General features: G+C 69.6%; 56 protein-coding genes and 1 pseudogene (1 of these 57 only partly in view). 29 read left to right on the forward strand and 28 right to left on the reverse strand.

The annotated features are described in order from the left end of the window. Positions 1-256, forward strand: a pseudogene (locus HPO96_RS36620) (sugar ABC transporter substrate-binding protein); the annotation flags it as partial. Between the two features lie 58 nt (positions 257-314). Further along, a complete protein-coding gene (locus HPO96_RS39835; RefSeq protein WP_171679082.1) occupies positions 315-1,289 on the forward strand; it encodes an ArsR family transcriptional regulator in 975 nt (324 codons plus the stop codon). On the opposite strand, the gene HPO96_RS36630 is transcribed toward HPO96_RS39835, so the two are convergent. The 3 genes from HPO96_RS36630 to HPO96_RS36640 are packed head-to-tail and all read right to left on the reverse strand — an operon-like array spanning position 1,286 to position 2,870. Next, complete coding sequence (locus tag HPO96_RS36630; protein ID WP_171679083.1) at positions 1,286-1,759, reverse strand: TspO/MBR family protein; 474 nt, start codon at positions 1,757-1,759, stop codon at positions 1,286-1,288. The genes HPO96_RS39835 and HPO96_RS36630 overlap by 4 nt on opposite strands. Beyond that, entirely contained in the window at positions 1,756-2,625 is an 870-nt protein-coding gene (locus tag HPO96_RS36635) for an alpha/beta fold hydrolase (RefSeq protein ID WP_171679084.1), read from the reverse strand. The genes HPO96_RS36630 and HPO96_RS36635 overlap by 4 nt, the downstream gene beginning before the upstream one ends. 50 nt (positions 2,626-2,675) lie before the next feature. Then, positions 2,676-2,870: a hypothetical protein gene (locus HPO96_RS36640; protein WP_171679085.1), complete on the reverse strand. Its 195-nt coding sequence runs from the start codon at positions 2,868-2,870 to the stop codon at positions 2,676-2,678. Between the two features lie 84 nt (positions 2,871-2,954). On the opposite strand from HPO96_RS36640, the gene HPO96_RS36645 reads away from it, so the two are divergent. The 3 genes from HPO96_RS36645 (at position 2,955) to HPO96_RS36655 (ending at position 4,318) form a co-directional block, all read left to right on the forward strand. Next, positions 2,955-3,563: a flavodoxin family protein gene (locus tag HPO96_RS36645; RefSeq protein ID WP_171679086.1), complete on the forward strand. Its 609-nt coding sequence runs from the start codon at positions 2,955-2,957 to the stop codon at positions 3,561-3,563. A gap of 10 nt (positions 3,564-3,573) precedes the next feature. Further along, positions 3,574-4,095 (forward strand): type 1 glutamine amidotransferase domain-containing protein, encoded by a 522-nt coding sequence (locus tag HPO96_RS36650; protein WP_171679087.1) that lies wholly within the window; start codon positions 3,574-3,576, stop codon positions 4,093-4,095. Positions 4,096-4,174: 79 nt separating this feature from the next. Beyond that, positions 4,175-4,318 carry a GPGG-motif small membrane protein gene (locus tag HPO96_RS36655; RefSeq protein WP_171679088.1) on the forward strand — a complete coding sequence of 48 codons (144 nt, stop codon included), beginning with the start codon at positions 4,175-4,177 and terminating at the stop codon, positions 4,316-4,318. A gap of 58 nt (positions 4,319-4,376) precedes the next feature. Here HPO96_RS36655 and HPO96_RS36660 read toward each other — a convergent pair whose 3' ends face one another. Then, entirely contained in the window at positions 4,377-5,063 is a 687-nt protein-coding gene (locus HPO96_RS36660) for a GAF and ANTAR domain-containing protein (protein ID WP_171679089.1), read from the reverse strand. Positions 5,064-5,264: 201 nt separating this feature from the next. On the opposite strand from HPO96_RS36660, the gene HPO96_RS38840 reads away from it, so the two are divergent. The 3 genes from HPO96_RS38840 (at position 5,265) to HPO96_RS36680 (ending at position 8,975) form a co-directional block, all read left to right on the forward strand. Then, a complete protein-coding gene (locus HPO96_RS38840) occupies positions 5,265-7,187 on the forward strand; it encodes a glycosyl hydrolase family 8 (RefSeq protein ID WP_238355924.1) in 1,923 nt (640 codons plus the stop codon). A 111-nt stretch (positions 7,188-7,298) separates the two neighbouring features. Beyond that, a complete protein-coding gene (locus HPO96_RS36675; RefSeq protein ID WP_171679090.1) occupies positions 7,299-8,303 on the forward strand; it encodes a 1-aminocyclopropane-1-carboxylate deaminase in 1,005 nt (334 codons plus the stop codon). Between the two features lie 15 nt (positions 8,304-8,318). Next, positions 8,319-8,975, forward strand: a complete 657-nt coding sequence (locus HPO96_RS36680) for a GntR family transcriptional regulator (protein ID WP_171679091.1) — start codon at positions 8,319-8,321, stop codon at positions 8,973-8,975. Here the strand turns inward: HPO96_RS36680 and HPO96_RS36685 are convergent, their stop codons facing one another. The 4 genes from HPO96_RS36685 to HPO96_RS36700 are packed head-to-tail and all read right to left on the reverse strand — an operon-like array spanning position 8,976 to position 12,500. Next, on the reverse strand, positions 8,976-9,815 hold the full coding sequence (locus HPO96_RS36685) for a carbohydrate ABC transporter permease (protein ID WP_171679092.1): 840 nt from the start codon (positions 9,813-9,815) through the stop codon (positions 8,976-8,978). Further along, positions 9,805-10,683: a carbohydrate ABC transporter permease gene (locus HPO96_RS36690; RefSeq protein WP_171679093.1), complete on the reverse strand. Its 879-nt coding sequence runs from the start codon at positions 10,681-10,683 to the stop codon at positions 9,805-9,807. The genes HPO96_RS36685 and HPO96_RS36690 overlap by 11 nt, the downstream gene beginning before the upstream one ends. Before the next feature lies 1 nt (position 10,684). After that, entirely contained in the window at positions 10,685-12,025 is a 1,341-nt protein-coding gene (locus HPO96_RS36695; RefSeq protein ID WP_171679094.1) for an ABC transporter substrate-binding protein, read from the reverse strand. 58 nt (positions 12,026-12,083) lie between these two features. Next, positions 12,084-12,500: a RidA family protein gene (locus HPO96_RS36700; protein WP_171679095.1), complete on the reverse strand. Its 417-nt coding sequence runs from the start codon at positions 12,498-12,500 to the stop codon at positions 12,084-12,086. A gap of 78 nt (positions 12,501-12,578) precedes the next feature. Between HPO96_RS36700 and hisD the strand changes: the two genes are divergently transcribed. After that, positions 12,579-13,859 carry a histidinol dehydrogenase gene (hisD, locus tag HPO96_RS36705; protein WP_171679096.1) on the forward strand — a complete coding sequence of 427 codons (1,281 nt, stop codon included), beginning with the start codon at positions 12,579-12,581 and terminating at the stop codon, positions 13,857-13,859. Here hisD and HPO96_RS36710 read toward each other — a convergent pair. Next, the gene (locus HPO96_RS36710) at positions 13,830-14,609 is read right to left on the reverse strand and encodes an IclR family transcriptional regulator (protein WP_171679097.1); all 780 of its coding nucleotides are present in this window, start codon (positions 14,607-14,609) and stop codon (positions 13,830-13,832) included. The genes hisD and HPO96_RS36710 overlap by 30 nt on opposite strands. A gap of 150 nt (positions 14,610-14,759) precedes the next feature. On the opposite strand from HPO96_RS36710, the gene HPO96_RS36715 reads away from it, so the two are divergent. The 5 genes from HPO96_RS36715 to HPO96_RS36735 are packed head-to-tail and all read left to right on the forward strand — an operon-like array spanning position 14,760 to position 22,986. Beyond that, positions 14,760-16,532, forward strand: a complete 1,773-nt coding sequence (locus tag HPO96_RS36715) for a family 43 glycosylhydrolase (RefSeq protein ID WP_171679098.1) — start codon at positions 14,760-14,762, stop codon at positions 16,530-16,532. A gap of 25 nt (positions 16,533-16,557) precedes the next feature. Beyond that, positions 16,558-19,011, forward strand: coding sequence for a hypothetical protein (locus HPO96_RS36720; RefSeq protein ID WP_171679099.1), 2,454 nt, complete (start codon positions 16,558-16,560; stop codon positions 19,009-19,011). 15 nt (positions 19,012-19,026) lie between these two features. Beyond that, positions 19,027-21,093, forward strand: coding sequence for an FG-GAP-like repeat-containing protein (locus HPO96_RS36725; protein ID WP_171679100.1), 2,067 nt, complete (start codon positions 19,027-19,029; stop codon positions 21,091-21,093). After that, positions 21,090-21,464 carry a hypothetical protein gene (locus tag HPO96_RS36730; RefSeq protein ID WP_171679101.1) on the forward strand — a complete coding sequence of 125 codons (375 nt, stop codon included), beginning with the start codon at positions 21,090-21,092 and terminating at the stop codon, positions 21,462-21,464. Before HPO96_RS36725 ends, HPO96_RS36730 begins: the two co-directional genes overlap by 4 nt. Positions 21,465-21,522: 58 nt before the next feature. Next, a complete protein-coding gene (locus tag HPO96_RS36735; protein ID WP_171679102.1) occupies positions 21,523-22,986 on the forward strand; it encodes a carboxylesterase/lipase family protein in 1,464 nt (487 codons plus the stop codon). On the opposite strand, the gene HPO96_RS36740 is transcribed toward HPO96_RS36735, so the two are convergent. Beyond that, positions 22,983-23,558: a TetR/AcrR family transcriptional regulator gene (locus HPO96_RS36740; protein WP_171679103.1), complete on the reverse strand. Its 576-nt coding sequence runs from the start codon at positions 23,556-23,558 to the stop codon at positions 22,983-22,985. The genes HPO96_RS36735 and HPO96_RS36740 overlap by 4 nt on opposite strands. A gap of 108 nt (positions 23,559-23,666) precedes the next feature. Here HPO96_RS36740 and HPO96_RS36745 point away from each other — a divergent pair, with 108 nt between their 5' ends. Further along, positions 23,667-24,491, forward strand: a complete 825-nt coding sequence (locus HPO96_RS36745) for an alpha/beta hydrolase (RefSeq protein WP_171679104.1) — start codon at positions 23,667-23,669, stop codon at positions 24,489-24,491. Between the two features lie 83 nt (positions 24,492-24,574). Beyond that, positions 24,575-25,726, forward strand: coding sequence for an LLM class flavin-dependent oxidoreductase (locus tag HPO96_RS36750; protein WP_171679105.1), 1,152 nt, complete (start codon positions 24,575-24,577; stop codon positions 25,724-25,726). Between the two features lie 28 nt (positions 25,727-25,754). Here the strand turns inward: HPO96_RS36750 and HPO96_RS36755 are convergent, their stop codons facing one another. The 3 genes from HPO96_RS36755 to HPO96_RS36765 all read right to left on the reverse strand — a co-directional run bounded on the left by HPO96_RS36755 (position 25,755) and on the right by HPO96_RS36765 (position 28,997). Then, positions 25,755-26,897, reverse strand: a complete 1,143-nt coding sequence (locus HPO96_RS36755) for a serine hydrolase domain-containing protein (protein WP_202886876.1) — start codon at positions 26,895-26,897, stop codon at positions 25,755-25,757. Between the two features lie 97 nt (positions 26,898-26,994). After that, positions 26,995-28,143 carry a hypothetical protein gene (locus HPO96_RS36760; RefSeq protein ID WP_171679107.1) on the reverse strand — a complete coding sequence of 383 codons (1,149 nt, stop codon included), beginning with the start codon at positions 28,141-28,143 and terminating at the stop codon, positions 26,995-26,997. Positions 28,144-28,172: 29 nt separating this feature from the next. After that, the gene (locus tag HPO96_RS36765) at positions 28,173-28,997 is read right to left on the reverse strand and encodes an endo alpha-1,4 polygalactosaminidase (RefSeq protein ID WP_337796954.1); all 825 of its coding nucleotides are present in this window, start codon (positions 28,995-28,997) and stop codon (positions 28,173-28,175) included. Between the two features lie 135 nt (positions 28,998-29,132). Here HPO96_RS36765 and HPO96_RS36770 point away from each other — a divergent pair, with 135 nt between their 5' ends. Continuing rightward, positions 29,133-30,077, forward strand: coding sequence for a glycoside hydrolase family 6 protein (locus HPO96_RS36770; RefSeq protein ID WP_171679108.1), 945 nt, complete (start codon positions 29,133-29,135; stop codon positions 30,075-30,077). Here HPO96_RS36770 and HPO96_RS36775 read toward each other — a convergent pair. The 11 genes from HPO96_RS36775 to HPO96_RS36825 form a co-directional block, all read right to left on the reverse strand. Then, complete coding sequence (locus HPO96_RS36775) at positions 30,061-31,239, reverse strand: RNA polymerase sigma factor (RefSeq protein WP_171679109.1); 1,179 nt, start codon at positions 31,237-31,239, stop codon at positions 30,061-30,063. The two genes, HPO96_RS36770 and HPO96_RS36775, sit on opposite strands and share 17 nt — an antisense overlap. Then, positions 31,236-31,613, reverse strand: a complete 378-nt coding sequence (locus HPO96_RS36780; RefSeq protein ID WP_171679110.1) for a YciI family protein — start codon at positions 31,611-31,613, stop codon at positions 31,236-31,238. The genes HPO96_RS36775 and HPO96_RS36780 overlap by 4 nt, the downstream gene beginning before the upstream one ends. 81 nt (positions 31,614-31,694) lie before the next feature. After that, positions 31,695-31,988, reverse strand: coding sequence for a hypothetical protein (locus HPO96_RS36785; protein WP_171679111.1), 294 nt, complete (start codon positions 31,986-31,988; stop codon positions 31,695-31,697). 61 nt (positions 31,989-32,049) lie between these two features. Then, the gene (locus HPO96_RS36790; RefSeq protein ID WP_337796955.1) at positions 32,050-32,403 is read right to left on the reverse strand and encodes an OsmC family protein; all 354 of its coding nucleotides are present in this window, start codon (positions 32,401-32,403) and stop codon (positions 32,050-32,052) included. Between the two features lie 100 nt (positions 32,404-32,503). After that, positions 32,504-33,193 (reverse strand): class I SAM-dependent methyltransferase, encoded by a 690-nt coding sequence (locus tag HPO96_RS36795; RefSeq protein ID WP_171679113.1) that lies wholly within the window; start codon positions 33,191-33,193, stop codon positions 32,504-32,506. A gap of 60 nt (positions 33,194-33,253) precedes the next feature. Beyond that, entirely contained in the window at positions 33,254-35,071 is a 1,818-nt protein-coding gene (locus HPO96_RS36800; protein WP_171679114.1) for a sensor histidine kinase, read from the reverse strand. Between the two features lies 1 nt (position 35,072). Continuing rightward, positions 35,073-35,762: a response regulator transcription factor gene (locus HPO96_RS36805; protein ID WP_171679115.1), complete on the reverse strand. Its 690-nt coding sequence runs from the start codon at positions 35,760-35,762 to the stop codon at positions 35,073-35,075. 23 nt (positions 35,763-35,785) lie between these two features. Continuing rightward, complete coding sequence (locus tag HPO96_RS36810) at positions 35,786-37,006, reverse strand: ABC transporter permease (RefSeq protein WP_171679116.1); 1,221 nt, start codon at positions 37,004-37,006, stop codon at positions 35,786-35,788. Then, positions 37,003-37,671 (reverse strand): ABC transporter ATP-binding protein, encoded by a 669-nt coding sequence (locus HPO96_RS36815; RefSeq protein WP_171679117.1) that lies wholly within the window; start codon positions 37,669-37,671, stop codon positions 37,003-37,005. The genes HPO96_RS36810 and HPO96_RS36815 overlap by 4 nt, the downstream gene beginning before the upstream one ends. Then, the gene (locus HPO96_RS36820) at positions 37,668-38,783 is read right to left on the reverse strand and encodes a peptidoglycan-binding protein (protein ID WP_171679118.1); all 1,116 of its coding nucleotides are present in this window, start codon (positions 38,781-38,783) and stop codon (positions 37,668-37,670) included. The genes HPO96_RS36815 and HPO96_RS36820 overlap by 4 nt, the downstream gene beginning before the upstream one ends. Further along, entirely contained in the window at positions 38,780-39,391 is a 612-nt protein-coding gene (locus HPO96_RS36825; RefSeq protein ID WP_171679119.1) for a hypothetical protein, read from the reverse strand. The genes HPO96_RS36820 and HPO96_RS36825 overlap by 4 nt, the downstream gene beginning before the upstream one ends. 99 nt (positions 39,392-39,490) lie before the next feature. Here HPO96_RS36825 and HPO96_RS36830 point away from each other — a divergent pair, with 99 nt between their 5' ends. From HPO96_RS36830 to HPO96_RS36845, 4 genes are read left to right on the forward strand one after another with little or no spacing between them, the layout of a single operon-like run. After that, positions 39,491-40,072: a winged helix-turn-helix domain-containing protein gene (locus HPO96_RS36830; RefSeq protein ID WP_171679120.1), complete on the forward strand. Its 582-nt coding sequence runs from the start codon at positions 39,491-39,493 to the stop codon at positions 40,070-40,072. Positions 40,073-40,077: 5 nt separating this feature from the next. Further along, a complete protein-coding gene (locus HPO96_RS36835; protein ID WP_171679121.1) occupies positions 40,078-41,151 on the forward strand; it encodes an epoxide hydrolase family protein in 1,074 nt (357 codons plus the stop codon). A 39-nt stretch (positions 41,152-41,190) separates the two neighbouring features. Further along, the gene (locus tag HPO96_RS36840) at positions 41,191-43,473 is read left to right on the forward strand and encodes a family 78 glycoside hydrolase catalytic domain (protein ID WP_171679122.1); all 2,283 of its coding nucleotides are present in this window, start codon (positions 41,191-41,193) and stop codon (positions 43,471-43,473) included. 21 nt (positions 43,474-43,494) lie between these two features. Beyond that, positions 43,495-45,210, forward strand: coding sequence for a cation:proton antiporter domain-containing protein (locus tag HPO96_RS36845; protein ID WP_171679123.1), 1,716 nt, complete (start codon positions 43,495-43,497; stop codon positions 45,208-45,210). 40 nt (positions 45,211-45,250) lie between these two features. Here HPO96_RS36845 and HPO96_RS36850 read toward each other — a convergent pair whose 3' ends face one another. After that, entirely contained in the window at positions 45,251-45,634 is a 384-nt protein-coding gene (locus HPO96_RS36850; protein ID WP_171679124.1) for a cysteine/serine endopeptidase inhibitor, read from the reverse strand. Positions 45,635-45,807: 173 nt separating this feature from the next. Here HPO96_RS36850 and HPO96_RS36855 point away from each other — a divergent pair, with 173 nt between their 5' ends. The 4 genes from HPO96_RS36855 (at position 45,808) to HPO96_RS36870 (ending at position 49,619) form a co-directional block, all read left to right on the forward strand. After that, a complete protein-coding gene (locus HPO96_RS36855; RefSeq protein WP_171679125.1) occupies positions 45,808-47,043 on the forward strand; it encodes an MFS transporter in 1,236 nt (411 codons plus the stop codon). Further along, on the forward strand, positions 47,030-47,647 hold the full coding sequence (locus HPO96_RS36860; RefSeq protein WP_337796956.1) for a nitroreductase family protein: 618 nt from the start codon (positions 47,030-47,032) through the stop codon (positions 47,645-47,647). Before HPO96_RS36855 ends, HPO96_RS36860 begins: the two co-directional genes overlap by 14 nt. A 254-nt stretch (positions 47,648-47,901) precedes the next feature. After that, on the forward strand, positions 47,902-48,927 hold the full coding sequence (locus HPO96_RS36865) for an LLM class flavin-dependent oxidoreductase (RefSeq protein WP_171679127.1): 1,026 nt from the start codon (positions 47,902-47,904) through the stop codon (positions 48,925-48,927). After that, positions 48,924-49,619, forward strand: coding sequence for an NADPH-dependent F420 reductase (locus HPO96_RS36870; RefSeq protein ID WP_171679128.1), 696 nt, complete (start codon positions 48,924-48,926; stop codon positions 49,617-49,619). The genes HPO96_RS36865 and HPO96_RS36870 overlap by 4 nt, the downstream gene beginning before the upstream one ends. Here HPO96_RS36870 and HPO96_RS36875 read toward each other — a convergent pair. Further along, positions 49,606-50,409, reverse strand: a complete 804-nt coding sequence (locus HPO96_RS36875; protein WP_171679129.1) for a class I SAM-dependent methyltransferase — start codon at positions 50,407-50,409, stop codon at positions 49,606-49,608. The genes HPO96_RS36870 and HPO96_RS36875 overlap by 14 nt on opposite strands. Position 50,410: 1 nt before the next feature. Next, the gene (locus HPO96_RS36880) at positions 50,411-51,382 is read right to left on the reverse strand and encodes an ABC transporter substrate-binding protein (RefSeq protein WP_171679130.1); all 972 of its coding nucleotides are present in this window, start codon (positions 51,380-51,382) and stop codon (positions 50,411-50,413) included. Between the two features lie 79 nt (positions 51,383-51,461). Between HPO96_RS36880 and HPO96_RS36885 the strand changes: the two genes are divergently transcribed. After that, a complete protein-coding gene (locus HPO96_RS36885) occupies positions 51,462-52,235 on the forward strand; it encodes a siderophore-interacting protein (protein ID WP_171679131.1) in 774 nt (257 codons plus the stop codon). Here HPO96_RS36885 and HPO96_RS36890 read toward each other — a convergent pair whose 3' ends face one another. Then, complete coding sequence (locus tag HPO96_RS36890; protein WP_171679132.1) at positions 52,236-52,379, reverse strand: hypothetical protein; 144 nt, start codon at positions 52,377-52,379, stop codon at positions 52,236-52,238. A gap of 147 nt (positions 52,380-52,526) precedes the next feature. Between HPO96_RS36890 and HPO96_RS36895 the strand changes: the two genes are divergently transcribed. The 3 genes in view from HPO96_RS36895 to HPO96_RS36905 are tightly spaced (at most 4 nt apart) and all read left to right on the forward strand, a layout consistent with a single transcriptional unit that may run on beyond the window. After that, positions 52,527-53,099, forward strand: coding sequence for an RNA polymerase sigma factor (locus tag HPO96_RS36895; protein WP_171679133.1), 573 nt, complete (start codon positions 52,527-52,529; stop codon positions 53,097-53,099). Further along, the gene (locus tag HPO96_RS36900) at positions 53,099-53,677 is read left to right on the forward strand and encodes a hypothetical protein (RefSeq protein ID WP_171679134.1); all 579 of its coding nucleotides are present in this window, start codon (positions 53,099-53,101) and stop codon (positions 53,675-53,677) included. Before HPO96_RS36895 ends, HPO96_RS36900 begins: the two co-directional genes overlap by 1 nt. 4 nt (positions 53,678-53,681) lie before the next feature. Further along, on the forward strand, positions 53,682-55,563 hold the 5' portion of the coding sequence (locus HPO96_RS36905) for a S8 family serine peptidase (RefSeq protein ID WP_171679135.1). It continues 1,370 nt past the right edge of the window; only the first 1,882 of its 3,252 coding nucleotides appear in the window; it begins with the start codon at positions 53,682-53,684; its stop codon lies beyond the right edge, outside the window.

The raw sequence follows: 55,563 nt of genomic DNA on the forward strand, positions 1-55,563 counted from the left end.
CTTCTTTGTGGTCGGCGGCGCGGGGTCGGCGAATGTGATGCGTGAGATCAAGGCCGACAACACGCTGATCAAGGCGACCGTCATCTACCCGTCGACCCAGGGTGCGGACGGCGTCCGGCTGGCTCGGCTGTTGGTGCAGAAGAAGGCCCTGACCGACCTGGTGGAGGTCGAGGTCCCGCGCACCGTCCAGCTGTACGCGCCGGTCGTCACCAAGGAGAACGTCGACCAGTACCTGCCCACGGCGTTCGAGAGCTGACCGCCGGGGTGGCCCTGGGCCGGGTGATGATGGGGGCTCCGGTTGGGAGGGGGCTCGGGTGCAGATCAGCTTCAACGCCGACGATCTCAGTCACGTGCGGCTGAGTTCGGCCGGTCCGGTGGTCGAGTCCGCGCTGGCCGCCACGATCCTGCAGGTCCCGGGCTGCGCCGGCTCGGAACGGTGGCAGGGTCGCTGGCGGCGGACGGTCGCGCCCCGAGTCGCTCAGGACGGGCTGGTTCGGCGGTTGCTGGAGGTCTGCCGGCCGCCGGCCCACGTTCTGGATCTGTGCCTGCCGACTGCGGGCGCCGGGAGTCTGGACGAAGGGCTGGACCGGCTGGCCTCGTTGGGGCCGGACTACTACCTGACCGAGTTGGAGGCGCTGGAGTCCCCGGCGTACCGGCGTCCGGTGCCGCGCTGGACCGAGGAGCTGGTCACCCGCGACAAGCGAGCCCGGCGCGGGCTGGTCCGGGCGGTGCAGACGATGTACGAGCAGACGCTGGACGGCGCGATCGCGGCGTCCAGCGAGGCGGCGGCCCGCCGATTCGTCGACGACCGCGTGCGGGAGCTCCTGAGCGGCGGCATCGGCCAGATGCTCGGCAACCTGCACCCGACCATTCGCTGGGCGACGCCGGTCCTCACCATCGATCTCCCGGGCACCGAGGCGACGCACTACCCGGCCGGCCACGGCGGCTTCGTGATCGCGCCGTCCATCTTCGCGACCCGCGTGATGTTCTTCCTGGACACGAAATTCGAGCGCCCCGATCTGCTCGTCGTCCCGATCGCGCCGCTCCCCGACCAGCACGAACCCCAGCTCGACCGCCTGCTCGGCGCGAACCGGGCGGCCGTCCTGGCCCTGTTGGCTCAAGGCCCGTTGTGTACGACCGATATCGCCACTCGCGCGGGCCTCTCCCCTGCCGCCGCCAGCGACCATGCCCGCGTCCTGCGCGAGGCCGGCCTGCTCACCACCGACCGCTCCCGCCGGGCCACTCACACCATCACCCCGACCGGGGCTGCCCTTCTTGGGCGGCCCTAGCGGTTCATCGCCCAGATGGCCGCGTTCAGCGCGGTGGCGAACGTCGTCCAGAGCCAGTAGGGGAGCAGGAGCCAGGCGGCCGCGGGGCGGACCAGGCGAAATGCCCAGATCGTCGTACCGATCGCGAGCCAGAGCAGGACGATGTCGACCAGAGCCGTTCCGCGGAGGCCGGCGCCGAAGAAGAGCGGCGTCCACAACGCGTTCAGCACTAGCTGGACGCCGTACGGAACGAGCTGCCAGCTCCAGCCGGTACGCCGCCAGACGAGCCAGCCGCTGACGGCGATCGTCACGTAGAGGACCGTCCAGACCGGGCCGAACAGCCAGCTCGGCGGCGCCCATGCGGGCTGTTCGAGGCCGGCGTACTGCGAGCTGGTGTCGGTGACGGCAAGGACGCCGATCAGCGCGGCGGTCGCGGCGGCCGCGCCGAAGCCGGCGCCGACGGCGAGTGGACGGACTGCGTGCGTGGTCATGCGATACCAGTACCCACTGTGCGGAGGAAGGGGCGGATGAGGGCGATGGCTTCGTCAAGGTGGGATTCGAGCAGCCAGTGGCCGGCGTCCTCGAACAGGTGCAGCTCGGCCTGGGGGAGGTCGGTCAGGTAGGCGCGGGCCGCTTCGGCCGGCATGTAGCCGTCCTGCGGTCCCCAGATGATGAGTGCCGGCGGCTGGTACTTGCGGAGGTAGGCCTGGTACTCCGGGTAGCGGCGGACGCTGTCGGCGATCTCGAGGAAGAAGCCGGTCATGATGTCGCGATTCGGCTCCATCAGCGGCCAGGCGAGCTCCCAGATATCCGGGCTGATCCGTTCGGCAGTCTCCGGCGGAACCTCCCCGACCACCTCCTCACGCAGCCCCTCCGCGCTGACGGCGTCCGCGAGTACAGCCATCCGCTCCGGCGCCGGATCAGCCCAGTACGCCTTCAATCCCGCGTACTTCGGCCCCAGCGTCTCCTCGTACGCATCCCCGTTCTGGATGATCAACCCCGCAACCCGCTCCGGATCCCGCAACGCCAACTGAAACCCGACCTGCGACCCGTAGTCGAACAGGTACAGCACGAACCGCACTACCCCGAGCTGCTCCAGGAACCCCTCGACCAGCTCGGCGTAACCCCCGAAGCTGTAATCGAACCCCTCCGGCGCCGCGCTGTACCCGAACCCCGGAAAGTCCGGCGCCAGCACCCGCCACCCGTCGGCCGGCGCCGGCATCAACCCCCGAAACTGGAACGACGACGACGGATACCCATGGAGCAACAACAACACCGGCCCATCAGCCGGCCCCGCCTCCCGATAGAACACCTCAACCCCGTCGACCTCCACGGTCCGATGTACGACGTGCGGCATCGTCAGCTCCTCTGCTCGATGCCCGCGCAGTACCCCTTTTCCGGCCCTTCTCACCCCAACTCGTCGATGGGCATCGGGCAGGTCGGCTCGGTGGCGGCGTCGGCCAGGTCGTAGGCGACCAGGGGGCAGCGCAGGCAGTACAGCAGGCCGTCGATGGGGTTGGTGACCAGCTCGTGCTCGGTGGCGCGAGCGACCATGGATCCGTCGTGCACATCTGCGTGGTTCCCCGGCGGAATCGGTTTCATGCGGTGTCTGGGGCGGAGAGCGGTGGGTACCGGTCGGCGCGCAGGCGTGGCCGACGGTGTTGCGCCGGAACGGGAGTTGTTCCGATGTCGTCACTTCACGCGCTGGTGCTGAGCTGTTCGCTGAAAAAGTCACCGGCGAAATCGAGTTCGGAGTTGATTGGGCGGCAGTTGCTGACCGCCCTCGCCGATCATGACGTGACCGGTGAGCTGGTCCGCGTGGTCGATCACGACGTCCGGTTCGGCGTCAGCGTCGACGAGGGGGACGGCGACGAGTGGCCGGCGGTGCGGAAGAAGGTGCTGGCCGCGGACATCCTGATCATCGCGACCCCGATCTGGATGGGGCAGCCGGCCAGCGTCTGCAAACTGGTCCTCGAACGGCTGGACGCCGAGCTGTCCGAGAAGGACGCCGAGGGCCGGCCGCTCGTCTACGGCAAGGTCGCCCTGGTCGGCGTCGTCGGCAACGAGGACGGCGCGCACCACGTCACCGCTGAGGTCTTCCAGGCGCTCAACGACGTCGGATTCACCCTCCCGGCCGCCGGCGCGACGTACTGGGTGGGGGAGGCGATGGGCTCGGTCGACTACAACGAATCCGGCCCCAAGCCCGACACCACCGGCACCACCACGAAGACAGCTGCCGCGAACGCCGCTCACCTGGCCCGCGCCCTGCACGGCAACAACTACCCCGCGAGCTGAGGAGAAGCTGATGAGCAAGATCGCCTTTCTGGTCGCCGCCGAAGGAATCGAGCGGGTCGAACTCGCCGACCCGTGGCAGGCCGTCAAGGACGCCGGGCACGAGCCCGTGGTGCTCAGCCCGGACAGCGGCGAGGTCCAGACCTTCGACCACCTCACCGCGGCCGACAAGTGGCCCGTCGACCATCCGGTCGCCGACGTCGCGGTCGGCGACTTCGCCGCACTCGTCCTGCCCGGCGGCGTCGCGAACCCGGACGCGTTACGCCGCGACGAGCAAGCCGTTGCCTTCGTCAAGGATTTCGTCGCCTCCGGCAAACCGGTGGCCGCGATCTGTCACGCGCCCTGGACGCTGATCGAGGCGGACGCCGTCCGCGGCCGCACGCTGACCTCGTGGCCGAGCCTGCAGACCGATCTCCGCAACGCCGGCGCAACCTGGGTCGACCAGCAGGTCGCCGTCGACGGCAACCTGATCACCAGCCGCAACCCCGACGACCTCCCGGCCTTTTCCGAAACCCTCCTGAAAGCCCTCGCCTGACGCATGGCCCCGGGTACCGGATCGCTGGTTCCACGGGGGCTCGGCAGAGGGTCTGCCGGCATCAGCGAAAGGACGCACCATGGAGTTCCTGCTCTGGATCATCGCCGCGATTCTCGTGATCTCCGGCATCGTGTCGATCGTCCGCGGCGCCCTGCTGTGGGGCGTCGTCCTGATCGTCGTCGGCCTTCTCGTCGGCCCCGGCGGCGTCAGCATCTTCACCTGATCACCCCGCCGCCGGGCGCGCCCAACCAGCGCCCCGGCGGCATTCCGTCCCGGGACCGCTACTTGGTCCGACTGGTTGCGTTTGCCTCGGTGACGAGTTCGTCGGCGAGTTTGCGGAGTTTGATGTTGCGGGTTTGGGAGAGGCGGGCCAGGAAGGCGAAGGCGCGTTGGTGGTTGAGGTTGTAGCGCTCCATGAGGATGCCGACGGCCTGGCCGATCAGGCCGCGGGTCTGGAGGGATTCGGTGAGGTTGCCGACCTGGTGGGCGTAGGCGATGGCGACGGCGGACTGGTGGCTGAAGAGAGGGCCGATCGAGGCCAGGTCGTCGAAGGCGCCGACGGTTGTCGAGTAGAGGTTCAAGGCGCCTTGGGACTTCGGGGCGTCGAAGAGGCGGAGGCCGGCCTGGGCGCGGATGCCGGCGGCGACGGCGATGGCGGCGTACTTGGGGAAGCGCTGGTCGACGGCCAGGTCGGGGCTGATGATGTGCTGCCCGTCGGTTGCGGCGTCATAGCAGGGGCCTTCGCGTAGCTCGTACTGGGCCATGTCGAGGGGGAGCAGCAGCTGGTCGGTCGGGGCTTCGGTTTCGACCCGGCCGTCCTGATGTTTGACGGTGATGCTGGCGTAATCGACCTGGGGCAGGACTTCGACCGCGGCCGCGGTGATCCGGCCGAGGGTGTGGTCCAGATCGCCGGGAGTGAGTGATTTGGCCAGTAAGCCGGCTGCTTCGAGTAAGCGCACGTCGTCCATCTCCGGCCGGTACCCGCGGGCCGCGCGCGCAGTCGTTGTTCAAACGCATGATCGCCGAATTTCCGCGGGATGCTCCGAAATTCGGCCGGGTTCGAGGTCTTGCGCTCCGGCGGTTCGGGTCCTACCTTCGGCTAACCAATAGGAAAGTTTCCTAACGGTTGTTGTCGCTCCTTCCCCTTCACCGCCCGGAGGACACTGCTGATGTCTTTACTGTTGCGTGGGGTGACCGCTGCCGCGGTCGTCGCCTCGGTTCTGGTTGTTCCCCTGTCCGCCCAGGCCGCGGACCCGCTGCTGTCACAGGGCAGACCCGCGACCGCGTCGTCCGTCGAGGACAGCACCTTCCCGGCAAGCCTGGCCGTCGACGGCAACTCGGCCACGCGCTGGGCCAGCGTCGAGGGCCATGATCCCGAGTGGATCCAGGTCGACCTCGGCAGCACCGCCAACATCTCCCGGGTCAGGCTGAACTGGGAGGCCGCCTACGGCAAGTCGTACCGGATCGAGACGTCGGCGACCGGCTCGGCGCCGTGGACGCAGATCTACTCCACCACGACCGGCAACGGCGCGATCGACGATCTGACCGTGACCGGCAGCGGCCGCTACGTCCGTCTCACCGGCACCGCGCGCGGGACGACGTACGGCTACTCGCTGTGGGATCTCGAGGTCTACGGAACCACGAGCGGCGGTGGTGACACCATGCCGCCGAGTACGCCGGGCAGTCTGGTCAGCACCGGTACGACGTCCAGCAGCGTGTCCCTGAGCTGGAACGCGTCGTCCGACAATGTCGGTGTCACCGGTTACGTGATCTCCCGCAACGGCGCCGAGATCGCCACCAGCACCGGTACGACGTACACCGACACCGGCCGGACGGCGTCGACCAGCTACACCTACACGGTCAAGGCCCGTGATGCCGCGGGCAACCTTTCCGCGGCGAGCAACGCGGTCACCGCGACCACCCAGTCCGGTGGCGGTAGCGGACCGGCCGTTCCGTTCGGCAGTCACCAGTTCCCGTACGTCGCGGGCACGCTCAAGCCGTCGGGCAGTCAGGCCGCGCTCGACCAGAAGGTCATCGACTACTACCAGCAGTGGAAGTCCGCGTTCGTTCGGCAGAACTGCGGCAACGGCTGGTACCAGATCATCTCGCCGGACGCCGACCACCCGTACGTCGCCGAGGCTCAGGGCTACGGAATGGTCATCACGGCGACGATGGCCGGCGCCGACCCACAGGCCAAGACGATCTTCGACGGCCTGGTCAAGTACATGATCGCGCACCCTTCGGTGAACAACGCGGACCTGCTGGCGGCCGAGCAGAACACCTCCTGCCAGAGCGTGAACGGCTCGGACAGCGCAACCGACGGTGACATGGATGTCGCCTACGGCCTGCTGCTCGCCGACAGGCAGTGGGGGAGCGCCGGCACCTACAACTACAAGCAGCTCGCGATCAAGCACATCAACGCGATCCGGGCCAGCGAGGTCAACCCGAGCACCAACCTGCTCAAGCTCGGCGACTGGAGCAGCTCCGGCGACCAGTACTACTACATCTCCCGGACGTCGGACTGGATGGCCGATCACTTCCGCGCCTTCAAGGCGGCCACGGGGAACGCCATCTGGGACACCATTCGGACCGCGCACCAGAACGTGATCAGCTCGCTGCAGGCGAACTACGCGTCGAGCACCGGGCTCCTGCCGGACTTCGTCATCAACACCAACTCCAGCCCGAAGCCGGCCGGCGGTCAGGTTCTGGAGTCCCCGAACGACGGTCGCTTCTACTGGAACGCCTGTCGTGACCCGTGGCGGATCGGCGCCGACGCGGTGACCAGCGGAGACGCCACCTCGCTGGCCGCGGCTCGCAAACTGAACAGCTGGGTCAAGTCCAAGACCGGCGGCAACCCGAACAACATCGCCATCGGTTACCAGCTGAACGGCACGCAGATCAGCAGTGGCAGCAGCGCCGCGTACTTCGCGCCGTTCGCTGTGGCTGCCATGACGGACTCCGGCAGCCAGGCCTGGCTCGACGCGCTGTGGAACAAGATGCTGGCAACGCCGGTCGACACCAGCAGCTACTACGCGGCGAGTATCCAGCTCCAGGTGATGATCACCGCGACGCACAACCACTGGGTGCCCTGATCGGCCAACCCTCCAGCGCGGCCGGGCCACCACGCCCGGCCGCGCTGGCTTGTCTCGGCTTCGTGCTCTAACATCCAATATATTGCACATCGCCAATCTTTGGAGGCAACAGTGGCCCTGGACGACTTCGAGCGCTATCCGCTGCTGTTCGGCCCGAGCCCGATCCACCCGCTGGATCGGCTGAGCGCGCATCTCGGCGGCGCCCGGGTCTGGGCCAAGCGGGAGGACTGCAACAGCGGCCTGGCGTACGGCGGTAACAAGACCCGCAAGCTGGAGTACCTGATCCCGGAGGCGCTGGCCCAGGGCGCCGACACCTTGGTGACGATCGGCGGCGTCCAGTCGAACCACACCCGGCAGGTCGCGGCTGTCGCGGCCAAGGTCGGCCTGAAGGCGGTGCTGCTGCAGGAGAGCTGGGTGGACTGGCCGGACCCGGTGAACGACAAGGTCGGCAACATCTTGCTGAGCCGGATCATGGGCGCCGACGTCCGGCTGGTCAAGGCGGGTTTCGGGATCGGGTTCAAGGACAGCTGGCACCAGGCGCTCGACGAAGTCCGGGCCGGTGGCGGTACGCCGTACGCGATCCCGGCCGGGGCGTCGGACCACCGGCTCGGCGGGCTCGGCTTCGCGAACTGGGCCTACGAGGTGCAGCAGCAGGAGCGCGAACTCGGCGTCTTCTTCGACACGATCGTGGTCTGCAGCGTCACCGGCAGCACGCACGCCGGGATGATCGCCGGTTTCGCCGGGCAGGACCGCCCGCGGCGCGTGCTCGGTATCGACGCCTCGGCCAACCTGGCCGAGACCCACGCCCAGGTGGAGAAGATCGCCCGCTCGACGGCGGAGCTGATCGGCCTCGGCCGCGACCTGCGCCACGACGAGATCACCGTCTACGAGGGCTGGGCCGGCGACCTGTACGGCGTACCGGTGCAGTCGACGCTGGACGCGATCGAACTCACCGGGCGGCTGGAGGGGATGATCATCGACCCGGTCTACGAGGGGAAGTCGATGGCCGGGCTGATCGACCTCGTCCGCAGCGGCGAGATCGGCAAGGAGTCGAACGTGCTCTACGCACATCTCGGCGGCCAGCCCGCGTTGAACGCCTACAGCGGGCTCTTCTGATCGGATAATGACCCCATGCCGGTGCCGAAGGAACGCGTCGTGGTCCCCCGCTCGCTGTTGCGTGAGGACGCGTACCGCGCGCTGCGCGACGCGATCGTGAAAGGCGATTTCCTGCCGGGGGAGCGGCTCAACGACGTCGACCTCGCCGACTGGCTCGGCGTCAGCCGGACGCCGGTCCGCGAGGCGCTTGCCCGGCTCGAGCAGGCGGGCCTGGTGCAGACCAAGCCGGGCCGCTACACGATGGTCAGCCCGTTGGAGGCCCGTGGCCTGCGCGACGCGCAGACGGTGACCGCGGCCATGCATGAGCTCGCCGTCCGGGAGGCCGTTCCGCAGCTGACCGAGGCCGATCTGGACGAGATGCGCGCGGCGAACGAACGGTTCGCCGCGGCTCTCGACACCGCGGATGTCGACGCCGCCCTGCACGGGGACGACGACTTCCACGCCGTCCCGGTGCGCGTCAGCGCGAACGCCGCGGTCGCCGCCGTCCTCGATCAGTACACGCCGGTGCTGCGCCGGCTGGAGCGGTTGCGGTTCAGCTCGCTGAACGGCCGCGAGTCGGTGGCGCAGCACCAGCTGATCATCGACCACTGCGCGGCCGGCGACGCGACCGCCGCCGCCGAGGCCGCGCGGTCCAACTGGCTCACGCTCGTCCCGCTGCTGGACACGCTCTGATCAGCCCTTGAGCGCGCCCGCGGTCAGGCCCTTCGTCACCTGCTTCTGGAGCAGGGCGAAGACGATCAGCACCGGCAGCGCGGTGATGATCATGCCTGCGAACAGCGTGACCCAGTTGGTGCCGTAGTCCGCCGCCTGGCCGAGCTGGAACAGGCCGAGCGGCAGGGTCATCTTCGACGGGCTGTGGATCAGCACGAGCGCGTAGAAGAACTCGTTCCAGTTGTTCAGGAAGCTGATGATCGTCACCGACGCCAGGCCGGGCCCGAGCAGCGGCAGGATCACCCGGACGAAGGTGACGGTCGGGCCCGCGCCGTCCATCGCGGCCGCCTCCTCCAGCTCCCGGGGCAGCGTGCGCAGGAAGCCGGTCAGCACGAAGATGTTGAACGGCAGGTTGTACGTCGCGTAGACCAGCACCAGCCCGATCCGGGTGTCCAGCAGCCCGAAGTCCTGCAGCGTCAGGTAGAGCGGGATGAAGGTGACCATCCACGGCACCATCAGGCCCATCAGGAAGATCGCCAGCACGGCGCCGTTCGCCCGGAACGGGATCCGCGCGATCGGGTACGCCGCGAATGCCGACACCACGACGCCGAGGACGGTCGCGCTGATGCTGACGACGACGCTGTTGCCGAAGTAGGCGCCGACGTCGGCGTTCGTCCAGGCGTTCAGGTAGTTCTCGAAGTGGAAGTCCTCGGCGATGGTCCAGGGCCGGGTGCCGAGGAACTCCTGGTTCGTCTTCAGCGACACGTTCAGCACCCAGGCGAACGCGGCCGCCGCCGAGAAGGCGATGGTCCCCAGGACCAGGTAGATCAACAGGTGGTGCCGCCGGCCGTCAGTACTCAAGATCGTCTCGTTTCAGCACCTTGTTGAGGATCGCCGTGACGGCGAGCAGGATCGCGACCAGGACGACGCCCATCGCCGCGGCGTACCCGAATTCGGTCTGGTCGATCGCGATCCGGTACATCAGCGTGCCGACCACCTCGGTCGAGCCGAACGGCCCGCCGCCGGTCATGATGTAGACGAACGCGAACGCCTGCATGCTCTGCACGATCCACAGCACCAGCAGGATCCGGAGCAGGTCGTACAGCAGCGGCATCATCACCGACCAGAACAGCCGCCACTCGCCGGCGCCGTCCACCCGGCCGGCCTCGAGGACGTCGCGGGGGAGCCGCTCGAACCCGGCCGACAGCAGCACGACCCAGATCCCGATCCCTTGCCAGACCGTGGTGAAGGCGACCGCCGGGAGCGCGGTCAGCGGGTCGCCCAGCCATTCGCGCGCCATCCCGCCGAGGCCGACCTCGGCCATCGCCGGGCTGATCAGGCCGAGTGTCGGGTGGTAGATGAACTTCCACATCAGCGCGACGACCGCTGCCGAGAGCACCACCGGCGCGAAGATCACGAACCGGAAGAACTTCTCACCGCGGATCGGCTGGTTCAGCGCCCAGGCGATCGCCACCGCGGGCGGGAACAGCAGGCACCCGCCGATGAAGGTGAACGCGAACGTGTTCTTCAGCGCCGTCCGGTACTCCGGGTCCGTCAGCAGCGCCGTGTAGTTGGCGCCGCCGACGAACCGGGAGTTGCCGGTGCGGGTCCAGTCCGACAGCGAGATGCCGACGGTGCGGACCAGCGGGTAGAGGAAGAACAGCGCCAGCAGGACGGCGGCGGGGAGCAGGAACGGGAGGATGATCCGCCGCTGGGCGAGCCGGTGCATCTCAGTTCTTGTGGACGCGTCGGAGCGCGGCGTCCAGCCGCTGCAGGGTCTGCTCGGCGTCTTGTTCGCCGAAGAGCAACCGGGCGATCTCGGCGTACACCGGCTTGCCGGCCTTGCTCTGCGACAACCCGTAGTCGCGCGGCTCGAGCGCCTCGGCCTGGGACAGCACCGCGTCGATCCCGGGGACGCCGGGCGGGCTCGGGACGCCGACGACCGCGGAGACCTCGCCGATCTCGGTGGCCCGCTTGGTCTGGGTCTCGACGCTGGTCAGCCGGTTGATCCAGTCCAGCGCGAGCGGGATGTCCGGGCTCTTCGCAGCGATCGACACGTTCTGCAGGGCCGCCATCACCGCGCCCTGGTCGCCGGCGCCGCCGGTCACCTTCGGGAACGCGAGCACGCCGAGCTCGAAACCCTTCGGGATCACGTCCTTCATCTCGCTGACCAGCCAGGAGCCCATCAGGATCATCCCGGCCTTGCCCTGGAAGAACTGCGCCTGCGCGGCGGTGAAGTCGGTGCCCTTGAAACCCTTGAGGAACGCGTTCTTGTCGCGCAGCTCCTGCAACATCTGCAGGCCCTTCAGGAAGCCCGGGTCCTCGGTGATGTGGCCCTTGCCCTCGGTCAGCACGCCGCGCGCCTTCTGGTAGCCGACCGTCCGCAGCCAGAGGTGGTCGCTCCACATCCCCATGTACGGCTCGAACAGGCCGGTCAGCGCGATCGGGTCGACCTGCTTGGCCGACAGCGCGCTCGACGCCGCGAGCAGCTCGTCCCAGGTCGTCGGCGGTTTGATGCCGAGATCCTTGAACAGCTTGGCGTTGTAGAACAGCACGTGCAGGGACAGCTCCGACGGCACCGCGTAGATCTTCTTGCTCTCCGGGTGCTCCATGAACTTGCGGACGGTCGGGCTGTAGCGATCCAGCCACGGCTTACCGCTGACTGGATCCGGCTGCTGCAGGTACGGCGTCAGGTCGACGAGCGCCTCGTCGTCGGCCCACTCACGCAGGTTGGGCACGGTGCCGTCGAACATGCCGTAGTCGACATCCGGCGGCGTGCCGGCCCGCCAGCGCTGCTCGATCCCGGGGCGGGCCTCGGTGTTCGCGAACGTCAGCGTGACGTCGGTCCCGGGGCGCTCCTGCTCGAGCCGGCCGCCGAGGTTCTCCAGGAACTTCAGCCCGGGTGTGCCCTTGGCCGACAGGACGCCGACCTCGAGCTGCCCGGGTTTGACCTCGTCCCGCCAGGAGGCGGCATCCGGGCCGTCGGCCGCGCCGGTGCCGCCGCCGCTACTGCAGCCGACGCCGAGCGTCAGCGTGAAGGCGGCCACCAGGGCCGCGCGCCGCATCCTCATCGACCTGTTCCATTCTTCGAAATATCGGATAAGCCTTCGGAAAATCGAATGATATGAGTCATTGGGGGCCCGGTGCAAGGGTTTGCGAACCCGGCCGGACGGCGACCGCCTCGATCTCGACCAGGATGGTCCCGAGGTGCGCCCCGGCGGTCAGCCGGGCCGGGTAGGGCGGCTGGAAGAACTCCGGGAAGACCGCGTCGTAGGCGTCCCAGTCGCGATCCGGATCCTCCAGGAACGCGGTGAGTTTGACGACGTCGGCCAGCGTCGCGCCGGCCTCGGCCAGCACCGCCTGCAGGTTGCGCAGCGTCTGCCGGGTCTGCTCGGCGACGTCGCCGGGCCCGACCAGGGCGCCGGTGGCCGGGTCGACCGGGCCGAAGCCGGCGGTGAAGATCAGGTCGCCCGCGATCCGGGCCTGCGCGTAGTGGCCGCGTGGTCGCGGAGCGTTCAGGGTGTCGACGTACTGGCTGGAAGTCATGGCGCGCACAGATCCCTCCGGTTATGGTTATTCGAGAATCTGAATTTATATCTGGTATTCCGAAAGATTGGAAGAGTCGTGGAGCTGCTGAAAGCGGGCTGGCCGGAGCGGGCCGAACGATCGGCGGAGGTGATCGAGACGGTCAGCCGGATCCTTTCCGAGGTCGAGCGGGAGGGGCTGCCGGCGATCCGCCGGTACTCCGAGCACCTCGATCGCTGGAACCCGGACTCGTTCATCGTGCCTGCGAGCCAGGTCAAAGCGGCCGCGGAGACCGTGGACGACGAGTTGGCCGCGCAGCTGGAGTTCGCGCGGACGCAGGTCGAGCGGTTCGCGCGCGCCCAGCGTGCAACGCTGACCGATCTCGAGGTCGAGACGCTGCCCGGTGTCGTCCTCGGGCACAAGCATCTGCCGATCAGCCGGGTCGGCTCGTACTCGCCCGGCGGTCGTTACCCGCTGATCGCGTCGTCGATCATGACCGTGACGGTGCCGAAGGTGGCCGGCGTCGACACGGTGATCGCGATGGCGCCGCCACGGGGCGGCAACGGTATCTACGGCCCGCAGCTGTACACGATGGATCTGGCCGGCGCCGATCTGATCGTCTGCCTGGGCGGCGTCCAGGCCTTCGCGGCGCTCGCGTTCGGCTTCGAGGATGTCGCTCCGGTCGATCTGGTGGTCGGCGCGGGGAACGCGTATGTCGCCGAGGCGAAACGGCAGCTGTTCGGGACGGTCGGGATCGACCTGCTCGCCGGTCCGACCGAGGTCGCCGTGATCGCCGACGAGACCGCCGACCCGCGCCTGGTCGCGGCCGATCTCCTGGGACAGGCCGAGCACGGCCCGAACAGCCCGGCGCTGCTGATCACGACGTCCCATGACTTCGGGGCGGCGGTGATCGCCGAGGTCGATCGCTGGCTGGAGGGCGACTGGCCGACGGCCGAGGTGGCCGGGGCCGCGTGGCGCGCGTACGGCACGGTGGTGGTCTGCGAGTCCCGTGAGGAGGTCGTCACGGTCTCCGACACCTATGCGGCGGAGCATCTGGAGATCCAGACGGCAGACGACGATTGGTACGCCGCGAGCCTGCGCAACTACGGCTCGCTGTTCATCGGCGCAGAGGCGACGGTCGCCTTCTCCGACAAGTCGATCGGCACCAACCACGTCCTGCCGACCGGCCGGGCCGGCCGCTACACCGGTGGCCTGTGGGTCGGCAAGTTCCTCAAGACCGTCACCTACCAGCGGCTGACCACGGCGGGCGCGGCCTCGATCGCGCCGTCCACCGCGGCGATCGCCGACGCCGAGCTGATGTTCGGTCACGCCCTCACGGCCCGTCTCCGCTCAGCTGACGGGGGCGCCCAGGCGTTGTGAGATCGTGCCGGCGAGTCGGCGTAACCCGATCTGCGCGGCATCCCGCTTCTTGCCGCGCAGATCCTTCGCGAACCCGGTCACGCCGACCGCGCCGGCCACCTGGTCCGTCCCGTCGAAGAACGGCGCCGCCAGACAAGCGATATCCGCCTGCTCCTCCTGATCCTCCACGGCGTACCCGCGCTTGCGGACCGTCAGCAACTCCTGCCGGAAGGCCGCCTCGGTGGCCTCCTGTGCCCGCGGCCCATGCCCCGAGCTCAGGTGCGCCAGGAGGGGCAGCAGCCCTTCTTCGGGCAGGTATGCCGCGATCGCCTTGCCGAGGGCGGTCAGGTTGTACGGGGCAACCTTCCCCGGGTAGGTGTCGAACTGGATGAACCCCGGCAGCGCTGCCTTCGCGACGTAGACCACCGATGTTCCGGTCAGCACGCCCAGATGCACCGGGAGGCTGAGCTGATCGGCGAGATCGCGCATCTCTTGCTGGGCGATCGTCGACAGGTCGACCTTCCGGACCAGCTGGGTGGCCAGCCCGTACAGGCGCAGAGTGGGACGCCAGAAGTGACTCCGGCCGACGATCCGCCGGGTCGCGTAGTCACGCAGCTCCAGGGTGTAGACGATCGCCGCGCAGGTCGCCAGCGGGATGTCGGCCTTCTTCGCCAGCGCCGTCAGGGTCAGCTCCTCCTCGGAGCCGACCAGCGTCTCCAGCACCGTCAAAGTCCTGGCGACCGCGGGCGAGGCGGTTCGTTCGCTGTCCATGATCGTTGTCCCTTCCCCGTGGGTGAGCCCTTGTCAGGGCCGCGCGGAGCGCTCTACGCTCACCTGATATACCGAAACTATATTCGAAATATCGAACAATCGCCACATTCCCGCCGTATCCGCCCGCCTGCGCGATCCGAGGAGCCTGCGATGTCTCGTCCCTTCCCCCGATACCGGCGGCTGCTGACGCTCGCCGTGGCCCTGACGCTGACGACAGCGGCGTACCAGCCCGGCGCGGCCGCGGTCGCCCCGCCTGTCCCCGAGGTGCCGAAGGTGATGATCAGCCAGGACTTCCCGGATCCGGACGTGCTGAAGGTCGGCGACACCTGGTACGCGTACTCGACGAACAACTCCCTGCACGTCCCGGTCGCAAGCGCGCCGACCATCGACGGGCCGTGGCGGATGCGCGGCGACGCGATGCCGCAGGGCTGGTCGGACGGCTGGTCCCGGTACGGCGCCACCTGGGCGCCCGACGTCGCCGCCAACGCCGACGGCTCGTTCACCCTGACCTACACCGCCCGGCACGTCGCCTCCAACCGGCAGTGCATCGGCGTCGCGCTGTCGAGCTCGCCGCTCGGGCCGTTCGTCCCGTACGGCGGCCAGCCGCTGATCTGTACGACGCAGTCCGGTGGCGCGATCGACGCCAACACGTTCGTCGCCGCGGACGGAACGCGCTGGCTGCTCTGGAAGAACGACGGGAACGCCGTCGGCCAATCCAGCACGCTGTGGGCCCAGCAGGCCGTCGACAACGGCGCCCGGCTGATCGGCACCCGGATCGCGATGCTGACCGCGCCTGCCGGTCAGGTGATCGAGGCGCCCGACATCGTCCAGCGTGACGGCCGGTTGACGCTCTTCTACTCCGGCGGCAGCTACGAAGGCTGTGGCTACGTCACGGCGTACGCGACCGCGACCTCGATGGCCGGACCGTGGACCCGCGCGGCGGCACCGTTCATGACGACCGGGAACACCGGCCTGTGCGGCCCCGGCGGCGCCGACGTCATCACCGAGGCCGACGGGCTGACCGGCGGCGACAAGGTGATGGTGCACGCCTGGGTGAACGGCGCCCGGCACCTGTTCTCGATCGATCTGACCTGGTCGAACGGCGCACCGGTCCAAGGCGGGCATCGAGCCGCTTCGCTGGACGGCAACGGCCGGGCCGACCTCGCCGTCGTCCGCCCGAACGGCGTCGTGGAGGCCTTCCAGAACTACAAGGGGTTCGCCCATCGCCCGTACAGCTCGCCGTTGCAGATCGCCGACGGCTTCACCGATCCCGCCCGGGTCCGGTTCGCCGATCTGAACGACGACGGCCGCAAGGAGATCATCGCGATCCAGCCGAACGGCGAGATCCACGCCTGGCTGAACTGGGGCGGCTTCCGGGTGAACCCGTTCGGGAACTCGGTCGTGATCGCCACCGGCTTCACTCAGCCCGACCGGGTCAAGTTCGCCGACCTGGACGACGACGGCCGCGCCGAGCTGATTCTGGTCACCGGTGATCAGTACGGCAACGTCCGCGCCTGGCACAACGACGGCGCGTTCTCGACCATGCCCTACGGCGACGACACGATCATCGCCGACGGTTTCACCGACCCGGCCCGGACCTTCTTCGCCGATATCGACGGCGACGGCCGGGACGAGATCGCCGCTGTCCAGGTCGGCGGCGAGGTGGTTGCCTGGCACAACGATCGAGGTTTCGCCCCGCGCCCGTACGGCGACTCGGTGCTGATCGCCGACGGGTTCACCGTTCCGGCCGAGGTCCGATTCATGGATCTCGACCACGACGGGCGCGACGAGATCGCCAGTATCGAGCCGAACGGCGAGATCTGGGCCTGGCACAACGACGAAGGATTCACCACCACTCCCTACGGCGACATGCTGCTGATCGCCGACGGCTTCCACGAGCCGGCCCGCGCCCTGTTCATCTGATCACCCACCCCTGAGGGACACCGTCATGTCGAACCTTCCCCGCAGAAGCTTCCTCGCGCTGACCGGCGGCGCCGCCGTCGCCGGAACGCTCGCCCCGACCGCCGCCGATGCGACCGGCACGGACGAGCAACTCGTTGCCGGAGGCATCCCGGCGCCGCGCCCGGAGCCGGATCTGGCCACCGCGCGCAGCTGGTGGAGCCCGCAGCGGCAGGAGTGGACGCCGATCGGCTGGAAGGGGCATCTGTTCCGGTTCAACGTGTTCTACAACGGCATGCTGATGTGTGAGCCCGGGCCGGGCTGGAACACCAAGGACAACGTGATGAAGTACCAGGGCCAGGGGATGCAGCTGCAGTTCCTGCCGCCGGACTTCCACGGCGGCACCCCGGCATTCATCAATCACGCGCGCTACCTGTGGCACGACGACCTGGGCATCGGCGAGCAGGGCTGGCGCTCGGACACGGCGGCGCCGGTGCTGTGGACCAGGTGGCGGCTGCCCCAGGGCGTCGTCGTCCGGCAGTCCGTCTTCGGCCACCTCAAGGGCGGCGGCGACTACGAGCAGGAGACCGACCCGCTGTACGCCTGGGTCCGGCTCGAGGTCGAGGAGGTCGATCCGGTCCGGGCGCCCGAGAAGCTCCCGTTCGCGATCCGGTTGTCGCGGCGGCACCTGTTCTTCCGTGACCGGTACGCCGACCAGAACGGCGTCACGCTGGAGTACGACCCGGCGCAGGCGCCGATGCCGGGCCGGATGCGCGTCGCGCCGGTCTTCAACCCGGGGAACCGCCCGTACGAACGCCGGATCCAGCACCTCGACGACACGATCCGGATCGGCACGTCGCCGCTGCGGCAGGACCAGGCGTCGTTCACCGAGTTGAGCACCGAGCGGGTCTACGACCTCAAGCTGACCCTGGACGTCGAGGCCGGGGCGCACGTGGACATCCTGGTCGCGATGCGGCCGCAGCCGCGCGCGGAGTTCGACCGTGAGCTGGCGCTCGGCTGGGACGGCGCGCTCGCCGAATCCAACGCTTACTGGACGTCGACCGCGGACCCGGGCGCGCGGATCAACACGCCGGAGCCGTTCGTCAACGAGGCGTTCCGGCGGTTCGGCGAGCTGGCCGAGATCGTCGGCGAGAAGAGCCCCGAGACCGGCGACCACACCCTGCTGACCGGCTCCTTCGGGTACGACGTGCTGTGGGCGACGCCGACGTCGATGGCCTTCCACATGTTGCTCGATCCGCTCGGCCGGCATCGGGTCGCGCGTAAACACCTGGAGCTGTTCAAGACGACGCAGGGCACCCGCAAGCCGCCGGGCCAGGCCTATCAGGAACATCCCGGCTACCTCGGGTCGCCGCGGCATCTGCAGGCGTTCGACTGGTTGTCCGATCACGGCGCGATCCTGCACACGATCGCCTACCACGGGCTGCTCAGCGGTGACCAGCAGTTCCTCCGGGACTGGACCGACGTCGTCGTCAAGGCGTGCGAGTTCATCAAGGACTCGTGTGAGAACACCCAGCACGACGGCATCCACGGCCTGATGCCCAAGGCGGTCGCGACCGACGAGCTGCTCGAAACGCAGGGCGTGTGGTCGCAGGCCTGGTGTTACAAGGGTTTGGCCACCGCCGTCCGGCTGCTCGGGAAACTGAAGCATCCGCGCACGGCCGAGTTCGACCAGGCCCGGCAGGCGTTCCAGGCCAAGCTCGTCAGCGCCTATCGCGAGCTGATGAGCAAGGCGCCGACCTGGCCGCATCCGGACGGTACGCCGCATCCGGTCCCGAAGGCCGACTACACCGAGCGGCCGTTCCACATCTTCCAGGACGCGTTCCTGCTCGACGGCGGTCCGCTGTTCTTCGTCTGGGCGGGCGTCTTCCCGGCGAGTGACCCGCTGATGCGTTCACATCTGGACTACTTCCGGGTCGGCCCGAACTCGAAGCTGTGGGACGTCCGGTCGAACCCGATCCACCGCGCGACGCTGCTGCACGAGGTGTCGAGCTGCGAGCCCTGCTACAGCTGGAATCTCGCGCACAGCTGGCAGTCCGGCGACCGGGCCAAGTTCCTTGAAGGCGTGTACAGCTTGTTCGTCGCCGGGTTGTCGCCGCAGACCTACATCTCCAACGAGCACCGGCACGGCATGCAGGGCCAGCTGTCGACCTCCGGCCTGGTCACCTGGCATTTGCTCAAGGGCGTCATCGACGACGCGATCGCGCCCCGCGAGCTGCACCTGTTGCGGTTGTGTCCCTTGCCCTGGCTGAGCGCGGAGCAGGAAACCGTGTTCGACAAGGTGCCGACCGAGCACGGCCTGGTCGACCTGCGGTTCCGGCCGGCGGACCGCGGGAAGCGGCTGGACGTGACCTTCAAACCCACGTGGCGCTGGGCCGATCGGCCCCGGGTGCTGCTGCACACGCCGCCGCTGCCCGGCCTGCGCACCCTGCGGGTCAACGGCCGCGAGCGGCCCGCCTCGCCCAACCGTCCGATCGTCCTCTGAGTCCCCGGAGTTGTCATGACCGTCCAACCGTTCCGCCGGCGAGCGATCGCCGGAGTCGTTGCCTTGTGCACCATGTTCACCCTCCCGGCGGTGGCCGGCCCGGCGGTCGCCAACGGCCCGGCGCCGGGTGAGCTGGTGGCTCGCGACCGCGATGGCCGGCTGTGGGTCCATCCCGCGACCGGTGACCCCACCCGGCCGTGGGATCCCGCCGTCCGCCGGTTGGCCGGATCGGGCTGGCAGGCGCCGAACGTGCTGGCGCTGGCCGATGTCTCGCTGGACGGCAAACCCGACCTCTTCACCCGCGATCCGGCCGGTGACGGGACTGTCGGGTATCACGCGACCCGGTCGGACGCCGCCTGGGATCCGGCGGTCCGGGTGCTCGGGATGGCGGGCTGGAACAACGCCGCGAGTGTTCTGGTCGAGGACGTCGATCAGGACGGCAGGCCGGATCTGCTGGCCCGGCAGAGCGGTGGCAACCTGCGCGTCTGGCCGCACGACGGCAAGACGACCGCGAGCCCGTGGCTGACTCCGGCGTACGACGTCGCCGAAGGATTGGAGCGGACGGACGTCGTCGCGTTCGGCGAGATCACTGGGGACGGGCTGCGGGATCTGGTGATCCGGGAGGACGACGGCTCGGTCTGGGTACTGCCGCATCCGGGTGTTGTTGCCGCGAGCAAGAAGCGGACTGCGCGCTGGACGTGGCAGAAGCCGGCCCGGACGGCCAAGGCGAGCGCCGACCCGGCCGCGCCGTACAGCGCCGGGGTGGGCTGGGCCGACGACACTCGCCTTGATTTCCAGGATGTCAACGGTGATGGTCTGGCCGATCTGCTCGCGACGGATCGGTCGGGGCAGTTGCGGGTCGCCCTGCATACGGGCGCGCCGGCGGGGGAGAACCCGTGGCCGGCGGCGATCCCGGTCGGCGACTTCTCGGCGTACGACGTCGTCGCGGTCAGCCCGGTGGCGCGCAAGCAGTCCGTCGTACGGATCTCGCCGCGGGCGGTGACGACTGCGGCCGGTGCGACGACGGCGTACCGGGCCACGCTGGTTTCGCCGAGCGGCAGCCGGGATGTGACGAACGAGGTCACCTGGTCGACGTCCGACCCGGCCGTGGCGCGGATCGACGCCGGTGGGCGCGCGACAGCGCTGGCCAGTGGGAACTCGGCCGTCACGGCTTCGCTGGCCGGGGCTGCGGTTGGCGCGGCTGGGCTGCGAGTGAGTGGCGGGACGGCGATCCCGCCGGTGCGGCCGGGGGATGCGGTCGGGCTCGATCGCGATGGCCGGCTCTGGCATTACCCGTACAGCGGCGACCCGTTGCGGCCGTGGAGCCGGACGACGCGTCGCGCAGTCGGGGTCGATTGGGCCGGGCCGGACCGGTTGCTGCTCAGCGACCTGACCCTCGACGGAGCTCTCGATCTGTTCGTCCGCGCGCCTTCTGGGGACGGCAGCGTGTGGTTCCACCCGCACTCGGCGGCCGACCCGCTGCGCCCCTGGAGCCCGACCAGCAAGGTCTTCGGCATGAGCGGCTGGAACAACGCCGCCGCCGTCCTCCTCGAAGACCTCAACGGCGACCGTCGTCCGGACCTGCTCTCCCGGATGCCCGCGGGCAACCTGCGCGTCTGGTTCCACGACGGCAAGACCACGGCGAGCCCCTGGCTCACCCCCGGCAACTGGACCGACGTCGCCACCGGCCTCCAGACCACCGACATCGTCCGCTTCGGCGACATCACCGGCGACGGCCTCCGCGACCTCCTGATCCGCGAACAGGACGGCGCCGTCTGGGTCCTCCCCAACCCCGGCACCTCCCGCTGGACCTGGAACCCCGCCACCGCCGACCCCAACCCCACCGACCCCGCCAAGCCCTACCGCCTAGGCGCCACCTGGTCAGCGGCCACCACCCTCGACCTCCAAGACATCAACGCCGACGGCCGCCCCGACCTCCTCACCACCACCCCCGCCGGCGCCCTCACCCTCACCCTCCACAACAACAACCCCCGAGCCCCCTACACCACCCCCACCACCCTCCCCGGCACCTGGACCGACCGCCTCCTCACCTTCACCACCCCGGAAAGGAACCAACGATGACCATCCGAACCGCTGCACTAGCCCTGTCCGCAGTTCTCGCCGCCACGGCGTTCACCGCCGGCACCGCTCATGCCCAGCCCCAAGGCGTCCTGACCAGCGTCTGCCAGGCCGCCTACGACTGCAGCAAGTACGCCGGCCCGTTCAGCGGCGGCAAACTCTCCGTCGACTTCGACGGTCAAGGCAACATCGTCTACAACGTCTTCGTCCACATCGACGGAGTGCTCCGCTGCCAGCTGCCGCCGATCAACGGCAACCAGCCCCCCGGCTCGTGGACCTGCTCCGGTATGCCGTCCGGCGGCTCCGTCCTCGTCCGCTCCAACTCCTACCCGACCGCGGCCTACCACAGCGTCGGCGTCCGCCTTAATCAGTAGTCCTCGCCCGGGGCGAGCCGAGGTGGCTCGCTCCGGGGTGCCTGACAGACTGCGCGGTATGAGCGATCCCGTGGTGGTTACTCCGGCTGGTTCGGTTCGTGGTGTGACGTTCGAGTACGGGGCGGTGTTTCGGGCCGTCCCGTATGCGGCGCCGCCGGTGCGGTTCGAGGCGCCGGAGCCGGCTGTGGGGTGGGACGGGGTTCGGGATGCGACTGAGGTGGGGGCGACGGCGCCGCAGGTGGCGCAGGTGGCGGGGATGCCGGAGTTGCTGCCGAACCTGATGATTGCCGGGGACGACTATCTGCACGTGAACGTGTGGACGCCGGATGTCGGCGGCTCGGCGCCGGTGGTGGTGTTCTTCCACGGCGGGGCGTTCGTGATGGGGTCCAATGCGATCAGCGCGTACGACGGCGCGTCGTTCGCGCGGGACGGCGTCGTGTTCGTGTCGGTCAACTACCGGCTCGGCGTCGACGGGTTCCTCTCGTTCGGCGACGGCGTCCCCAATCTCGGGCTGCTCGATCAGGTGGCCGCGCTGCAGTGGGTGCGGGAGTCGATCGGTGCGTTCGGCGGCGATCCGGGGTCGGTGACGGTGATGGGGGAGTCGGCGGGCGCGATGAGCGTTGCGGCGCTGATGACGATGCCGGCCGCGAAGGGCCTGTTCCACCGGGCGATCATGGAGTCGGGCGCCGGTCATCACGCGATCACACCGGCCGCGGCGGCCAACGTCGCGCGGCGCGTGGCGAAGGTCCTCGGCGTCCCCGCGACCCGGGCGGGTGTGGCGACCGCATCGACCGAGCAACTGGTCGAGGCGCAGACGGCGATCTCGGCCCAGCTGGGGAAGTCGCCGTTCCGGCGGACCTGGAGTGACGTGGCAACGAACCTGATGCCGTTCGAGCCGGTGATCGACGGGGAAGTGCTGCCACAGCTGCCGATCCGGGCGATCGAGGACGGCGCGGGCAGCGACATCGACGTCCTGCTCGGCTACAACACCCAAGAAGGCCGGCTGTTCTTCCTCGACCTGCCCGGTCGCGGCCTGAAGACCCGCATCGCCACGGTGATCATGTCCCGGCTGTTCGGGCTCGGCCGGTCGGATCGCAAGGCGTACTACGGCTGGGCGAGCGGCCCGCGGCGCGACCACGACGCGATGGTCGCGCTGCTCACCGACGCCGTCTACCGCATCCCCGCGCTGAATTTCGCCCAGGCGCACGGCCGCGCGCACGTCTACCGGTTCAGCTGGGAGTCCCCGGCGTACGACGGCCGCCTGGGCGCGAGTCACGCGATGGAGCTGCCGTACGTCTTCGACAACCTCGCCGACCCGAACTGGCGCACCCTGCTCGGCGGTCCCGGCGACCAAGAGGTCGCCACCCGAATGCACGCGGCCTGGGTCCAGTTCGCGAAGACCGGCGATCCCGGCTGGCCGGCGTACACCGCGGGCCGGGTGGAGATGGAGTTCGGCGGCGCGGGTGAGCTGCTCACCGACGTCCAGCCGGAGGCCCGCCAGCTCTGGGCCGGACGTCGTTAGACCCCGAGCACCTCACGCGCGGTCCGCTCGAACGTCGGGCGGACCGCCTCGGGCCCGTCGAGGTAGCCGCCGACCATCGCGGCGTCCCGGAGCAGGACGAGCGCGCCGGCTTTCTCGGCCGGATCAGGCAGCTCGGCGGCGGTGATCACCTGCTCCAGCGTCGACCGGAACCACTCACGGTGTTCGGCGATCTTCTTCCGGATCGGTGACGACGCGTCCGGGTACTCGGCGGCGGCGTTGATGAACGGGCAGCCGCGGGTGTGCTGGCGCTCGATGTCGTCGCCGAGCGCCTGGATGACCAGCTCGACCAGCGCGCGCGGCTCGGCACCGGAGGCGGCGGCGGCCGCGAACGCGCCCTGGATCGCCTCGTCCTCGGCCTGCAGATAGGCCAGGACCAGATCCTCCTTGCTGGGGAAGTGCCGGTAGAAGGTCACGCGGGTCACGCCTGCCTCGGCGATCAGCCGCTCGACACCGACGGCGGTGATGCCCTCGGCGTAGAACAGCTCGGTCGCCGTGCGGATCAGGCGCGCCCGCGCCTCGGAGGGGCCGCGGGAGCCGGTCGTGGATGCCATGGAACCCATGATAGAACGACCTTTCTACTTACCCCTTGACATCGGTTTCGGCGCGGCTCTAAAGTTCTAAGTAGAAGGAACGGTCTACCTACTTAGAAGGAGCTCCTCATGACGCGCAAACTCCCGATCGTCCTGGTCCACGGCCTCTGGATGACCCCGAAGAGCTGGGACACCTGGGCGGAGTACTTCCGGGCCCAGGGGCACGAGGTGGTCGTCCCGGGCTGGCCGGGGATCGACGACCGCAGCGTCGCCGACATCCGCTCCAACCCCGAGGCGCTCAAGGGCATCGGCCTCAAGCAGATCGCCGACCACTACGAGGCGATCATCCGCACGCTGCCGGAGAAGCCGATCATCATGGGTCACTCGTTCGGCGGCGTCCTCACCCAGATGCTCGCCGACCGCGGTCTCGGCGCGGCGTACGTCGGCGTCGCCCCAGGTCAGACCGCCGGCGTCACCACGCTGCCGCTCTCGACCCTGCGGACCGGCTTCCCGATCCTGTCCAACCCGTTCGGCAGGAACGGCGCGAAACCGCTCTCCAAGCGGCACTTCCACTTTACCTTCGGCAACGACCTGCCCCGCGCCGAGTCCGACAAGCTCTGGCAGGAGTACGCCGTCAACTCGTACAACCGGGTCTTCTTCGAGGGCGTCACCTCGGTCCTGAACGAGAAGTCCGGTGTTACCAAGGTCGACTATGCCCGCCCCGACCGCGCTCCGCTGCTGGTCATCGTCGGCAGTATCGACCACGTCGTCCCGCCCGCGATCGGCAAGGCCGTCGTCGCGAAGTACAAGAAGGCCGGCGGCCCGGGCGTCGTCGAGTTCAAGGAGTACGCCGGCCGCACGCACCGCCTGGTCAGCCAGGACGGCTGGGAGGAGATCGCCGAGTACGCCCTGACCTGGGCGGTCGAGCACGCGCAGCCTGCCGCTCACCAGTGACCTTGCCGCCAAGATCGGCGGATCGCTTGCACTCCGCCGCATTGTCGAGCAATTCTGTCGACAATGACCCCGGAAGGATCCTGATGACACAGCGCCTGCGGTTCCACTGGTTCCTGCCGACGAACGGCGGCGACGGCCGGCAAGTGGTCGGCGGCGGGCACGGAGTCTCGGCCGGAGCGTCCGGCCGACCGGCCTCGGTTCCGTACCTCGGCCAGATCGCCCGCAGCGCCGAGCAGCTCGGCTTCGAGGCGGCCCTGACGCCGGCCGGCGCCTGGTGCGAGGACGCCTGGATCAGTACGGCGATGCTCAGCGGGCTCACCGAGCGCTTGCAGTTCCTGGTCGCGTTCCGCCCCGGCCTGATCTCGCCGTTCCTGGCCGCGCAGATGGCCGGCACCTTCCAGAACCTCTCCGGCGGCCGCCTGCTGCTCAATGTGGTCACCGGCGGTGAAAGCCACGAGCAGCGGATGTTCGGCGACTTCCTCGACAAAGACGGCCGGTACGAGCGCTGCGGCGAGTTCCTCGATATCGTCACCCGGTTGTGGCGGGGCGAGGCGGTCACCTACCGCGGCCGGCACCTGCAGGTCGAGGACGCCGTCCTGAATCAGCTCCCCGACCCGATCCCGGAGATCTACTTCGGCGGCTCGTCGGCCCCGGCGCTCGAGGTCGCCGCCCGGCACGCCGACGTCTACCTGACCTGGGGTGAGCCCCCGGCGGCCGTCGGCGAGAAGATCGAACGGGTCCGCAAGCTGGCGGCGACCCACGGGCGCGAGCTCCGCTTCGGCGTCCGCCTGCACTCGATCGCACGCGATACCGCCGCGGCGGCCTGGGCCGAGGCGGCCCGATTGCTCGACGGCATCTCCGCGGAGCAGATCACGAAGGTCCAGGACGGCCTGCGCCGCAGTGAGGCCGAGGGACAGCACCGGATGCTCGCCCTGAACGAAGGCACCAAGGACGGCCTCGAGATCCATCCGAACCTCTGGGCGGGCATCGGTCTCGTCCGCGGCGGAGCCGGCACCGCCCTGGTCGGCTCGTACGCCGAGGTCGCCGACCTGATCGAGCAGTACGCCGCGGTCGGGATCGAAGAGTTCATCCTCTCCGGCTACCCGCACCTCGAAGAGGCTTACTGGTTCGGCGAAGGCGTCCTGCCCGAACTCGCCCGCCGCGGCCGCTGGAACCATCCCGCCCCGGTCGTCACCCGCGCGTCCGTCCCGTTCGGCCAGACCGCCGCGCTCTGAACGCGGCGGCGCCGGCCTGGGGTATTGGTCAGCTGCAGAGCGCAGTGTCGAGAGACTTTGCGACGCGCTTGGCTTCGTCCATCGTGGTGGGCATGGCGGTGACGGCGAGGGCGGCTTCGCGACCGTCGGGGGTGACGGCGTTGCGGGTCTCGAAGCCGAAGATGTCGCCGCCGTGCGTCCAGGCGTAGCCGCCGCAGGAGAGTTCGAGTTTGGCGATCCCGAGGCCGTACTCGCCGTCGCCGTTCGCATCCATGTCGGGGGCGTGCACGGTGCTGAGGAGCTGCTGGAGCTGGGCGGGCTTGAGGAGTTTGCCGGTGATGACCGCGGTGAAGAAGCGGTTCAGGTCACCGGGAGAGGCGATCATCTGGCCCGCGGCCCAGCCGAGCGACGGCTCCATCTCGGTGACGTTGATCGGCGCGGGGTTCGTCGTCGTCCGGAAGTAGCCCTGCGGGTGCGGGCCGAGGATGCGCTGGTCGCCGACGGCGGGCCAGTAGGTGTCGCGCAGTCCGGCGGGCTCGATGACGCGCTTGGTGATCTCCTCGGCGATCGGCCGGCCGGTCACCTTCTGGATGAGCAGCCCGGCCAGGATGTAGTTGGTGTTGCTGTACTCCCAGCCCTTGCCCGGCGGGAAGAGGGCTTTCTTGCCCAGGGCAACATCAACCATCTCCCGCGGCTCCCAGTAGACGTGCTGCATCGCGGGGTAGCCGTCGACGAGCATCTCGTCGTAGTCCGGGATACCGCTGGTGTGCTGCAGCAGTTGGCGCACGGTGATCTTGCGGCCGTCGATCCCGTCGCCGCGAACCATCCCGGGCAGGTACTTCTCGACCGGGCTGTCCAGACCGACCTTCCCCTCGCCGGCCAGTTGCAAGACGACGACGGACGTGAAGGTCTTGGTGTTGCTGCCGATCCGCACCCGGCTCGCCTTCGGCACCGGCGCCTTCGTGGCCAGGTCGCCGACCCCGGCGGTGTAGGTGCGGACGTGGCCGCGCCGATCCCGCACGGTCGCGATCGCCCCGGGGAAACTCGGGCCGTCGACCAGCGCGTTCAGGCTCCGCTGGACGGCGTTGTTCGGCTGGGAGGTCTCGACCGCGGCCGACGACACCGCGGTGGTGCCGACGAGGGCCGCGACCGCGGTCAGGGTCAGGGCGATGCGGCGATGGGACACAGACATCATGGGCTCCTTGGAAGTTGGTGCTTCCAAGCTATGAGCGGCGCCGGCGGCGATCGATCCGGCCAGCAGGAGTCTGCAGGTAGAGCTGGCACTACCTTCAGAAGCTACCGCCGCCCGAGAATCCACCGCTGCCGCCGCCCGGGTCGGTGGGCCAGCTGCCACCGGACTGGTACGGGCGGAACGGGTTCGGGTTGGGCCGGGGTTTCGGGAGCTTCGGGCACGGGTCAGGGCGACCGGAGGCCTGCGCGGCGCGCTCGATCTGGTGCCGGTAGGTGCCGACGTACGGGCGCGCGTGCTCGGCGCAGTACGCGATCAGCTTCGAGCCGTCCGGGTCGGCTTCGTCGTATCGGTCCCACTGCCCGGTGATGTAGAGGAAGACGAGCGCGTCCCGCTCGTTTTCAGGTGCGTAGCGGGCGTCCGCCGCGGCGGCGACGGCCTCCGGTTTGGCATGGATCGCCTCGAAAACCACGTGCTCGCGGGCGGGGCCGGGTGGGAGCTCGCGGAGTACGCGGCGGCAGCGTTCGACGAAGTCGGCCGGTGCGGGCAGGTCGATCGCAGCGAGCAGGTCGCGGACGGTCGCCGTCGCGTACTGCGGGAGCAGGAAGTCCGGGAGCCGGTCGAGACGCCCCTTGAAAACGGCGAGGACCGCGTTGGCGGCGCTGACGTAGCTACCGCGGGTGGCGCGCTCCTCGTCGGTGAGCGGTGTGGGCAGGTTCGGGTTGGCGAGGAGGATGCGAGTCAGCTCGGTGGGCTCGCGGTTGGTCCAGAGCCGGACCTTCGAGTCGTAGCCGCCCTGCTCGTTGTGGATTGCGGTCGAGAAGGCACGCGCCAGCTGGTCCAGCAGCTTCGGCTGGTCGGTTGCGCTGAGCAGCGCGGCGAGCTCGGCGCGGGCCTGCGCGTCGGTCGACTTGAGTGCGGCGTCGACGATCCACTCGGCGAGGTCGTGCCGGCCGACCAGGGTGGACCCCTGCTGGGTGAGGTACTCCGGGAAGCGGTCGCGCAGGAAGGCGGCCACGGCCGGTGGGACGTCGGGCACCGGGCGATGGCCTTCGGTGTGGTTGGTGTGGCTCGCGTGCTGCAGACCGTAGAGAACGTTCGAGGTGAATTCGGGGTCGCGGCGTTCGCCGAACAGCTCCAGGATCTTGCCGGTGTCACCCGGCGAGCTGTAGATCAGCTTGGCCGCCTTGGCGAAGGCGAGCCGGTCGGTGTTCTTGCGAATCTTGCGGGCCAACCAGAGAGACTGCATGCGCTCCAGTCTCCCGCATTGAGGGTCGCTCAGCAGGACTTGCGGACGTACGCCGAGTCGCCGGCGGGCTGCACATCGCGATCTCGCAGCACGATGCTGAGCCGGTCGCCGAACGCCGTACAGGCTTTGCGGAGCCCGTCGGGGGTGTACTCGATCACGAGCACGTTGTCGCCGAATGCCTCTGCATAGGTGTCGCATTCGTCGTACTGGCCGCACTCCTCGGAGACGGCGAAGTCGAGGCCGACGGCCTTGCGGTCGACGGCCAGGTCGGCGGTGTTCTTCTGGCCGATGGCGAGGTTCTTGGTGTGGGCGTGGGTGGCCAGCAAGGTGAGGAACTCCTTGGCCTGGGCCGCGGTGAGCAGACCTTTCGAACGGGTGTAGCTGTCGTAGTTGTCCGGCTCGATCGCCTGGTAGCCCTTGGCGGCGCAGCCGTCGATCCAGCCGTTCACCTTGGCGGCGATCCGGGTGCGCTTGTCGGCGGTGCGCAGGTCGAGCAGCGGCTCGTCCCAGTCCTCGTCGATGACGAGTTTGCCGGCGGCGTCCTTGAGCAGGAGGTCCTGGTCCCAGCCGGACTCCTCGCCGGGCTGGGTCTGGAACGCGTTCACGTAGCAGACGTTGTACAGGCCGTCGGCGATCGGCGCCGTCCGGTCGCGGACGACGACCTGGACGCCGGCCGGTGGCGGGTACGGGCCGCCGAGTTGGTAGTCCAGACCGGCGTGCCGGGGCGGCGGTTCGACGGCGGCCGGCGGTGCGGGTTCGGCGTCCGATGCCTTGGGCAACTTGATCAGCAGGACGGCGACGACCGCGACGACGAGGAGGCCGAGTAGGCCGATCAGCAGACGGGTGCGGGACACCGACTCACCCTAGCGGAGCCGGTCGGAACCGGTTCCATTGGCTGGGAGCGCTTCCGGAACCGGTGAGCCCTTGACGGCGATTCGCGCTGGTCTCAAGGTAAGCAGACCTGGGAGCGCTTCCAGAAAGGAGTTCGGATGTTTCTTCGGAGATTTGTCCTCGCGGCCGTGCTGATCACGGCGAACCTGGTGCCCGCCGTACCGGCTGCCGCCGCGAGCCCGATCGGCCTGACCAGCGGTTTCTACGTCAACCCCGATTCCCTGCCTGCGAGCTGGGCGCGGAACAACTCCGGTGACGCGCGCGCCGCGCGGATCCAGAGCTCGATCGGATCGAAACCGATCGCGCGCTGGTTCGGTAACGACAGCAACATCGGCAGCGCCGTCGCCACCTACACCGGCGCCGCCGACGGACAGGACAAACTGCCCGTCCTGGTCGCCTACAACATTCCCGATCGCGATATCTGCGCCGGCCACTCCGGCGGCGGCGCGGGCAGCGTGAGCGCCTACCGAACCTGGATCTCCAGTTTCGCCGCCGGTATCGGCGCCAAACCGGCTGTCGTGATCATCGAGCCGGACGCGCTGAACGGCATGGACTGTATGACGCAGGCGCAGAAGGACGAGCGCCTCGGCATGCTGCTCTATGCCACCCAGATGCTTCAGCAGAAGGCCACCAACACCTACGCCTACCTCGACGCCGGGAACGCCGGCTGGACGACCGCCTCCACCATCGCCTACCGGCTCAACCAGGCCGGTATCGCCAACATCCGCGGTTTCTCCGTCAACGTCTCGAACTTCTACCGCACCAGCGAATCCATCACCTACGCCAACTCCGTCAACAGCTACCTCGGTACCGCCAAACCCTTCGTCATCGACACCAGCCGCAACGGCAACGGGCACAACGGCTCCTGGTGCAACCCTGCCGGGCGCAAGCTCGGTGTGACCGCCCAGACCGGCGGCGGCGCCGAAATGCTGCTCTGGATCAAGACGCCCGGCGTCTCCGACGGCCCGTGCGGTATCGCTCCGTCGACGCCGGCCGGTCAGTTCAACCCCGACCTCGCCACCCGCCTCATCGACGGCACGTAGCCGCGCGCCCGAGCAGATAGCTCTGCAGGGCTTCGTCCGTGGTCAAGGAGGCCGCTGTCGTGAATGCGGCCGCGGCCTCCGCCGGGCGTCCGGCCTGCGCGAGCAGTTCGCCGCGGGTGGCGTGGAGAGGCTGGAAGGTCTCGGCGTCGAGTTGGTCGAGGGCGTCGAGACCGGCCGCGGGGGAGTGGATGCGAGCGGTGACGGCGGCCAGGGCTACTTGTGCGCCGAGCGTCGGCGCGATCGTGATCAGCGCCGAGTACAAGGTGTGCAAGGCAGGCCAGTCGGTCTGCTGGGTGCGTGCGCGGTCGCAGTGCACGGCTTGGATCGCCGCTTCGAGCTGGAAGCGGCCCGGCTGGCCGCCGGAGGCTCGGCGGAGATAGCTCTCGCCTTCGGCGATCAGTTCGCGGTCCCAGCGGGTGGTGTTCTGCTCGTCGAGCGGTACGAAGTCCGCGTCGCGCGCGGTGGCGCGGGATCGCGAGAGCGCGATCAGCGCGGCTAGTGCCCATGCCTCCGGCTCGGTCGGTAGCAGCGCCGCCAGTGTCACCGCGAGATAGTGCGCTTCGTCGGCCAGATCTCCGGTCCCGGCGATCGCGTAACAGCCGTAGACGGCTTCGAGGACGGCGGCGACCCGCTCCGGCCGGTCCTGAGGTTCCGGTACGACGAACGGGATCCGGGTGTTCTTGATCCGCCGCTTGGCCCGGACCAGCCGCTGCGCCATCGCGGCCGGTGGTACGGCGAACGCGGCCGCGATCTGCGCTGCTTCGAACCCCAGCACGGTCTGCAGCATCAACGGCGTCCGGATGGCGGCGTCGATCGCGGGATGCGCGCAGACGAACAGCAACTCGAGCCGGCGGTCGCCGATCGCTTCGGGATCGAGGTCGTCCAGCGGGGATACCTGGTCGGCCGCGAACTCCAGCGGATCCGACGTCCGGTGCGCCGCCGACTTCCAGGTGTCCCGTTGCCGGTTGCGCGCCACGGTCAGCAACCACCCTTCCGGATTCGCCGGGACGCCGTCGTCCGGCCAGGTCGACAGCGCTCGCTCGAAGGCGCTCGCCAGCGCGTCCTCGGCGAGCGCGAGATCCCCGGTCGACGCCGCGAGCAGTGCGATCAGACGCCCGTACGACGTGCGCGCGACCTGCTCGGCGGCGTCCGCGGGTCTCATCCGTTGCCGGTCCACACACCCTCGACCGTGTACGTCGCGCCGGGCCGGATCTCCACCGCGCCCCACTGGACCGGCGGCGCCTCCCGGCCCCACCGGATCGCGGCGTCCAGGTCGGCCACATCGATCACGACGGTGCCGCCAAGTTGCTCTCGCGTGTCCGCGAACGGCCCGTCCTGTACCCGCAGCCGACCGTCGACCATCGTCAGCGTCGTGCTGTTCGCCGACGGCTGCAGCACCTCGGCCCCGATCAGCACCCCCGCCTCGTGCAACGTCCGCGCATAAGCCGCAAACGCCCGCTGCGCCTCCTCGATCACCTCGGCCCCCAACTCCTCGGGCTCGGCCTCCTGGTAGTGCAGCAACAACGTGTAACGCATCTCCGCCTCCTCAGCGAGCGGCCCGGATGGCCGCTTCCAAGGAGATGACGACTCACCCCGCCCCCGATCGACACCACTTTCTCACGCCAGTCGGCTGAGCCCAGCTCGCCACCGCCGCTCGCGCTCCGCCCCACTCTGCTCCCACCACGGCGTTCCCCGCTCGCCCAACGCCTCGTTCGCCACCTGCACCCGCGCCCGTGCAGCTCGCTCGGCCGCGCTGTCGCCGTCCCGCAGCGCCTTCCGCACAGCACGCCGAGCGCCCATCAACGCGCTCCGCAGCTGTGCCTGGGCTTCCGCCGGGATCGCAGGGTCGGTCGCGCGCCATCGACGTCCGTTGATGACGACGTACCGCCCGTCCGGCGTCCTCTCGGTCATGGCTCCCAGGTACCCGGGCCGATGCTGCTCGCTTGGTGTCCGGGAGCGCGGGCCCGCTAGTTCAGGCGGGGGTGATGGCTACTGGGATGGGGCTGGTGAGGGTATGGCCGACGGGGGAGAAGGCTTGGACGCGCTCGTGCAGGGCGGCGAGTTGGTCGGCGGGGGCCGCCGACTTGAGGTGGACGGTGGCGGTGATCGAGTCGAAACCGGCGTGGCCCTCGGCGAGGCCGAGGAAGACGTGCAGGTCGACGTCGCCCTTGAGGCCGATGGTGAGCTCGTCGATCGCGATACCGGCGACGGTCGCGTTGGCCGCGTAGCCGACCGCCAGGCAGTTGCCGAGGGCGCCGAGAAGCTGTTCGACCGGGTTCGGCGCCTGGTCGCCGCCGCCGAGCGCCGCCGGCTCGTCGGACGGCACAGCGGCAAACGTGCGCACCCTGGACGACGAGCTGAACGCGCCGTTCCAGTGTCCCGCACCAGATCCCCCGGCCGGCGCTGTACCGGATACCGAGACGCGGTCAGTCGATGGATGCCCGCAGGATCATGAAGGGCGGTTTGGCGGCGAGGGGGCTCGGGGCGTCGGCGGCTGGGGAGATGCGCTTGATGGTTCGGTAGCCGGCCGCGTGGAGGCTGTTGGTGAGGGCCTCCAGGGACCAGCTGCCGGATTGGAAGCTGAACGAGTCGTCGTTGTGGAAGATGGTGGCGACGTAGGGGAGGCGGCCGTCGACGGCGGGGCCGTTCGGGTGTTGCTGGACGCCGTACTGCTTGGCGTGGGTGCCCAGGAAGTCCCAGTCCGCGTCGGCGTTGGTGGTCACGAGCAGCAGCTCGTGGCCTGCGGTCGCGAAACCTTTGATCATGGCATCGAGGTCGGCGCGGGTCTCCGCGTGATTGACCAGCCAGAGTGCGGCCACCAGGTCGAACCGCCCGTCCAGGGCACCGAGCGTCGCATCGCCGAGCAGGTACTCGATCTCGTCCGGAAACGACCTCGCGACCGCGATCATCTCCGCCGACAGATCGACGCCGACGACCCGCTCGGCACCCTGCGCGGCGAACAACCGGCTGTAGAACCCCGTCCCACACCCGACGTCCAGCACCGTACGCCCACTCAGGTCACCTACCTCGGCCAGCACAGCCGCCTGCTGGAACTGTCCCGCGATCGACAGGTTCCACCGGTCGTACCGATTCGCCAGCGTGGCATACGTCTCCATCGTTCCCCCGAACCTCTCGTTGCCGGACGCACCGAGTCTGTCAGCCGGCGCCGAGCGCGATCACTCCTTGGCCCGGACGGCCGGACGAGCGGCCTGATCGGGCAGCCCGGGGAGGCGGAGGGTGAAGGTTGAGCCTTGGTCGGGGGTGCTGGTGACGGTGGCGGTGCCGTGGTGGGCTTCGATGAGGCTGCGGACGATGGGGAGGCCGAGGCCGCTGCCGCCGGTGTGGCGGTTGCGGGACTGGTCGGCGCGCCAGAAGCGGTCGAAAACCTTGGGGAGGTCGGCGGGGGCGATGCCGGCGCCGGTGTCGATGACGTCGATGACGATGTGGTCGGCGTCCGGGCGGCCTTCGAGGCGGACGGCGCCGCCGGCGGGGGTGAAGCGGAGGGCGTTGGCGACCAGGTTGCCGATCGCCTGGCGGAGGCGGACGGGGTCGGCGTCCAGCTCGAGGTCGCCGATGGTTGCCGCAGACAACGTGATGCCGGCGTGTTCGGCCTGGGCGCGGTAGGTGGCGACGACCTGGTCGAGGAGCAGGCCGAGGTAGACGCGTTCGGGGTGGATGCGCAGCGTCCCGGCGTCGGCGGTGGCCAGATCGCGGAGGTCGTCGATGATGTGCTGGAGCAGCGCGGCCTCCTCGCTGAGCGAGGCGATGAAGGCGGCGTCGGGCTGCGCGACGCCGTCCTCGACGGCCTCCAGCCAGCCGCGGATGTTGCTCAGCGGCGTCCGCAGCTCGTGCGCGATATCGCTGACCATTGCCCGGCGCAACGATTCGGTCTTCGCCCGGCGGTCGGCCAGCTCGTTGAACGCCAGCGACAGCTGACCGATCTCGTCGCGGCCGCGGACCCGCACCCGGATGTTCTCGTCGCCACCGGTCATCTGCCGGGACGCCTTGGTCAGCGCGCGCAGCGGCTGCACCAGCCGGACCCCGCCGACGACGGCGATCAGCACGGTGACCCCGAGGATGGCGGCCGCGACCCCGGCGATGCGCTTCTGGTTCGCGGGCGACAGGTCGAACTCGGCCGCGGCTGCCTCGTTCTGCGTGCTGACGAACAGCAGCGCGAGCGGCGCGACGTACGGCTTCAGGATCACTCGCCGAGCGTCCAGCAGGCAGGTGTCGACGGCGTCCGGATCGGGTGGCGGCGGGACCGCGCGCGACTCCTGCGCGGTCGGCCCGCGTACGATCCCCCAGCTCAGATCGGCCTGCAGCTTGATCGGCATCACCGGCCCGCGCGCGTTCAGGCAGGTGTTGACCGCCTTCTGCAACCGCTCGTACGCCGCCAGCTGCGGCGGCTCGACGACCCGCAGCTCGTCGCCGTCGCACCCCTCGATGGTGCCCGGCGGCGCGCCTTCGATCGCGGGCCGCCCGTACGCGTCGACGACGATCTTCCCTTGCGCGGAACGGGTCTGCACACACGTCAGCACCCGCTTCGCGATGCCGTTGTACTTCGTCCGTTGCGCCGCGGTGAGCGCGAACGGGCCGACCACCCGCGTGTCGATCAGCTCCCCGCCGGTGTTCACCTTGGTCAGGTCCCGGCTGACGCGCAGCGGGTCGATCAGCGCCGAGCCGTCCCGGTCGCGCGGGACCGGTTTGCCGGCGATCGGCGTCCGGTCGCGTTCGGTCAAGGTGATCTGCCGGTCCAGCTCGATCTCGAGGCGGGTGAGCACCGGCTCGATCCCCGCCCAGCTCTTGTGGGTGGCGGCGTACTCGATCAGGGTCTGGTAGATCCGCGCGTCGTCGGCCAGCGCCTGGCCCTGCTGCTCCTGGATCGCGACCGTCGTACTGCGGGCCGCGAGCCAGGCCGTGGCCGCGATCGAGCAGAGCGCGATCAGGACTGCGCCGGCCAACAGCCGGACCAGCACACTGCGCCGGGCGGCCATCTCAGCCGTCGGCCAGCTTGTAGCCGACCCCGTAGACGGTCAGCAGCCGGACCGGACGCCGCGGGTCCGGCTCGATCTTCTTCCGCAGGTTCAGCACATGCGTGTCGATCGTCCGGGTGGTGATGTACTGGTCGACGCCGTGCAGGTTCTCCAGCAGCTGGGCCCGGGTGAAGACCCGGTGCGGCCGGGCCGCCATCGTCGCGATCAGCCGGAACTCGCCCGGCGTGCACGAAATCTGGTTGCCGTCGGCAAACAGCTCGTGCCGCTCCAGATCGACCGCGACGCCCCCGACCCGCAGTAGCGTGTTCGGCTCGGCCGTCGCGGATCCGCGGGTACGCCGCAGCAGCGTGCGGACCCGGGCCGCCAGCTCCCGCGGGCTGAACGGTTTGGTCATGTAGTCGTCCGCGCCGAGGTCGAGCCCGAGCAGCAGGTCGTCCTCCTCGGCCCGGGCAGTCAGCATCAGCACCGGCAGGTCGGTCTCCTGACGGAGGATCCGGCAGACGTCGAGCCCGTCGACGCCGGGCAGCATCACGTCCAGCACGAGCAGGTCGGGCTGCCGCCGGCGGACTTCCTCCAGCGCGGACCGGCCGTCGTGGACGACGATCACCGTGTGGTTCTCCAGCTCGAGGTAGCGCCGGACGAGCTCGGCCTGTTTCTCGTCGTCCTCGGCGAGCACGACCTGCGCACACATGGTGTCGACTATAGGCGGCCGGATCAATCTGCTGCCAGCGCTTCCGTTGGCGTGAGCAACGATGCCCGGACGGCCGGATACACCCCGGCCAGAACGCCGACCGCGATCGAGGCGCCGAGCCCGGTGAGCACCGCGGACGCCGGGATCACCACCGGCCAGTGCTGCGATTCGGCGTACCCGATCACGCCGAGCACACCGAGGACCGCGCCCATCGCGCCGCCGATCGCGCACAGCACGATCGACTCGGTCAGGAACTGCCCGCGGATCTGCCGCCGGTTCGCGCCGAGCGCGCGCCGCAATCCGATCTCGCGCCGGCGCTCCAGCACCGAGATGACCATCGTGTTCGCGACGCCGATCCCGCCGACGAGCAGCGCGACCCCGGCAAGCCCGAGAAACAGCGTGGAGAACGCGTTCTGGGTGATCCGCTTGGCGGCCAGCGCCTCCGACGGCCGGCTGACCTGGACCAGGCCCGGCTGCTCGGGGCTGAGTGTCCGCCCGAGGACGGCGCGGACATCTTCGACCGCGGTGTCGGCGGAGCGCACGTAGACCACGGTCGGCCGCCCGTCGAACCCGAGGCTGGCCTTGGCGGCCTCCCACCCGACCAGCACGGACTGTTCCAGGTCGGGGGCCAGCGGGGATTTCGCGAGGATGCCGATCACCGTGAACCAGGTGTCGTTGAGCAGAATCCGGGGCAGTGGTTGCCCGATCGGCAGGCTCGTGATCCCCAACCAGGTGGCGGCTTTCGCGCCGAGCACCACGGTCGGGAACTTGTCCGTTGCCGGCGACAAGAACTTCCCCGAGTACATCGTCGTCCCGAGCAGCTCGGCCAGGTTCGGCGTCCCGGCCAGGACGGTGATCCCGCTGCCGCTGGACGTCGTGTCGAGTTTGTCCGACCGCCGGACGCTCGCGTGCACGTTCGCCACACCGCTCGCGTCTCGCACCGGGCCGATCCGCCCGGCCATCCCGACCGCCTCGGCCGGCAGCCCGGCGGCCGTATCGCTCTGCCCGCTCGCATCCGGTACGGCGGCCGCGCGCAGCAGGTTCGGCCCCAACGTCGACAACTCGTCCAGCACCGCTTGCTGACTGGACGCCGGAATCCCGGTCACCACGATCATCGTGGCGATCCCGATCGAGATCCCCAGCGCGGACAGGGCCGCGCGCAGCGGCCGGGTCCGGAGCCGGGTGAGCCCGAGCAGCAGCAGGTCGGAGAAGGCCAGCCGGACCGGCTGGGTCAGCCGGGTCATGCGGCGGTCACCAGGTGGCCGTCGCGCATCTCGAGCCGCCGGGGGAGCTGGGCGGCGATGTCCCGATCGTGAGTGATGACGGCGATCGTCGTACCGGCGGCGTGCAGCTGGTTGAGCAACTCCAGCACGGCGAGCCCGTTGGCGGTGTCGAGTGCGCCGGTCGGTTCGTCGGCGAGGACGACGGACGGGTTGTTGACCAGCGCGCGGGCGATCGCGACCCGTTGCCGCTCACCGCCGGAGAGTTCGTGCGGGCGGTGGCCGGCGCGATGGGACAACCCGACTTTGGCGAGCGCCTCCAGGGCCAGCGGCTTACGGGCCCGGCGCGGCGTTCCGGCGTACAGGAGACCGGTCGCGACGTTCTCGGTGGCGGTGTGGCCGTCGGAGAGGTGGAACTGCTGGAAGACGAAACCGATCGAGCGACCGCGCAGCGCGGAGAGCTCGCGATCGGACAGCGTCGCGACGTCGTGCCCGCTGATCGCGACCGTTCCCGCGGTCGGGCGGTCGAGGGTGCCCATCAGGTTGAGCAGCGTCGACTTACCCGAGCCGGACGGGCCGACGATCGCGACCAGCTCGCCGGACTCGATCCGCAGCGAGACGTCGTCGAGCGCGCGGACGCCGCCGGGGTACTCCTTGACGGCATGGCTGAGTTCGACCACCGCGGTCATGACGTGGTCACCACTTTCTGCCCCTCCTGCAGGCCGTCGCCGGTGATCTCGACGTTGCCGTCGGCAAACATCCCGGTCTCGACCGCGACCAGGGTGGTCGTCGTCCCGCTGACGACCTGGACGGCGTACCCGCCCTCGCGCAGCGCGAGCAGCGCCGCGACCGGGACCACCAGGACGTTCTTGTGACTCGGACCGGGGACGACGACCTGCACCGGGCCGGAGTCGAGGCCCTTGCTGTCGGTTTGGTTCGCGAGTCCGATGGTCGCGGCCAGTTGCGGCTTCTTGGTGCCGTCGGACGGGCCGCCGTCCGGCGGGGGAGTGGCGTCGGTGCTGATACTGCGGATCGTGCCGGAGGTGGTCTTCCCGCTCGGCAGGTTGAGCTTGACCTTCACACCGGCCTTGATGCCCTCGGTCGCATCGGCGTCGAACGAGAGCGTGACGACCTTCTCGGTCGAGGTGATATCGAGGACGTCGGCCGCGGCCGGGTCACCCAGGGCCGCCTTCAGCGCGTTGATCCGGACGGCGCCAGGCAGCACGACGACCGTGGCCGGATCGATGACGCCGGTCGGCTGCTGGTCGAGCGACTCCTGCCACTTCTTGACGGCCTTGGTGGTCGCGTCGGTCAGCTTGTCGGTCGTGGTGTTCGGCAGGAAGCCGAGGGCGGTCAGGTTCTGCTTGACCACTCTGACATCGGGACCGCTCAACGGCTTGTCCTTGACCGGAGGCGAGGTCGGCGGCGGACTGGCCGGCGGCGCGGCTTTGCCAACCGGACGGAACAGTGGGGTGCTCCCGTAGAACAGCACCACCGGCTTGTCGTCCACCCGGTACAGCACCTCACCGCGCCCTACTGTGGTGCTTGCCTTTGGCAACCAGGTGATCGTTCCGGTCGCCTTGCCCTTCACGGTGCTGCTACCGCCGTAGCCCAGCTGACCCGCCAGCTCCTTCGACCGGGACAGCGTGGTGCGGGTGATCGCCACCGTCTGGGCCGGGTCCGGGCCGTCGGTGGCGGCGGCCGGTTGCGGACGGTCGACGTACCGGAAGACGGCCAGGCCGCCGCCGGTCAGCACCGCCAGCAGCACGACACCGGTGAGCACGCGTCGCCGAGAGCTCACTTGCCGGCCACCTCGCGCTGGCACTGCGGCATCAGGTTCATGCCCTTGGTGATGGATTCCATGTCGTTGTTCTTGCCGCCGAGGGACGGGCCGACGATGCCGGACGACGTGTCCGACGACAGCTCGACGTACTTGACGCCCTTGTCCCTGAGGCACTGCACGACCTTGCGGCCGAAATCGAGCGCGTCCGGGTTCTTGGCGTCCACCTCCCAGGCGGGCAGCGGCAGCTTCGGCGCGCAGACCTTGCCCGCGGTCTTGGCCTTCTTCGGGTCGGTCGTCGGCCCGTCGCCGAGGACGCCGGCCTGCTTGCGCTCGGCGTAGACGTCGATGCCGTTGTCCTTCATACAGGCCAGGTACGGCTCGAGCAGCCGCTTGCGGTCGGCGTCGGTCATGTCGATCCGCTCCCGCACCCGCCCGGCGTCCGGATCGGCCGGCGCCTTGGCGGTGGTCTTCTTCCCCGGGGTCGGCGTCTTCAGCGTCGCGACCTCCGGCGCCTTGCCGGTGTCCTGGCTCTGCGCCTGGGTGTCCGCCTTGGAGCTCGCGCACCCGGCGGCCAGCGCGGCCGCCAGCAGCAGCGGAGCCCATCGCAACAGTCTTCTGCTCGTCATACCCGCCACGATGCCGAGCGAATGTCAGGGACTTGTCCGGGCTGGGTGCGCATCCTGTCCGCGCTTGCAAAGAACTGTTTGCAAAGTTATCTTTGCATCATGTCCGAACGAGCTCCCGCCCTGGAGACGGCCGCGCTGCGCGCGCTGGCGCACCCGCTGCGGGTCCGCATCCTCGACGAGTTGTCGATGTACGGGCCGCTGACGGCCAGTGGCCTCGGCGCCCGGCTCGGCGAGTCCAGCGGCGCGACCAGCTACCACCTGCGCCAGCTGGAGAAACACGGATTGGTGGCCGAGGACGCCGGTCGCGGCACGGCGCGGGAGCGCTGGTGGATGCGGCGTCCCGGCTCGATCACGCTGCCCGCGGCGCACGACCAGCCCAGCGGCAGTGCCGAGCGGCTCGCGACCGAGCTGATCGACGCGGAGTGGATGCGCCGCCGCGACGAGACCGTCCGGGAGTTTCGCGCGGACGGCGAGCAGACGTTCGGCCCCGAGTGGCTCGACGTCGCGTCGTTCGACACCGTCAATCTGCGGCTGACCGCGGCCGAGCTCGGCGAGCTGATGGCCGAGCTGGATGCCGTGATCGCCCGCCGTCTCGCGCTGCCCAGATCGCCGTCCGCGCGGCCGGTGCAGTTGCAGGTCAATGCCTTCCCGCTGGTCCGCGGCGAAGCCGACAAGGAGTAGAGCCAATGGATCCCTTCCGGATCGCAGTCCCCGACGACGTCCTCGACGAGCTGCGGGCGCGGCTGCGGCGGACGCGCTTCGCCACCCCGACCGCGCCCGGCTGGCAGGCCGGCGTCGACCCCGCCTATCTGCGCTCGCTCGTCTCGTACTGGGCCGAGGAGTTCGATTGGCGGCGGGCCGAGGCACGGCTGAACGGCTACCCGCAGTACGTCGAAGCCGGCACGCACTTCGTGCACCTCGAACGCGACCCGAGTCGGCCGCCCGTCCTCCTCACGCACGGCTGGCCCAGCGCGTTCACCGAGCTCCTCCCGCTGGCCGAGCTGCTCGACGTCGACGTCGTGATCGCCACCCTGCCCGGCTTCCTCTGGTCCGAGGCGGCCGAAGGACCGACGACCCGCGCGGCGATCGCCGACCGATTCCACCGGCTGATGACCGACACGCTCGGCTACGACCGCTACTTCGCCTTCGGGGGCGATATCGGCGGCTCGGTCTGTGGGTGGCTGGCAACGCAGTACCCGGAGCACGTCGCCGGTGTGCACGTCGTCCACGGCCCTTTCCCGGCCGAGTATGCCGAGCCGATCACGGCCGCGGAGCAGGTCTGGCTCGACTCCGACGACGAACGCGGCGAAGCGGACGGCGGCTACCAGGCGATCATCGGCACCAGCCCGGACACGGTCGCCAGCGCCCTGCTCGACTCACCCGCCGGTTTGGCGGCGTTCATCATCGAGAAGCTCCGCGTCTGGTCCGACTGCGGCGGTGACCTGGAGTCCCGGTTCGACCGCGACACCCTCTGCACGCTCCTCACGCTGTACTGGGTCACCGACTCGATCGGTACGTCGTTCCGCCCGTACTTCGACGGCCCGCACAACAAGCCGCGCCCGACCATCACCGTGCCGGTCGCCGTCACCCAGAGCCAGGAGTGGAACATGCCGCTCTTCCCGCGGTCGATCGCCGAGCGCGCGGCGTCCGACATCCGCCGCTACCTCGCGCCGGAGCGGGGCGGGCACTTCATGGCTTTCGAGGAGCCCGAGCTGGTCGCCGCCGAGCTGACCGCATTCATGGCCGGTATCGGTCAGTAGCCGGGCGCTGACAGTCCGTCCTGCCTAGGCTCGTCGGGTATGGGCTGGATACGGGGATTGGTCGGGTCGCTGGCAATGGTCTTGGTGGGTGGTGGCGTAGTGCCGCAGTCGGCGGTGGAAGCCGAATGGATCAGCGCCGGTGGTGACGCGCCGCTGCTGCGGACCGAGTTCCCGGTCCGCAAGGCCGTCCGATCGGCGCGCGTCGAGGTGTACGGGCTCGGGTTCTACGAGCTGCGTCTGAACGGCGCGAAGGTCGGGGATCACGTGCTGGCGCCGTCCAACACGCCGTACGACCGGTGGAACCTGACCGACTCGTACGACGTGACCCGGCAGATCCGGCGCGGGGACAACGCAATCGGCATCTGGCTCGGCAACGGTTACGGCGCGCGCTACAACCAGTACGGCTTCCGCTGGCTCGGTCCGAAACAGGCGTTCGTCCGGCTCGACCTGACCTTCGCAGACGGCAGCCGGCAGCGCGTCGTCAGCAACGACGGCTGGAAATGGGCCGAGGGCCCGATCGTTGCCAACGACATCTATCACGGCGAGTCGTACGACGCCCGCCGGGAACGGCCCGGCTGGGACACGGCCGGGTACGACGACAGTGCCTGGTCGGCCGTCACCGCGGTCGCCGCGCCGAAGGGTGCGCTGACGCCGAACACCGCGCCGCCGATCCGCGTGCGGCACGACCTGCGCCCGGTGGCGCTGACGACGCCGAAACCCGGCGTGCACATCTTCGATCTGGGCCAGAACATCGCGGGCTGGAACCGGCTCCGGGTGAAAGGGGCCGCGGGCAACGTCGTTCGGATGCGCACCGCGGAGGAGCTCGGCGCGGACGGCCTGCTCGACACCTTCACCAACCGGAACGCCGCCGCGACCGACACCTACACCCTGCGCGGCGACCCGCACGGCGAGACCTGGGAGCCGCGTTTCACCTACCACGGCTACCGCTACGTCGAGGTGACCGGCTACCCGGGGACGCCGACGCTGGACAGCATCACCGGCCGCGCGATCCACGCGGACGTCGAGTCGACCGGGCGGTTCGACTCGTCGGACCCGATGCTGAACCGGATCTGGCAGAACAACCGCTGGAGCATCCTGAACAACTCGCTCAGCCAGCCGACCGACACCCCGGTCCGCGACGAGCGGACGCCGCCCGCGATGGACGTCCAGGCATACCACGAGGCCGCGATCCGCGAGTTCGGGATGAACGCGTTCTACGCGAAGTACCTGACGGATCTGCCGCCCGGGACGGCGCTGCCGACCGACGAGATCAAGTCGCAGTACCCGGATATGGCCGGTGGGCAGGTGGTGCTCGCCTGGTCGCTCTACCAGGAGTACGGCGATCGGGCCACGCTCGCGGCGACGTATCCGCTGATGAAGACGTTCGTGGATCGGAACGCGGCCGAGGTGCCGACCCACATCTGGCCGGCTGAGCGCTCGTTCGGCGACTGGTGCCCGCCGGACCACGGGCCGGAGGCGAACAACGGGATGGGCAGTCCGAGCGCGGGGGACTGTTTCAGCGAGGGGTCACTCGTCAACACGGCGTTGTCGTACCGGCAAGCCGAGGCCGTGGCGAAGGCGGCGCGGGTGGTCGGGAGGCCGGCCGACGTCGTCCGGTACACCACGCTGGCCGACGCGATCCGGGTTGCCTTCAACAACCACTTCCTGAGCGCCGACGGGACGACGTACAGCAGCGGCCGGCAGACCACCAGTGTGCTGCCGCTTGCCTTCGGGATGGTGCCGGCCGAGCATCGGCAGGCGGTCGGCGACAAGCTGGTCGCGACGATCCTGGGCAAGGATCGCGGCCATCTCGACACCGGCATCTTCGGCACCCGCTACCTCATCGACGCCCTGGCGGCGATCGGTCGGCTGGACGTCGCGATGACCATCCTGCACCAGACGACGTACCCGAGTTTCGGTTTCCAGATTGCGCACGGCGCGACGACGCCGTGGGAGCAGTGGCTGTACACGTCCAGCATGGAGACCCACGACCATGCCATGTTCGCGGGGATCAACGCGTCCTTCTACACCGTCCTGGGCGGTATCCAGCCGGCCGAGCCCGGCTACCGGTCGATCACGATCGCCCCACAGCTCCCGCCGGGCCTGGAGCGAGTTGCCGCTGGCATCAAAACCGTCAGCGGCCTGGTTTCGTCAACCTGGGAACACCGCGCCGGCCGCCTTCGGCTGACCGTGACCGTCCCCCGCGACGCCACCGTCACCGTGCCCGGCACCGGCGTCCGGCCGCCACGTGGGGCCGAACATCTGCACGGGACGACGTACCGGGTCGGCGCGGGCCGGTGGGTCTTCACCGCCCAGAGCTGATCACGCGCCTAGTGTGGCCGGGTGGACCATCAGTTCTTGCTTGTGGCCGGGGCCGGGCTGGCGATCATGATCGCGGCGTCGGTGTTCGCGCGGCGGACGGGCGTCGCGGCGCCGTTGCTGCTGGTGGCGCTGGGGATCGGGGCGAGTTATCTGCCCGGTACGCCGACGATTCACCTGGAGCCCGAGCTGGTCCTGGCGGGGGTGCTGCCGCCGCTGCTGTACTCGGCGGCCGTTCAGCTGCCCGTGCTCGACATCCGGCGGAACTTCGGGCTGATCTCGTGGCTGTCCGTGGCGATGGTGATCGTGTCGTCGGTGGCGATCGGGGCCGTGGTGCATGCGGTGTTCCCGGGGATCTCGTTCCCACTCGCGGTGGCGCTCGGCGCGGTGGTCAGCCCGACCGACGCGGTCGCCGCGACGGCTATCGGGCATCGGGTCGGCTTGCCGCCGCGGCTGATGACTGTGCTCGAAGGCGAGAGCCTGCTCAACGACGCCTCGGCGCTGGTGGTGCTGCGGACGGCGATCGCCGGCATCGGCGTCACCGGCGGGTTCAGCCTGGGAGCGACGGCGCTCGACTTCGCCTGGGCAGTCGTCGGCGGGGTGCTGATCGGGCTGGTCGTCGGGTGGCTGACCGCGTTGTTGCGGCAGCGGCTGGACGATCCGGTGCTGAACACGACGATCTCGTTCGCGGTCCCGTTCCTGGCCTACTTCCCGGCGGAGGAGGTGCACGCGTCCGGCGTCCTCGCGGTCGTGCTGGCCGGGCTGGTGACCGGCGTCCTGGGCAGCAAGCGATTCAGCGCGCAGGACCGGCAGACCCAGTCGACCACCTGGACGACGGTCAGCTTCCTGCTGGAGAGTGCGGTCTTCCTGGCTATGGGCTACCAGTTGCCCGAGCTGATCGACGCCGCGCGCGAGGAGACCACGGTCGGCGAGATCACCGGCCTGGTGCTGATCGTCGTGGGCCTGCTGGTCGTGCTGCGCTTCGTCGGGCTGCTCTGGCCCGCGCTCGGGATTCGCTTCAACCGCGACGACCGGGCCGAGCAGACCCGGACCAGATTGACCGCGTTCGAGGAGCATCTCGACGCGATGGACCCGAGTGACGAACGCGAGGAAACCAGGCTCGCCTGGGCGCGCAAACGGCTGGCCCGCGGCCGGGCCGATATCGACTTCGAGGAGCGCGAGCCGCTGACCAAGCGCGGCCTGTTCGTGGTCGGCTGGGCCGGGATGCGCGGCGTCGTCACGGTGGCCGCCGTCCAGACGATCCCGCCGGAGACGGCGCACCGTGCGACCGTCGTGCTGGCGGCCTTCCTGGTTGCGCTGATCACGCTGGTGCTGTTCGGGCTGACGCTGCCGATGGTGATCTCCTGGATGAAGTTCAGCGCGGTCACCTATGAGGACAAACGCGATTCGTCACAGGCATTGCTGCGCCGGATCGCCGAGTCGGCCATCGACGCCCTCGGCCCGCTCGAGGAGCAGACCATCGACGGCAGCCCGCTGGACCCGGAGCTGGTCAGCTCGATGAAGGACCGGATCCTGCCGCAGATGTTCGTCATCACCCGCGAGTTCCGGGAGTCCGAGCCCGACAACCGTGCGCAGATGCTGATCATCCAGCGCCGCTACCTGGATGCCATGCGCGATGCCCTGATCGCCGAGCGCAGTATCGGCGCCTACAGCTCCGAGACGTACCGCCGCGCGGAGTCGCTGATGGACGGTTTCGAGCAACGCTTCACCACCACCTGAGGCCCGCCGGCGCGGGGCAATGCCGCGCCGGCGGGGTCGGTCAGACGATGTCCCAGGTGATGTTGATGATGCCGACGTCCGGGTTGGCCAGGTTCGCGAAGGCCGGCCGGCTGAGGTCGATCTTGTTGTTGGGACACGAGGGGCACTTGTCGCGAATCGGGACCGTGATCGTGCGTCCGTTGTAGGTGACGCGGATGGACTTCTTGCAGAGCGGGTCGTTGTTCGGGTTGGGGCTGGTCCACAGGCCCGCGGGCGCGGCGACCAGCCAGTCGGTGTTCGCGTTCAGCGGCGTGCCGCAGGCGCCGATACCGGCGTCGTTGTACCAGCTCGCGGTGCCGCTGACGGCGAAGGCCGGAGTACTGGTCATCGTGAGGGCGCCGGCCAGAGCGGCGGCGCCGAACAGCATGCGGAATTTCCTGGTCATGTTCCTCACCTTTCGGGGCGGATGTGGGAACGCTTCCATCACCTAGAGTCAATGCTCGGCGACCGTGTGTAAAGAGCTGTTCGGAAAACCTCTGGCGAACGCTCACCGGCGTTCGATTGCCGGGAATCGTCAATCGTCGGCGCGCGCGGCGCGATCACCGGTTGAGTGGGGTCGTGACCGCCTTCGCTCCCGCCGTGCGCCGACTGATCGTCGCGACCCTCGTCAACACCCTCGGCAACGGCCTGTACGCCGCCATCGGCGCCCTCTACCTGACCCGGGTCGCCGGCCTGTCGGTCGGCGAGGTCGGGATCGGCCTGACCATCGCCGGCGTGATCGGCCTGATCACCAGCACGCCGATGGGCGTGATCGCCGACCGGCTCGGGCCGAACCGGGCGTACGTCGGCTTCCTGCTGCTGCAGGCGCTGACGATGAGCAGCCTCACGCTCGTCCACTCGTTCGCGGGGTACGTCGCCGTCGCGGCGGTGACCGCGATCGCGGACTCGGGCCAGCGCGGTGCGAAAGGCGCGCTGATCGCTGGGCTGTCGCCGTCCGACCAACGGGTGCGGACGCGCGCCGTACTGCGGGTCACCACCAACATCGGGATGGGGATCGGGCTCGCGCTGGCCGGGATCGTGCTCGCCCTCGACCAGCGCGATCTCTACATCGGGGCGCTGCTCGTCAATGGGCTCACCTACTGCGTGACGGCCGCGCTGGTCCGGTTCGGTCTGCCGATCGTCGAAAAGGTGCCTGCGGCAACTGGTCCGTCCGGGCTGACCGCGTTGCGGGACCGGCCGTTCCTGGCCTTCGTCGTGCTGGACGGCGTGCTGAGTATGCACAACGCGATGGCGCAGCTCGCCATCCCGCTCTGGGTGGTGACGGCGACCGACGCGCCGCGGTGGTTGATCTCGGTCCTGCTCGTGGTGAACGCGGTGGCCGTCGTCCTGCTGCAGATCCGGACGGCCCGCGGGACCGAGACGCTCACCGGAGCAGCGCGCGCCGGTCGCCGGGCCGGGTTGTTGCTCGCTTTGGCATGTGGGGTGCTGGCGGTGACCGATGTGACGTCGGGCGCGGTCACGGTGGCGCTGTTGGTGGTTGTGGCCCTGGTGCACGTGCTGGGGGAGATGCTGCAGTCGGCCAGTGGCTGGGGCGTCAGCTTCGAGCTGGCGCCGCCAGGGGCGCAGGGGCAGTACCAGGGCGCGTACGCGATGGGGCATCAACTCGGCGATCTGGTCGCGCCGCTGCTGCTGACCACGATCGCAGTCAGCTGGGGATGGCCGGGCTGGTTGATCACCGCCGTCCTGTTCCTCGGCGCGGGGTCCTTCATCCCGATGGTCGTGCGGCGGGCGCGACATGAGACGGCGAGCGTCGTCGCCGAGCGGGTGGAAGACTGTCGCGGTGTCCACTCTTGACCTCACGCCCGACGAGTTGCTCACCACGACCCGCGCCGTCCGCAAGCGCCTCGATCTGAGCAAGCCCGTCCCCCTCGAACTGATCAAGGAATGTATCGAGATCGCGCTGCAGGCGCCGTCCGGTAGCAACCGCCAGGGCTGGCACTGGCTGGTGATCACCGATCCCGAGCACCGCAAGACGATCGCGGAGTACTACCGCACCGCGCTGCACGCGTACTTCGCGACGCAAGAGCCGGCCGACGACCCGGTGCAGGCGCGGGTGAAGGCCAGCTCGGAGTACCTCGGCGACCACCTGGCCGAGGTCCCGGTCTTCGTCATCCCCTGTATCAAGGCCGGCGCGCTGCCCGAGGGGAACCAGGCCGGGTTGTGGGGCTCGATCCTGCCCGCCGCCTGGAACTTCATGCTCGCCGCGCGCGCCCGCGGTCTCGGGACCACCTGGACGTCGTTGCACCTCAACTACGAGCAGGAGATCGCGCAACTGCTCGGCATCCCCGGCGACATCCGGCAGGCCGTGCTGATCCCGACGGCGTACACGATCGGCACCGACTTCAAGCCCGGGCCGCGCAAGTCCCTCGACGACGTGGTGCACTTCGACACCTGGTGAGCGCATAGCGCCGGGTACCGGTCCTCCGAACACGTGTGACGAGGACCGGGGAGGGCCCATGCATCAAGCGCTGTGGATCTCGATGGGGGTACTGGCGGTACTCGCCGCCGGCCGCTACTGGCTGGCGGCGCGCGCCGAGGAGCTGCGCCGCCGCGGCTGACCCCGCTCCCGTCCCGGAATGAACCCGGCGAGTCTGGCGTTGACATGTCAACCTAGACTGATAGGGACCTGGGACGAGAGGGAGTGGAGTGCGGATGAGCGCGCTGGAGTTCGGGCTGGACACGTTCGGCGATGTGCCGGACGGGCCGAACGGGGAGCCGGTGTCGTACGCGGCGGCGATTCGGCAAGTGGTCGATGAGGCCGTGCTGGCCGACGAGCTGGGCGTGGACGCGATCGCGCTGGGCGAGCATCACCGGCCGGAGTACTCGATCACGACACCGGAGACGGTGCTGGCCGGGATCGCCGGGAAGACCTCGCGGATCAAACTCGGCTCCGGCGTCACGGTGCTCAGCTCGGACGACCCGGTTCGGGTCTTCCAGCGGTTCGCGACCGTCGACGCGCTCTCGAACGGGCGGGCCGAGGTGATCCTCGGGCGCGGCTCGTTCACCGAGTCGTTCCCGCTGTTCGGCTACGACCTGGCCGACTACGAGGTGCTCTTCGAGGAGAAGCTGCAGCTGTTCGCGCGGCTGCTCGAGGAGAAGCCGGTGACCTGGAGCGGGACCGTCCGGGCGTCGCTGGAGGACGCCGACGTGTTCCCGAAGACCGAGTCCGGGCTGAAGACGTGGGTCGGCGTCGGCGGGTCGCCGCAGTCCGTCGTCCGGACGGCGTTCTACGGGCTGCCCTTGATGCTCGCGATCATCGGCGGCTCGCCGGACCGGTTCGCGCCGTACCTCGACCTGTACCGCCGGGCGTCGGAGCAGTTCGGGACGACCCCGCAGGCGGTCGGCATGCATTCGCCGGGTTTCATCGCCGACACCGACGAGGCCGCCAAGGAGCTGTACTACCCGCGCTACAAGGTGATGCGGGACCGGATCGGCGCGCTGCGCGGCTGGCCGCCGATCAAGCGCGCGGAGTTCGACTCCGAGGTGGAGCACGGCTCGATGTACGTCGGCTCCCCGGAGACCGTGGCGCGCCGGATCGCCGGCGCGATCAAGTCGCTCGGCGTCGGCCGCTTCGACCTGATCTACTCCAACGGCTCGATCCCGGGCGCCGACCGGCTGCACGCCGTCGAGCTGTACGGCAGCAAGGTGATCCCGATGGTCAGGGAGATGCTGGCATGAGCTTCGTCGCCAAGCCGACGCTCGCGATCCTCGGCGCCGGGAAAGTCGGCACCGTGCTGGCCCGGCTCGCGGTGCGGGCCGGGTACCCGGTGCTGATCGCGGGCTCGGGAGACGTGTCGAAGATCGCCTTGATCGTCGAGGTTGTCACGCCGGGCGCGGTCGCGACCACAGCGGTCGAGGCGGTCCGCCGGGCGGATGTGGTGATCCTGGCGCTGCCGCTCGGCAAGTACCGGACGATCCCGGCGGCCGAACTGGCCGGGAAGCTCGTGATCGACGCGATGAACTACTGGTGGGAGGTCGACGGGATCCGCGACGACCTGACCGATCCGCGGACGTCGTCGTCCGAGCTGATCCAGTCGTTCCTGCCGGAGTCGCGGGTGGTGAAAGCCTTCAACCACATGGGCTATCACGATCTCGAGGACGGCGCGCTGCCGGCCGGATCGCCGGCCCGCAAGGCGATCGCGGTCGCCGGGCCGGACGCCGACGCGGCCGAGGTCGCGCGGATCGTCGACGACCTCGGCTTCGACCCGGTCGTCGCGGGCGTACTTGCCGACGGCGTCCGCCTCGAACCCGGCACCGAGGCCTTCGGCGCCAATGTGCCCGCCACGGAGTTGCGGGCGATGCTCACCCGCTTCCCCGAGTCACCCCGCGGCCTCGTCGTTGCGAACGCTCGCGGACTCAGCGGAGGGTGAAGAGGTTCATCCGGTAGGTCTTGGCTCGGGAGCTGAGGCCGGCGATCGGGAGGAGCAGGCGGAGCGGGAGCGGGATCTGTTTGCGGGCTGGGGCCGGCTGCTGGGCGAGGGTGCGCGAGTCGAGCAGCCGCAGACCCCACGGCTCCAGCGTGCGCGGGTCGTCACACTCCCAGTCGAACTTGGCGGCCAGGTGCTTGAGCGCGTCGTGTGAGCGTTGGGTCGCGACCATCGCCTTTCCGGCGGTGTCGAACGCGATCCGCGACCCCCGGAAGGTTGACCCGAGCTGTTCGACGACGCCGCGGACGTCGTCCTCCTGCAGGTAGAGGAAGACGGCCTCGGCGATGAAGAAGTACGGCCCCGGGTGCTGCTCGACGATCTCCAGCCAGTCGGTGTCGAGGACCGAGCCCGCGACCTGCTGGTTGCGGGCGCTCGGCGTGAAGAACTGCCGGCGCAGCTCCATCGAATCCGGGAGATCGAGGTCGATCCAGTGGCAGCGGCCGTTGTCGAGCCGATCGAAGCGGGTGTTCAGCCCGGCGCCGATCTCGACCACGGTTCCGCCGGGGTGATCGCTGAGGAACTGGGCCACGTGGTGGTCGAAGATCATCCCGCGCAGCACCGACCCGGCCAGGCTGCGGCCGCCGTCGAACTTGCCGAAGTCGTAGTCGATCGCCTCGACCATCTCGACGGCCTTCGGGTCCGCGACCATCGGGCGCTTCTTCCGGGTCTCGACGGCGCGGCCGTAGAGCGGGATCAGCAACGTCTCCTGGGTAGCGCCCAGCTGCACGCGCATGTCAGGCCTCCTTGAGTTCGCCGAGGACGACGTCCAGCCGGTCGACGAGCTCGAGTGCGTTGCCGAGCGAGGATGCGCCGGAGACCACTGGGTAGACGCGGCCGGCCCGGACCGCGGGCAGCGTCGGCCACAACGGGCTGCCGGTCAGCGGCGCGTTGTCCGGTGCGGCCGTCTTCCCGTCGGGACCGGCCGGGATCAGCAGCACATCGCTGTCCTTGAGAATGCCGATGCGTTCGGTCGAGTACTCCTGGGTCGCCTTGTCCTGGGTCGCGGACGGCGCGGCCAGCCGGCCGCCGCAGTCCAGCAGGACCTGGGTGTCGGTCCAGGCTTTGCCGAGCGTCCAGAACGTCGCGTCGGACGCGGCTTGGGCGAAGGTGAACGTCAGCCTGGCGAGGGTGTCGGCGTACTTGGTCTTGAGCTCGGCACAGCGTTGCCGGTAGAGCGCCAGCAGGGCGTCGGCCTGCGGCTTGCGGCCGAGAACCTCGCCGCAACGGACGGCGACGTCCGGGAGTGTGAGCTTCTGGAAGCTGATGACGACGGTCGGCGCGATCTCGCTGAGTTGACGGTAGAGAGCGTCCGAGGTGTCGATCGTGCGCAGGATCAGGTCCGGCCCGGCGGCTGCGACGCGCTCCGGGTTCGGCTCGGTGAAGTCGCCGATCAGCGTGACGCCCTTGAGCTTCGGCGCGTAGCGCGGACCGGTGTCGGCGTACCCGGTGCCGGCGGCGGCGATCGGGATCATCCCGAGATCGACGACCGCGAAGGCGCCGTAGAAGTCGGCGCAGACGACCCGCTGGGCGACCATCGGCACCTCGACCGGGCCCTTGTCGGTCGCGACCGTACGCCGGGCCGCGGGCGCCGGGCCGGCGTCGTCGGCGCCGCACGCGGTCAGCAGCGACGCGGTCAGACCGGCGGAGACCGTGAGGAACTGCCGGCGGTGCAGGTTGTTCTCGGGCAGCAGGGTCACGGCGGTCATCGGCGCTCACTTCGCTCGATCGGTTGGTTAGGCTAACCTAACTTGGAATCGGTTCGTGGGGAATTGTGAGGAGATCCGGATGGGCGACCAGACCCCGATGCTGACCACCGTCACCGACGTCCGGCGGCTGACGCCGCGGATGGCGCGCATCACGGTCGCGAGTGCCGAGCTCCGGCGATTCGCCTACGACGGCCCGGATCAGCTGGTCCGGATTTTCCTGCCGAACGGCCGCGTCGACGAGCTGACGCTGCCGGTGACGACCAACTGGTGGCCCGAGCTGTCGTCGATGCCCGAAGCGACGCGGCCCGTCGTCCGTAACTACACCGTCCGTCGGCTGGACCGTACGCAGGGTGAGCTCGACATCGACTTCGTGCTGCACGGCTCGGGCGCGTCGGCCGGCCCGGGCTCGTCGTTCGCGGAGCACGTCCAGCCGGGTGACCAGCTCGGCGTCCTCAGCGACGGCGCGGACTACCTGCCGCCGGTGGACACCGACTGGGTTTTGCTCGTCGGCGACGAGTCGGCGCTGCCGGCCATCGCGGCGATCCTGGAGCAGGTGCCCGAGGGGTTGCCGGTCGTCACGCTGCTCGAGGTCGAGGACGCGGCGGACGAGGTCGAGCTGGCGCTGCCGGCGACCTGGGTGCACCGGGGCCCCGGCGTCCGGAACCTGCGGGTGCTGGCCGCGCTGCGGTCGCTGGAGTTCCCGGCGGGGACGCCGTACGTGTGGGCGGCCGGTGAGTCCGGGCTGGCCACCGGCGTCCGGCGGCACCTGGTCAACGACCGGGGCATCGCCAAGGACCGGATCTATTTCTGCGGGTACTGGCGCTGCGACGCAGCGGAGCCCGCCGAGAGCTGATTAGTAGCGCTCGGCCGGGAACTCCGCCGATTGGACACCGAAATGGGTGTCCAGCATCGCGTCGTCGTCGACGACGCCGGACCGATGACGGTCCGTCTCCAACAGGCGTAGCAGCGCCAACAACCGGCGGGTCACTTCGCACATGCCGGATCACCCCCTCCCAGAGTTCCTATCGCGGAATCGGGGGCGAACGTTTCACTGAAGTTTGTTGCGGTTGGCAACGTGACCCACCGGGGCCGCCGGTGTAACGGCCGGCGGCCCCGGCCGCAACTAGTCTTCGTGAACAACGCCATGACCGAATCACCAGAAGCCGGCCGCGCCGGGCCGGCCCGGCCGCCGGACGGGCCGATCGCCGGCTTCGAGGCTGTCTACCGGGCGAACTTCGGCTGCGTGACGGGCTTCTTCGCCCGCCGCAGCACCGATCCGCAGGAGGTCGCGGACCTCACCTCCGACACGTTCGTCCAGGCGATCAGGTCGTTCGCGTCCTTCGACGCCGCCCGCGGAACGCCGCGGGCCTGGCTGCTCGGAATTGCACGCAACGTGTTCGCCCGCCACTGCGAGTCGCGAACCCGGACTCAGGACGTCGCCGCCCGGCTGGCCGGCCGGCGCCCGATCGATATCGACGAGGCCGCCGAACTGGTGGTCCGGATCGACGCGGAACGGGCCGGCCGGGTCCTGTTCGAGCGTCTCGCGAGCTTGTCGGCCGCGGACCGGGAGGTCGTCGAACTCGTCGACCTGATCGGCCTGGCGCCCAGCGAGGCGGCCGCCGCATTGCAGGTATCTCCAGGTGCACTCCGGATCCGGCTCTTCCGGGCCCGGCAGCGGCTGCGCGCGGCCGCCGGACAGAAGAAGGGCGAGGACTGATGGGCACGTTCGAGGACCGGCTGCTGGAACGACTGGTTCAGGAGCACGGCGAAAGCCTCACGCAGCCGCCGCCGTCCCCGGCCCGCGGTAGGCGCCGCCGAGTGGCAGTGGTCAGCGGGTTCATCGGGGTGGCCGCGGCAACCGCCGCCGTGGTGTATCTGGTCGGAGCCGGCACTCCGGCGTACGCCGTGTCCAGGACGGCTGACGGCGTCACGGTCCGGATCAGCGACCTCGATGCGCTCGACGCGGCCAATGCCGAGCTCCGCCGCCTCGGCGTCCCCGTCGTTGCGGTCCCGCGGACGACGGACTGCCGCGAGACATTCGTGACCAGCTCCAACGACTCGACCGGTGACACGGTCGCCGATCCGGTCGGCGCCGGTAGCGAGGTCACCGCGTCGATCCAAGGTCTCCCCGTCGGCAGCACAGTCGTGATCGCGGCCGAACAAGAGGGGGATCGGGTGCTGCTCAGCCTCGCCAAGCCGGTCCGGGGGAAGATCCCGGGCTGTTTGGCCACGCTGCCGACGGTGCCGGGCGGCAGCGTCGTGTCGCCGCGGACTCCGACGACGGCAGGGCGGTGACCTGATGCCGACGAAGCGGAGAACCGCTGCGGTACTGGTCGTCGCGGCCGCTCTGGCTGCCGCGACGCTGACGTGGTTCGAACGACCTGTGACCGCGGCGGCGTCGGGTGCGGCGGAGCTGACGCGCTCAGTGACGCTGATCACCGGGGACAAGGTGATCCTCGGCCCGACCGACCAGTCGCCCGTCAAGGTCGTTCGGGCCGCAGGCCGGGAGAAGATCGCGTTCTCGATGCGCCGGCATCCGACCGGTATCTCGGTCGTACCGGCCGACGCGACCCAGCTGCTGGCCCGTGGGCTGCTCGACCCCCGGCTGTTCGACGTGACCGGTCTGCTCGCGCAGGGGTACGGCGACGCCGGCCCGCAGCGGCTGTCGGTCATCGTCGAGCAGCGTGCCCGCCAAGCCACTCCAGCGGGCGCGGAGCTGATCAGGCAACTGCCGGCCATCGGTGGGGCGGCGCTGCGCATCAGGAACGAGGGAAGCGCGTTCTGGCAGTCGATCTCCGCCGGCGCGGGGACGCTCGACGCGGGTGTGGCGAAGGTGTGGCTGAATGCGCGGCACCAGGTCTCGCTCGATCAGAGCACGGCGCAGATCGGCGCCCCGGCCGCGTGGCGCGCTGGGTACACCGGTCGTGGAGTTCCGGTCGCCGTACTGGATACCGGCATTGACCAAAGCCACCCGGACCTGGCCGGCAAGATCGTCGAAGCGCGCAACTTCACCGCCGAGCCGGACACCACCGACACCGTCGGGCACGGCACACATGTCGCCGCCACGATCGCCTCCGGCGACGCGAAGTATCGCGGGGTCGCCCCGGACAGTTCGCTCCTGGTGGGGAAGGTGTGCGACACCGAGGGCTGCCCGGAGGACGCCATCATCGCCGCGATGGAATGGGCCGCCGCGGAGAAGCGGGTCAAGGTCGTGAACATGAGCCTGGGCGGCCAGGACTTTCCCGGCATCGATCCGCTGGAGGAAGCTGTCGCGCGGCTGACGGCAGAGCACGACACGCTGTTCGTGATTGCCGCAGGCAACTCCGGCGCCGGTGGCGACGGCACGCTGGGCAGTCCGGCGTCCGCCGACGCTGCGCTGGCCGTCGGCGCGGTCAGCAAGCAGGACGCCTTGGCCGGCTTCTCCAGCCGCGGCCCGCGGCCCGGCGACAGCGCGCTCAAGCCGGACCTCACGGCCCCGGGCGTCCAGATCGTCGCCGCCCGGAGCAAGGACGGGTTCCTCGGTGCGCCGGGAGAAGTGCGGACGGCGATGTCGGGCACGTCGATGGCGACGCCGCACGTCGCGGGCGCCGCCGCGATCCTGCGGCAGCGGCATCCGGGCTGGAGCGCGGCGCAGATCAAGGCCGCGTTGATGGGTTCGGCCAAGCCGGCCGAGGGCGTCAGCGCCTTCGCGCAGGGCGCGGGCCGGCTGGACCTCGGGCGGGCGCTGGAGCAGGTCGTCGTCCTGGACCAGCCGAGTCTGTCCTTCGGCATCCAGAGCTGGCCGCATGGTGACGACAAGCCGGTCACTCGGACCCTGACCTACCGCAATCTGGGCTCGACCGCTGTCACGCTCGACCTCGCCGTACGGTCGGCGGGCGCGTCCCTACCGGCCGAAATGTTCAGCTTGAGTGCTGCGAAGCTCACCGTCCCGGCCGAGGGTACTGCGGCGGTCGACGTCACCGCGGACACTCGGGTCGCCTCGGCCGACGGGCTGATCACGGCTCGGGTTGTCGCCCGGTCCGGTGAGCTCGCCGTGGTGGCGCCGGTGGGTGTGGACAAGGAGCCGGAGAGCTACGACCTGACGGTGAATGTGATCGGTCGAGACGGGCAGGCGGCCTCCGCCTACGAGCTGAGCCTGATCAGCCATGAGCGCTGGTTCGGTAAGTATCTGTACGACCCCA

Source organism: Kribbella sandramycini (assembly GCF_013131805.1).
Classification (GTDB): Bacteria; Actinomycetota; Actinomycetes; order Propionibacteriales; family Kribbellaceae; genus Kribbella; species Kribbella sandramycini.

Bases quoted from the DNA above. Each gene is read 5' to 3' on its own strand.
- HPO96_RS36760 (WP_171679107.1), bottom strand. From the start codon at position 28,143: ATGCAGTCTCTCTGGTTGGCCCGCAAGATTCGCAAGAACACCGACCGG.
- HPO96_RS36725 (WP_171679100.1), top strand. From the start codon at position 19,027: ATGACCGTCCAACCGTTCCGCCGGCGAGCGATCGCCGGAGTCGTTGCC.
- HPO96_RS36890 (WP_171679132.1), bottom strand. From the start codon at position 52,379: ATGTGCGAAGTGACCCGCCGGTTGTTGGCGCTGCTACGCCTGTTGGAG.
- HPO96_RS36795 (WP_171679113.1), bottom strand. From the start codon at position 33,193: ATGGAGACGTATGCCACGCTGGCGAATCGGTACGACCGGTGGAACCTG.
- HPO96_RS36810 (WP_171679116.1), bottom strand. From the start codon at position 37,006: ATGACCCGGCTGACCCAGCCGGTCCGGCTGGCCTTCTCCGACCTGCTG.
- HPO96_RS36640 (WP_171679085.1), bottom strand. From the start codon at position 2,870: ATGAAACCGATTCCGCCGGGGAACCACGCAGATGTGCACGACGGATCC.
- HPO96_RS38840 (WP_238355924.1), top strand. From the start codon at position 5,265: ATGTCTTTACTGTTGCGTGGGGTGACCGCTGCCGCGGTCGTCGCCTCG.
- HPO96_RS36815 (WP_171679117.1), bottom strand. From the start codon at position 37,671: ATGACCGCGGTGGTCGAACTCAGCCATGCCGTCAAGGAGTACCCCGGC.
- HPO96_RS36710 (WP_171679097.1), bottom strand. From the start codon at position 14,609: ATGGACAGCGAACGAACCGCCTCGCCCGCGGTCGCCAGGACTTTGACG.
- HPO96_RS36635 (WP_171679084.1), bottom strand. From the start codon at position 2,625: ATGCCGCACGTCGTACATCGGACCGTGGAGGTCGACGGGGTTGAGGTG.
- HPO96_RS36835 (WP_171679121.1), top strand. From the start codon at position 40,078: ATGGATCCCTTCCGGATCGCAGTCCCCGACGACGTCCTCGACGAGCTG.
- HPO96_RS36645 (WP_171679086.1), top strand. From the start codon at position 2,955: ATGTCGTCACTTCACGCGCTGGTGCTGAGCTGTTCGCTGAAAAAGTCA.
- HPO96_RS36870 (WP_171679128.1), top strand. From the start codon at position 48,924: ATGAGCTTCGTCGCCAAGCCGACGCTCGCGATCCTCGGCGCCGGGAAA.
- HPO96_RS36655 (WP_171679088.1), top strand. From the start codon at position 4,175: ATGGAGTTCCTGCTCTGGATCATCGCCGCGATTCTCGTGATCTCCGGC.
- HPO96_RS36690 (WP_171679093.1), bottom strand. From the start codon at position 10,683: ATGCACCGGCTCGCCCAGCGGCGGATCATCCTCCCGTTCCTGCTCCCC.
- HPO96_RS36825 (WP_171679119.1), bottom strand. From the start codon at position 39,391: ATGACGAGCAGAAGACTGTTGCGATGGGCTCCGCTGCTGCTGGCGGCC.
- HPO96_RS36780 (WP_171679110.1), bottom strand. From the start codon at position 31,613: ATGCGTTACACGTTGTTGCTGCACTACCAGGAGGCCGAGCCCGAGGAG.
- HPO96_RS36740 (WP_171679103.1), bottom strand. From the start codon at position 23,558: ATGGCATCCACGACCGGCTCCCGCGGCCCCTCCGAGGCGCGGGCGCGC.
- HPO96_RS36630 (WP_171679083.1), bottom strand. From the start codon at position 1,759: ATGACCACGCACGCAGTCCGTCCACTCGCCGTCGGCGCCGGCTTCGGC.
- HPO96_RS36720 (WP_171679099.1), top strand. From the start codon at position 16,558: ATGTCGAACCTTCCCCGCAGAAGCTTCCTCGCGCTGACCGGCGGCGCC.
- HPO96_RS36885 (WP_171679131.1), top strand. From the start codon at position 51,462: ATGGGCGACCAGACCCCGATGCTGACCACCGTCACCGACGTCCGGCGG.
- HPO96_RS36880 (WP_171679130.1), bottom strand. From the start codon at position 51,382: ATGACCGCCGTGACCCTGCTGCCCGAGAACAACCTGCACCGCCGGCAG.
- HPO96_RS36735 (WP_171679102.1), top strand. From the start codon at position 21,523: ATGAGCGATCCCGTGGTGGTTACTCCGGCTGGTTCGGTTCGTGGTGTG.
- HPO96_RS36750 (WP_171679105.1), top strand. From the start codon at position 24,575: ATGACACAGCGCCTGCGGTTCCACTGGTTCCTGCCGACGAACGGCGGC.
- HPO96_RS36875 (WP_171679129.1), bottom strand. From the start codon at position 50,409: ATGCGCGTGCAGCTGGGCGCTACCCAGGAGACGTTGCTGATCCCGCTC.
- HPO96_RS36805 (WP_171679115.1), bottom strand. From the start codon at position 35,762: ATGTGTGCGCAGGTCGTGCTCGCCGAGGACGACGAGAAACAGGCCGAG.
- HPO96_RS36830 (WP_171679120.1), top strand. From the start codon at position 39,491: ATGTCCGAACGAGCTCCCGCCCTGGAGACGGCCGCGCTGCGCGCGCTG.
- HPO96_RS36745 (WP_171679104.1), top strand. From the start codon at position 23,667: ATGACGCGCAAACTCCCGATCGTCCTGGTCCACGGCCTCTGGATGACC.
- HPO96_RS36660 (WP_171679089.1), bottom strand. From the start codon at position 5,063: ATGGACGACGTGCGCTTACTCGAAGCAGCCGGCTTACTGGCCAAATCA.
- HPO96_RS36800 (WP_171679114.1), bottom strand. From the start codon at position 35,071: ATGGCCGCCCGGCGCAGTGTGCTGGTCCGGCTGTTGGCCGGCGCAGTC.
- HPO96_RS36785 (WP_171679111.1), bottom strand. From the start codon at position 31,988: ATGACCGAGAGGACGCCGGACGGGCGGTACGTCGTCATCAACGGACGT.
- HPO96_RS36900 (WP_171679134.1), top strand. From the start codon at position 53,099: ATGGGCACGTTCGAGGACCGGCTGCTGGAACGACTGGTTCAGGAGCAC.
- HPO96_RS36680 (WP_171679091.1), top strand. From the start codon at position 8,319: ATGCCGGTGCCGAAGGAACGCGTCGTGGTCCCCCGCTCGCTGTTGCGT.
- HPO96_RS36850 (WP_171679124.1), bottom strand. From the start codon at position 45,634: ATGACCAGGAAATTCCGCATGCTGTTCGGCGCCGCCGCTCTGGCCGGC.
- HPO96_RS36865 (WP_171679127.1), top strand. From the start codon at position 47,902: ATGAGCGCGCTGGAGTTCGGGCTGGACACGTTCGGCGATGTGCCGGAC.
- HPO96_RS36715 (WP_171679098.1), top strand. From the start codon at position 14,760: ATGTCTCGTCCCTTCCCCCGATACCGGCGGCTGCTGACGCTCGCCGTG.
- HPO96_RS36840 (WP_171679122.1), top strand. From the start codon at position 41,191: ATGGGCTGGATACGGGGATTGGTCGGGTCGCTGGCAATGGTCTTGGTG.
- HPO96_RS36755 (WP_202886876.1), bottom strand. From the start codon at position 26,897: ATGTCTGTGTCCCATCGCCGCATCGCCCTGACCCTGACCGCGGTCGCG.
- HPO96_RS36730 (WP_171679101.1), top strand. From the start codon at position 21,090: ATGACCATCCGAACCGCTGCACTAGCCCTGTCCGCAGTTCTCGCCGCC.
- HPO96_RS36650 (WP_171679087.1), top strand. From the start codon at position 3,574: ATGAGCAAGATCGCCTTTCTGGTCGCCGCCGAAGGAATCGAGCGGGTC.
- HPO96_RS36700 (WP_171679095.1), bottom strand. From the start codon at position 12,500: ATGACTTCCAGCCAGTACGTCGACACCCTGAACGCTCCGCGACCACGC.
- HPO96_RS36770 (WP_171679108.1), top strand. From the start codon at position 29,133: ATGTTTCTTCGGAGATTTGTCCTCGCGGCCGTGCTGATCACGGCGAAC.
- HPO96_RS36775 (WP_171679109.1), bottom strand. From the start codon at position 31,239: ATGAGACCCGCGGACGCCGCCGAGCAGGTCGCGCGCACGTCGTACGGG.
- HPO96_RS36895 (WP_171679133.1), top strand. From the start codon at position 52,527: ATGACCGAATCACCAGAAGCCGGCCGCGCCGGGCCGGCCCGGCCGCCG.
- HPO96_RS36695 (WP_171679094.1), bottom strand. From the start codon at position 12,025: ATGAGGATGCGGCGCGCGGCCCTGGTGGCCGCCTTCACGCTGACGCTC.